This window comes from Mycobacterium sp. 852002-10029_SCH5224772 (genome assembly GCF_001667315.1).
Taxonomy (GTDB): Bacteria; Actinomycetota; Actinomycetes; order Mycobacteriales; family Mycobacteriaceae; genus Mycobacterium.
The window spans coordinates 1-56,239 of record NZ_LZHT01000115.1; the positions used below are offsets into that span (position 1 = coordinate 1).

56 protein-coding genes and 3 pseudogenes (1 of these 59 cut by a window edge) are annotated in these 56,239 nt (G+C 67.3%); 28 read left to right on the top strand and 31 right to left on the bottom strand.

The annotated features are described in order from the left end of the window. The 4 genes from A5775_RS20445 to A5775_RS20460 form a co-directional block, all read right to left on the bottom strand. Positions 1 to 175 (bottom strand): class I SAM-dependent methyltransferase (locus A5775_RS20445; protein ID WP_197512783.1); only part of this gene is annotated, 175 nt, incomplete at its 3' end. A 99-nt stretch (positions 176 to 274) separates the two neighbouring features. After that, positions 275 to 1,138 carry a 3-hydroxybutyryl-CoA dehydrogenase gene (locus A5775_RS20450; RefSeq protein WP_067256424.1) on the bottom strand — a complete coding sequence of 288 codons (864 nt, stop codon included), beginning with the start codon at positions 1,136 to 1,138 and terminating at the stop codon, positions 275 to 277. 204 nt (positions 1,139 to 1,342) lie between these two features. Continuing rightward, positions 1,343 to 2,629, bottom strand: a complete 1,287-nt coding sequence (aceA, locus tag A5775_RS20455) for an isocitrate lyase (RefSeq protein WP_067256426.1) — start codon at positions 2,627 to 2,629, stop codon at positions 1,343 to 1,345. Positions 2,630 to 2,897: 268 nt separating this feature from the next. Then, on the bottom strand, positions 2,898 to 3,695 hold the full coding sequence (locus A5775_RS20460; protein ID WP_067256544.1) for an acyl-[acyl-carrier-protein] thioesterase: 798 nt from the start codon (positions 3,693 to 3,695) through the stop codon (positions 2,898 to 2,900). Between the two features lie 168 nt (positions 3,696 to 3,863). On the opposite strand from A5775_RS20460, the gene ramB reads away from it, so the two are divergent. Both ramB and A5775_RS20470 read left to right on the top strand, forming a co-directional pair. Continuing rightward, positions 3,864 to 5,279, top strand: a complete 1,416-nt coding sequence (ramB, locus tag A5775_RS20465; RefSeq protein ID WP_067256427.1) for an acetate metabolism transcriptional regulator RamB — start codon at positions 3,864 to 3,866, stop codon at positions 5,277 to 5,279. 50 nt (positions 5,280 to 5,329) lie between these two features. Continuing rightward, a complete protein-coding gene (locus A5775_RS20470) occupies positions 5,330 to 5,890 on the top strand; it encodes a carboxymuconolactone decarboxylase family protein (RefSeq protein WP_067256546.1) in 561 nt (186 codons plus the stop codon). Here A5775_RS20470 and A5775_RS20475 read toward each other — a convergent pair. From A5775_RS20475 to A5775_RS20500, 6 genes are read right to left on the bottom strand one after another with little or no spacing between them, the layout of a single operon-like run. Beyond that, positions 5,885 to 6,166 carry a hypothetical protein gene (locus A5775_RS20475; protein WP_067256430.1) on the bottom strand — a complete coding sequence of 94 codons (282 nt, stop codon included), beginning with the start codon at positions 6,164 to 6,166 and terminating at the stop codon, positions 5,885 to 5,887. The genes A5775_RS20470 and A5775_RS20475 overlap by 6 nt on opposite strands. Positions 6,167 to 6,173: 7 nt before the next feature. Next, a complete protein-coding gene (gene lpdA, locus A5775_RS20480) occupies positions 6,174 to 7,571 on the bottom strand; it encodes a dihydrolipoyl dehydrogenase (RefSeq protein WP_067256432.1) in 1,398 nt (465 codons plus the stop codon). Between the two features lie 49 nt (positions 7,572 to 7,620). Then, positions 7,621 to 8,199 carry a hypothetical protein gene (locus A5775_RS20485; protein WP_067256434.1) on the bottom strand — a complete coding sequence of 193 codons (579 nt, stop codon included), beginning with the start codon at positions 8,197 to 8,199 and terminating at the stop codon, positions 7,621 to 7,623. After that, positions 8,192 to 8,470: a putative holin gene (locus A5775_RS20490; RefSeq protein ID WP_197512785.1), complete on the bottom strand. Its 279-nt coding sequence runs from the start codon at positions 8,468 to 8,470 to the stop codon at positions 8,192 to 8,194. Before A5775_RS20490 ends, A5775_RS20485 begins: the two co-directional genes overlap by 8 nt. A 19-nt stretch (positions 8,471 to 8,489) precedes the next feature. Beyond that, positions 8,490 to 8,975: a DUF779 domain-containing protein gene (locus tag A5775_RS20495; RefSeq protein ID WP_067256436.1), complete on the bottom strand. Its 486-nt coding sequence runs from the start codon at positions 8,973 to 8,975 to the stop codon at positions 8,490 to 8,492. Further along, complete coding sequence (locus tag A5775_RS20500; protein WP_082953097.1) at positions 8,975 to 10,498, bottom strand: aldehyde dehydrogenase family protein; 1,524 nt, start codon at positions 10,496 to 10,498, stop codon at positions 8,975 to 8,977. Before A5775_RS20500 ends, A5775_RS20495 begins: the two co-directional genes overlap by 1 nt. Positions 10,499 to 10,563: 65 nt before the next feature. Between A5775_RS20500 and A5775_RS20505 the strand changes: the two genes are divergently transcribed. From A5775_RS20505 to A5775_RS20520, 4 genes are all read left to right on the top strand, one after another. Continuing rightward, positions 10,564 to 12,618, top strand: coding sequence for a prolyl oligopeptidase family protein (locus tag A5775_RS20505; RefSeq protein WP_067256440.1), 2,055 nt, complete (start codon positions 10,564 to 10,566; stop codon positions 12,616 to 12,618). A gap of 10 nt (positions 12,619 to 12,628) precedes the next feature. After that, complete coding sequence (locus tag A5775_RS20510) at positions 12,629 to 12,955, top strand: hypothetical protein (protein WP_067256442.1); 327 nt, start codon at positions 12,629 to 12,631, stop codon at positions 12,953 to 12,955. 14 nt (positions 12,956 to 12,969) lie between these two features. Beyond that, positions 12,970 to 13,875, top strand: coding sequence for a crotonase/enoyl-CoA hydratase family protein (locus A5775_RS20515; protein WP_067256443.1), 906 nt, complete (start codon positions 12,970 to 12,972; stop codon positions 13,873 to 13,875). Positions 13,876 to 13,954: 79 nt separating this feature from the next. After that, on the top strand, positions 13,955 to 14,407 hold the full coding sequence (locus A5775_RS20520) for a DUF5078 domain-containing protein (RefSeq protein WP_067256445.1): 453 nt from the start codon (positions 13,955 to 13,957) through the stop codon (positions 14,405 to 14,407). A gap of 94 nt (positions 14,408 to 14,501) precedes the next feature. Here the strand turns inward: A5775_RS20520 and A5775_RS20525 are convergent, their stop codons facing one another. The 3 genes and pseudogenes from A5775_RS20525 to A5775_RS20535 all read right to left on the bottom strand — a co-directional run. After that, positions 14,502 to 17,432: an RND family transporter gene (locus tag A5775_RS20525; RefSeq protein ID WP_067256447.1), complete on the bottom strand. Its 2,931-nt coding sequence runs from the start codon at positions 17,430 to 17,432 to the stop codon at positions 14,502 to 14,504. Further along, entirely contained in the window at positions 17,429 to 17,848 is a 420-nt protein-coding gene (locus A5775_RS20530) for an MmpS family transport accessory protein (RefSeq protein WP_067256449.1), read from the bottom strand. The genes A5775_RS20525 and A5775_RS20530 overlap by 4 nt, the downstream gene beginning before the upstream one ends. Positions 17,849 to 18,107: 259 nt before the next feature. Next, a pseudogene (locus A5775_RS20535) lies at positions 18,108 to 18,362 on the bottom strand (TetR/AcrR family transcriptional regulator); the annotation flags it as partial. Positions 18,363 to 18,367: 5 nt separating this feature from the next. Here A5775_RS20535 and A5775_RS20540 point away from each other — a divergent pair. Continuing rightward, positions 18,368 to 18,748, top strand: a pseudogene (locus tag A5775_RS20540) (cytochrome c biogenesis protein DipZ); the annotation flags it as partial. A 13-nt stretch (positions 18,749 to 18,761) separates the two neighbouring features. Here A5775_RS20540 and A5775_RS20545 read toward each other — a convergent pair. The 3 genes from A5775_RS20545 to A5775_RS20555 form a co-directional block, all read right to left on the bottom strand. Further along, on the bottom strand, positions 18,762 to 21,704 hold the full coding sequence (locus tag A5775_RS20545) for an RND family transporter (RefSeq protein WP_067256454.1): 2,943 nt from the start codon (positions 21,702 to 21,704) through the stop codon (positions 18,762 to 18,764). Then, complete coding sequence (locus tag A5775_RS20550) at positions 21,701 to 22,246, bottom strand: MmpS family transport accessory protein (RefSeq protein WP_067256456.1); 546 nt, start codon at positions 22,244 to 22,246, stop codon at positions 21,701 to 21,703. The genes A5775_RS20545 and A5775_RS20550 overlap by 4 nt, the downstream gene beginning before the upstream one ends. Before the next feature lie 104 nt (positions 22,247 to 22,350). Next, entirely contained in the window at positions 22,351 to 23,037 is a 687-nt protein-coding gene (locus A5775_RS20555; RefSeq protein ID WP_156660787.1) for a TetR/AcrR family transcriptional regulator, read from the bottom strand. 124 nt (positions 23,038 to 23,161) lie between these two features. Between A5775_RS20555 and A5775_RS20560 the strand changes: the two genes are divergently transcribed. After that, the gene (locus tag A5775_RS20560; protein WP_067256460.1) at positions 23,162 to 24,916 is read left to right on the top strand and encodes a cytochrome c biogenesis protein DipZ; all 1,755 of its coding nucleotides are present in this window, start codon (positions 23,162 to 23,164) and stop codon (positions 24,914 to 24,916) included. Positions 24,917 to 24,925: 9 nt separating this feature from the next. Here A5775_RS20560 and A5775_RS20565 read toward each other — a convergent pair whose 3' ends face one another. The 3 genes from A5775_RS20565 to A5775_RS20575 are packed head-to-tail and all read right to left on the bottom strand — an operon-like array spanning position 24,926 to position 26,691. Continuing rightward, positions 24,926 to 25,780: a hypothetical protein gene (locus tag A5775_RS20565; RefSeq protein ID WP_067256462.1), complete on the bottom strand. Its 855-nt coding sequence runs from the start codon at positions 25,778 to 25,780 to the stop codon at positions 24,926 to 24,928. Positions 25,781 to 25,790: 10 nt separating this feature from the next. Beyond that, positions 25,791 to 26,309, bottom strand: a complete 519-nt coding sequence (locus tag A5775_RS20570) for a mycothiol transferase (RefSeq protein ID WP_067256464.1) — start codon at positions 26,307 to 26,309, stop codon at positions 25,791 to 25,793. Positions 26,310 to 26,319: 10 nt separating this feature from the next. Then, the gene (locus A5775_RS20575; protein WP_067256551.1) at positions 26,320 to 26,691 is read right to left on the bottom strand and encodes a VOC family protein; all 372 of its coding nucleotides are present in this window, start codon (positions 26,689 to 26,691) and stop codon (positions 26,320 to 26,322) included. 47 nt (positions 26,692 to 26,738) lie between these two features. Here A5775_RS20575 and A5775_RS20580 point away from each other — a divergent pair, with 47 nt between their 5' ends. From A5775_RS20580 to A5775_RS20595, 4 genes and pseudogenes are all read left to right on the top strand, one after another. Then, positions 26,739 to 28,481, top strand: coding sequence for an amidohydrolase family protein (locus A5775_RS20580; protein ID WP_067256466.1), 1,743 nt, complete (start codon positions 26,739 to 26,741; stop codon positions 28,479 to 28,481). Between the two features lie 39 nt (positions 28,482 to 28,520). Further along, a pseudogene (locus A5775_RS20585) lies at positions 28,521 to 29,141 on the top strand (PPE family protein); the annotation flags it as partial. 63 nt (positions 29,142 to 29,204) lie between these two features. Beyond that, a complete protein-coding gene (locus tag A5775_RS20590) occupies positions 29,205 to 29,597 on the top strand; it encodes a hypothetical protein (protein WP_067256468.1) in 393 nt (130 codons plus the stop codon). A 73-nt stretch (positions 29,598 to 29,670) separates the two neighbouring features. Then, positions 29,671 to 30,234, top strand: a complete 564-nt coding sequence (locus tag A5775_RS20595; protein ID WP_067256470.1) for a carboxymuconolactone decarboxylase family protein — start codon at positions 29,671 to 29,673, stop codon at positions 30,232 to 30,234. On the opposite strand, the gene A5775_RS20600 is transcribed toward A5775_RS20595, so the two are convergent. The 3 genes from A5775_RS20600 to A5775_RS20610 all read right to left on the bottom strand — a co-directional run bounded on the left by A5775_RS20600 (position 30,223) and on the right by A5775_RS20610 (position 33,832). Further along, positions 30,223 to 31,047, bottom strand: a complete 825-nt coding sequence (locus A5775_RS20600) for an SDR family oxidoreductase (protein ID WP_067256472.1) — start codon at positions 31,045 to 31,047, stop codon at positions 30,223 to 30,225. The two genes, A5775_RS20595 and A5775_RS20600, sit on opposite strands and share 12 nt — an antisense overlap. 237 nt (positions 31,048 to 31,284) lie before the next feature. Continuing rightward, positions 31,285 to 32,910, bottom strand: a complete 1,626-nt coding sequence (groL, locus tag A5775_RS20605; protein ID WP_067256474.1) for a chaperonin GroEL — start codon at positions 32,908 to 32,910, stop codon at positions 31,285 to 31,287. Positions 32,911 to 33,133: 223 nt separating this feature from the next. Beyond that, entirely contained in the window at positions 33,134 to 33,832 is a 699-nt protein-coding gene (locus A5775_RS20610) for a M24 family metallopeptidase (protein ID WP_067256477.1), read from the bottom strand. Between the two features lie 29 nt (positions 33,833 to 33,861). Between A5775_RS20610 and A5775_RS20615 the strand changes: the two genes are divergently transcribed. From A5775_RS20615 to glp, 3 genes are all read left to right on the top strand, one after another. Next, positions 33,862 to 34,353 carry a cupin domain-containing protein gene (locus A5775_RS20615; protein ID WP_067256479.1) on the top strand — a complete coding sequence of 164 codons (492 nt, stop codon included), beginning with the start codon at positions 33,862 to 33,864 and terminating at the stop codon, positions 34,351 to 34,353. A 120-nt stretch (positions 34,354 to 34,473) separates the two neighbouring features. Next, entirely contained in the window at positions 34,474 to 35,424 is a 951-nt protein-coding gene (locus tag A5775_RS20620; protein ID WP_067256482.1) for an SDR family NAD(P)-dependent oxidoreductase, read from the top strand. A 19-nt stretch (positions 35,425 to 35,443) separates the two neighbouring features. Beyond that, on the top strand, positions 35,444 to 36,649 hold the full coding sequence (gene glp / locus A5775_RS20625) for a gephyrin-like molybdotransferase Glp (RefSeq protein WP_067256554.1): 1,206 nt from the start codon (positions 35,444 to 35,446) through the stop codon (positions 36,647 to 36,649). Here the strand turns inward: glp and A5775_RS20630 are convergent. Then, positions 36,646 to 37,860 carry an MFS transporter gene (locus A5775_RS20630; RefSeq protein ID WP_067256560.1) on the bottom strand — a complete coding sequence of 405 codons (1,215 nt, stop codon included), beginning with the start codon at positions 37,858 to 37,860 and terminating at the stop codon, positions 36,646 to 36,648. The genes glp and A5775_RS20630 overlap by 4 nt on opposite strands. A gap of 64 nt (positions 37,861 to 37,924) precedes the next feature. Between A5775_RS20630 and A5775_RS20635 the strand changes: the two genes are divergently transcribed. The 3 genes from A5775_RS20635 to A5775_RS20645 are packed head-to-tail and all read left to right on the top strand — an operon-like array spanning position 37,925 to position 41,672. Continuing rightward, a complete protein-coding gene (locus A5775_RS20635) occupies positions 37,925 to 38,647 on the top strand; it encodes a phosphatidylserine decarboxylase (protein WP_197512787.1) in 723 nt (240 codons plus the stop codon). Then, the gene (gene pssA / locus A5775_RS20640; protein ID WP_067256484.1) at positions 38,644 to 39,504 is read left to right on the top strand and encodes a CDP-diacylglycerol--serine O-phosphatidyltransferase; all 861 of its coding nucleotides are present in this window, start codon (positions 38,644 to 38,646) and stop codon (positions 39,502 to 39,504) included. Before A5775_RS20635 ends, pssA begins: the two co-directional genes overlap by 4 nt. Continuing rightward, entirely contained in the window at positions 39,501 to 41,672 is a 2,172-nt protein-coding gene (locus tag A5775_RS20645) for an AAA family ATPase (protein WP_067256486.1), read from the top strand. The genes pssA and A5775_RS20645 overlap by 4 nt, the downstream gene beginning before the upstream one ends. On the opposite strand, the gene A5775_RS20650 is transcribed toward A5775_RS20645, so the two are convergent. Beyond that, positions 41,646 to 42,242 carry a TetR/AcrR family transcriptional regulator gene (locus A5775_RS20650; RefSeq protein WP_067256488.1) on the bottom strand — a complete coding sequence of 199 codons (597 nt, stop codon included), beginning with the start codon at positions 42,240 to 42,242 and terminating at the stop codon, positions 41,646 to 41,648. The genes A5775_RS20645 and A5775_RS20650 overlap by 27 nt on opposite strands. A 21-nt stretch (positions 42,243 to 42,263) precedes the next feature. Here A5775_RS20650 and A5775_RS20655 point away from each other — a divergent pair, with 21 nt between their 5' ends. The 5 genes from A5775_RS20655 (at position 42,264) to A5775_RS20675 (ending at position 47,604) form a co-directional block, all read left to right on the top strand. Further along, positions 42,264 to 43,085 carry a DUF2867 domain-containing protein gene (locus A5775_RS20655; protein ID WP_067256492.1) on the top strand — a complete coding sequence of 274 codons (822 nt, stop codon included), beginning with the start codon at positions 42,264 to 42,266 and terminating at the stop codon, positions 43,083 to 43,085. 106 nt (positions 43,086 to 43,191) lie between these two features. Further along, entirely contained in the window at positions 43,192 to 44,628 is a 1,437-nt protein-coding gene (locus A5775_RS20660; protein ID WP_067256496.1) for a hypothetical protein, read from the top strand. Continuing rightward, complete coding sequence (locus A5775_RS20665; protein WP_082953099.1) at positions 44,625 to 46,082, top strand: acyl-CoA reductase; 1,458 nt, start codon at positions 44,625 to 44,627, stop codon at positions 46,080 to 46,082. Before A5775_RS20660 ends, A5775_RS20665 begins: the two co-directional genes overlap by 4 nt. Continuing rightward, the gene (locus A5775_RS20670; RefSeq protein ID WP_067256498.1) at positions 46,079 to 46,999 is read left to right on the top strand and encodes an SDR family NAD(P)-dependent oxidoreductase; all 921 of its coding nucleotides are present in this window, start codon (positions 46,079 to 46,081) and stop codon (positions 46,997 to 46,999) included. The genes A5775_RS20665 and A5775_RS20670 overlap by 4 nt, the downstream gene beginning before the upstream one ends. Continuing rightward, a complete protein-coding gene (locus tag A5775_RS20675; RefSeq protein ID WP_067256500.1) occupies positions 46,996 to 47,604 on the top strand; it encodes a TetR/AcrR family transcriptional regulator in 609 nt (202 codons plus the stop codon). The genes A5775_RS20670 and A5775_RS20675 overlap by 4 nt, the downstream gene beginning before the upstream one ends. A 21-nt stretch (positions 47,605 to 47,625) precedes the next feature. Here A5775_RS20675 and A5775_RS20680 read toward each other — a convergent pair whose 3' ends face one another. From A5775_RS20680 to A5775_RS20710, 7 genes are all read right to left on the bottom strand, one after another. Then, positions 47,626 to 48,444: an enoyl-CoA hydratase-related protein gene (locus A5775_RS20680; RefSeq protein WP_067256502.1), complete on the bottom strand. Its 819-nt coding sequence runs from the start codon at positions 48,442 to 48,444 to the stop codon at positions 47,626 to 47,628. Further along, positions 48,441 to 49,463 (bottom strand): TIGR03617 family F420-dependent LLM class oxidoreductase, encoded by a 1,023-nt coding sequence (locus A5775_RS20685; protein ID WP_067256504.1) that lies wholly within the window; start codon positions 49,461 to 49,463, stop codon positions 48,441 to 48,443. Before A5775_RS20685 ends, A5775_RS20680 begins: the two co-directional genes overlap by 4 nt. Before the next feature lie 22 nt (positions 49,464 to 49,485). Beyond that, complete coding sequence (locus A5775_RS20690) at positions 49,486 to 50,130, bottom strand: LON peptidase substrate-binding domain-containing protein (protein WP_067256507.1); 645 nt, start codon at positions 50,128 to 50,130, stop codon at positions 49,486 to 49,488. Next, on the bottom strand, positions 50,130 to 51,260 hold the full coding sequence (locus A5775_RS20695) for a glutamate--cysteine ligase (RefSeq protein ID WP_067256510.1): 1,131 nt from the start codon (positions 51,258 to 51,260) through the stop codon (positions 50,130 to 50,132). Before A5775_RS20695 ends, A5775_RS20690 begins: the two co-directional genes overlap by 1 nt. Then, positions 51,250 to 51,933 (bottom strand): superoxide dismutase family protein, encoded by a 684-nt coding sequence (locus A5775_RS20700; protein WP_067256513.1) that lies wholly within the window; start codon positions 51,931 to 51,933, stop codon positions 51,250 to 51,252. Before A5775_RS20700 ends, A5775_RS20695 begins: the two co-directional genes overlap by 11 nt. Positions 51,934 to 52,067: 134 nt before the next feature. After that, entirely contained in the window at positions 52,068 to 52,541 is a 474-nt protein-coding gene (locus A5775_RS20705; RefSeq protein WP_067256516.1) for a LytR C-terminal domain-containing protein, read from the bottom strand. 19 nt (positions 52,542 to 52,560) lie between these two features. Continuing rightward, positions 52,561 to 52,869 carry a DUF3263 domain-containing protein gene (locus tag A5775_RS20710; protein WP_007768412.1) on the bottom strand — a complete coding sequence of 103 codons (309 nt, stop codon included), beginning with the start codon at positions 52,867 to 52,869 and terminating at the stop codon, positions 52,561 to 52,563. A gap of 203 nt (positions 52,870 to 53,072) precedes the next feature. Here A5775_RS20710 and A5775_RS20715 point away from each other — a divergent pair, with 203 nt between their 5' ends. The 5 genes from A5775_RS20715 to A5775_RS20735 all read left to right on the top strand — a co-directional run. Then, a complete protein-coding gene (locus tag A5775_RS20715; RefSeq protein WP_067256518.1) occupies positions 53,073 to 53,666 on the top strand; it encodes a peptide deformylase in 594 nt (197 codons plus the stop codon). Beyond that, positions 53,666 to 54,559, top strand: coding sequence for a GCN5 family acetyltransferase (locus tag A5775_RS20720; protein WP_067256520.1), 894 nt, complete (start codon positions 53,666 to 53,668; stop codon positions 54,557 to 54,559). Before A5775_RS20715 ends, A5775_RS20720 begins: the two co-directional genes overlap by 1 nt. A 64-nt stretch (positions 54,560 to 54,623) precedes the next feature. Then, positions 54,624 to 55,430 (top strand): exodeoxyribonuclease III, encoded by an 807-nt coding sequence (locus A5775_RS20725; protein ID WP_067256564.1) that lies wholly within the window; start codon positions 54,624 to 54,626, stop codon positions 55,428 to 55,430. A 127-nt stretch (positions 55,431 to 55,557) separates the two neighbouring features. Beyond that, complete coding sequence (locus A5775_RS20730; protein ID WP_067256522.1) at positions 55,558 to 56,031, top strand: hypothetical protein; 474 nt, start codon at positions 55,558 to 55,560, stop codon at positions 56,029 to 56,031. Positions 56,032 to 56,094: 63 nt separating this feature from the next. Continuing rightward, positions 56,095 to 56,239: the 5' portion of a cation-translocating P-type ATPase gene (locus tag A5775_RS20735; protein WP_231995231.1), read on the top strand. The gene runs 4,265 nt beyond the window's last position; 145 of the gene's 4,410 nt are visible here — the first part of the coding sequence; it begins with the start codon at positions 56,095 to 56,097; its stop codon lies beyond the right edge, outside the window.

Consider the following 56,239-nt stretch of genomic DNA (forward strand, 5'->3'; position numbering starts at 1 on the left):
GCTTTCCCAGCGCCAAATCGAACTTCGCGATCTGGGCCTCTTCGAGGGTCATGTCGTCACGCTCGAAGTAGGCGCAGGTATAGCCCATCGTGCGGTCCAGAAACAATGCGAAGAATTCGTCCGAGACATCGTAGATGGACTGCGACTCCTCGTAATAGGGCTCCAGTCTCGTCATCCTCGGCACATACCTTTCGTCCAATTCAACGCGAGCATACTAACCGACGGGACAGTGAACAGCGTGTCGGCCACCCCGTGGTACATCAGTAAAACTCAATTAGTACTTGTAAAAACCTTGGCCCGTTTTCTTACCGAGCCGACCGGCCTCCACCATGCGCAGCAATAGCGGCGGTGGCCCGTACTGCGGCTCTTTGAACTCCTCGAACATCTTGTCCGCGATCAACTTCAAGGTGTCCAGGCCGACCAGGTCGGACAGGCGCAGCGGGCCCATCGGGTGTGACAGCCCGGCCACCACGGCCTTGTCGACATCTTCGATGGTGGCGAAACCGGCTTCCACCATCCGGATCGCGGACAGCAAGTACGGTACCAGCAGTGCGTTCACCACGAATCCGGACCGATCCGAGCAGCGCACCACCTGCTTGCCCAGCACGGCGCTCGCGAACTCTTCGGTGCGGGCCGCGGCGGCTTCGTCGGTAACCAGCGTGCTGACCAATTCGACGAGCGGCAACACCGGGACCGGGTTGAAAAAGTGCAGACCCAGCACCCGTTGCGGGCTCTTGGTGGCCGCGGCGATCTTCATGATCGGGATGCTGGAGGTGTTGGACGCCAGGACCGCGTCCGGATCGGTGATCACCCGGTCGAGTTCGGCGAACACCTGGGCCTTGACGGCGTCGTCTTCGATGATCGCCTCGATGACCAGTTGGCGGTCGGCGAGGTCCTTCAGGTCTGTGGTGAAGGTGAGCTTGCTCAGCGCGCGGTCGCGTTCCCGCTCGGTGACCTTGCCCGCGCTGACGCCGCGCTCCAGCGATTTGACGATGCGGGCGCGTCCCGCCGTGATGAGGGCCTCGGTGGTCTCGAACACCGTCACGTCGACGTCGGCGCGGACCGAGACCTCGGCGATGCCTGATCCCATCTGGCCGGCCCCGACTACGCCTACTCGTTGAATCGCTGCGTCACTCACTGCATTCTCTCCGGTTCTCTGCGGTGGCCGTATCGCCTTGCACCGCAATAGGCCCCGCCCAGGTTTGACTGGGCGGGGCCTACGCTACTTCATCTCATTCTCGGTGCGACGAGCGTGTAGTCAGCGCGAAAATTCGGCCGAATTTTCGCCACAGCTGCACGCTCGGCGCGGCTTGCGGGCCTACGCCCGCTCGGGCTCGTGGGCTCAGTGAAACTGGCCCTCTTCGGTGGAGCCGGTCAGGGCGGTGGTCGACGAGGTCGGGTCGACCGTGGTGGCGATGCGGTCGAAGTAACCGGCGCCCACCTCGCGCTGGTGCTTGGTGGCGGTGTAGCCACGCTCCTCGGCGGCGAACTCGCGCTCCTGCAGCTCGACGTAGGCGCTCATCTGGTTGCGGGCGTAGCCGTAGGCCAGATCGAACATCGAGTAGTTCAGGGCGTGGAAGCCGGCCAGCGTGATGAACTGGAACTTGAATCCCATTGCGCCAAGCTCCTTTTGGAACTTCGCGATGGTGGAGTCGTCAAGGTGCTTGCGCCAGTTGAACGACGGCGAGCAGTTGTAGGCCAGCATCTGGTCGGGGAACTCGGACTTGACGCCCTCGGCGAACTTGGCGGCGAGCTCGAGATCCGGCGTGCCGGTCTCCATCCAGATCAGGTCGGAGTACGGCGCGTAGGCCTTGGCGCGGGCGATGCAGGGCTCCAGGCCATTGCGGACCCGGTAGAAGCCCTCCTTGGTGCGCTCACCGGTGATGAACGGCTGGTCACGCTCGTCGACGTCGGAGGTGATCAGCGTGGCCGCCTCGGCGTCGGTCCGGGCGATGACGACGGTCGGAACGTCGCACACGTCGGCGGCCAGTCGGGCCGAGGTCAGGGTGCGGATGTGCTGCTGGGTCGGGATCAGCACCTTGCCGCCCAGGTGGCCGCACTTCTTCTCCGAAGCCAGCTGGTCCTCCCAATGGGAACCCGCCACACCGGCGGCGATCATGGCCTTCTGCAGCTCGTAGACGTTGAGCGCGCCACCGAAACCGGCCTCGCCGTCGGCGACGATCGGCGCCAGCCAGTTCTTCACCGAGGTGTCGCCCTCGACCTTGGCGATCTCGTCGGCGCGCAGCAGCGCGTTGTTGATCCGGCGGACCACCTGCGGCACCGAGTTGGCCGGGTAGAGGCTCTGGTCGGGGTAGGTGTGGCCGGACAGGTTCGCGTCACCGGCGACCTGCCAACCCGACAGATAGATGGCCTTCAGGCCGGCGCGCACCTGCTGCACGGCCATGTTGCCGGTCAGGGCGCCCAGGGCGTTGATGTACTCCAGGTCGTGCAGCTGCTCCCACAGCACCTCGGCGCCGCGGCGGGCCAGGGTGGCCTCCTCGACGACGCTGCCCTGCAGGGCGAGGACGTCCTTGGCGGTGTAGGTGCGGGTGACATCCTTCCAACGCGGGTTGGTGTCCCAGTCCTGCTGGATCTGTTCGGCGCTCTTCGGGGTGCCAACGACAGACATTGGGCATGCTCCTTCACGATCTTCACTACTGAGTTGCTGGACGCCTCACCGGCGGTAGCTTGTGGCTCAACTTCACTGGTGTGCTAACTCGAAGATGGCACAGCTCGCAGGGGCGGTCCACCCATTTCAATTGCCAATTTAAGCAATGGGAACGAGCGAATTTGCGAAGTTTGCTAAGTTGCTAACAAACTTAACCGTTTCAGAAACTACCCGTCAGTAACCCCAAAACCGCAGGTCACACCGTAATTTAACCGGGACGCTTGTCCTGCTACCGAGCAAAGATCGCGGCGACGGCTTTCGTCTCGTCACCGACGGCGTATGTGAGCGTTGTAACAGTGCGATCGGCCAGGTCGGGACCGAATCGCTCGGTCGAGCCGGCGGGGTGAACGTGCGAAATGATCTCCAGCTTGTCGCCGAGCGCCACCGGCGCCTCGTGCTCGATCGTGATCCGCAACGGCGCCCGCATCAGTTCGGTGTGCGACGCCAGATAGTCCTCGACCACGCTCCAGTACACCGAGTTGTTCATGTGGTCGAACAGGTCGATGTCGGTGACCCGGACGGGAAATTCGTGGATCTCGACCGCGTCGTCGCGGCTGCCCGGCTTCAGATAGGACTTCCACCGCAACCGGTCGACCGATGTCGTCTTGTGCAGACCCGCCAGGAACTCGTCGGCGATGCGCGAGGGCATCTGGGTTTCCCGGTTGATGTTGATCCAGAAGGCCTCGGACTCGATGAGCCCGCCGTTGCGTTTCCCATCGATGCGAACCCGCATCTCGCACCACCGATTGGAGGTGCCCGAACACCATCGCCGCATCCGCAGCATGTCGCTGAACTCGACCGGCCGGATCAGGTCGATCATGGTGCGCCGGACGATCCACAGCGGATGGGTCTCCTCGAAACCCATCTCGCGCAGCTGGTCCTGGCCGATGTCCTGGATGTGCCGGCACGCGGCGTCCAGTCGCAGCCGTCCCGTGCGATCGATATCGCCGACCCGCAACGGCCACTGGCGGTCGAAAACGTCAGGGTGACCGTCGGGCACCGGCATCAGTTGTTTATCCAGGCTCACGGCCACCTCCCCAGTGCTCCCCGTTTCCGCCTCGCGGTCACCCCAGGCTAAGGCCTACGGCCCCGATCGAATCATGCCAACGAGCCCCGTCGAACACCAATCGCGACGCGCGGTACCGGTGCCAACTCTGCGAACCATATCTTCACAGGCCCCGGTAACCTCGGTGAAGTGTCCAAGACGTTCGTCGGCTCGCGTGTCCGCCAGTTGCGGAACGAGCGTGGGTTTTCCCAGGCCGCGCTGGCTCAGATGCTGGAGATTTCGCCGAGCTACCTCAATCAGATCGAGCACGACGTTCGCCCGCTGACCGTGGCCGTGCTGCTGCGCATCACCGAGGTGTTCGGGGTGGACGCCACCTTCTTCTCCTCACAGGACGACACCCGGCTGGTCGCCGAGCTACGCGAGGTCACCATGGACCGGGATCTGGACATCGACGTCGACCCGACCGAGGTCGCCGAGATGGTCAGCGCTCACCCCGGGTTGGCGCGGGCGGTGGTCAACCTGCACCGGCGGTACCGGATCACCACGGCACAGCTGGCCGCCGCCACCGAGGAGCGGTTCTCCGACGGCAGCGGCAGCGGGTCGATCACCATGCCGCACGAGGAGGTGCGCGACTACTTCTATCAACGGCAGAACTACCTGCACGAGCTGGATACCGCCGCCGAGGACCTCACCATCAAGATGCGGTTGCACCACGGCGATCTGGCCCGGGAGTTGACCCGCCGGCTGACCGAGGTGCACGGGGTGCACATCAACCGCCGGATCGACCTCGGCGACACGGTGCTGCACCGCTACGACCCCGGGACCAAGACGCTGGAGATCAGCAATCACCTCTCGTTGGGGCAGCAGGTTTTCAAGATGGCCGCCGAGCTGGCCTACCTCGAGTTCGGGGATCTGATCGACAGCCTGGTCGCGCAGGGAAAGTTCACCAGCGAGGAGTCGCACACACTGGCCCGGCTCGGTCTGGCCAACTACTTCGCCGCCGCCGCCGTGCTCCCCTATCGCCAATTCCATGACGTCGCAGAGAATTTCCGCTACGACGTCGAGCGATTGTCATCGTTCTACTCGATCAGTTACGAGACCATCGCGCACCGGCTCTCCACGATGCAGCGTCCCTCGATGCGCGGGGTGCCCTTCTCGTTCGTCCGGGTCGACCGCGCCGGCAACATGTCAAAACGCCAGTCCGCCACGGGTTTTCACTTCTCGTCCAGCGGTGGCACCTGCCCGTTGTGGAACGTCTACGAAACGTTCGCCGACCCGGGCAAGATCCTGGTCCAGATCGCCCAGATGCCCGACGGCCGCAATTACATGTGGGTGGCCCGCACCGTGGAACGGCGCGCAGCCCGGTATGGTCAGCCGGGTAAGACCTTCGCGATCGGCTTGGGCTGCGAGCTTCGCCACGCGCACCGGCTCGTCTACTCGGAAGGACTCGATTTGTCGGGGGATATCTCCACACCGATCGGCGCCGGTTGCCGGGTCTGCGAACGCGACAACTGCCCGCAGCGCGCCTTCCCGGCGCTCGGCCGCGCGCTCGATCTCGACGAGCATCGCAGCACCGTGTCCCCGTACCTGGTGACCCAACCGTGAGCCACCCCACCGCCGACGACGATGCAGAGCGGAGCGATGAGGAGCGGCGCATGAGTCTCGACGGCCGCATCCCGCCGGGGCGGTTCCGCCAACTGGGACCGATCAATTGGGTGATCGCGAAGCTGGGCGCACGCACGGTGCGCGCCCCCGAGATGCACCTGTTCACCACCCTGGGCCAGCGCCAACTGCTGTTCTGGACGTGGCTGGCCTACGGCGGCCGCCTGCTGCGCGGCAAGCTCCCGACCATCGACACCGAGCTGGTGATCCTGCGGGTCGGACACCTGCGGGCGTGCGAATACGAACTGCAGCACCATCGCCGGATGGCGCGGTCGGCCGGGCTGGACGCCGACGTGCAGGCCGCGATCTTCGCATGGCCCGAGCGGCTGGACCCGGTCGAGGGGCGCCTGACCGTGCGTCAGCAGGCGCTGCTGGCGGCGACGGACGAGTTCGTCAACGACCGGACCGTCACCGACGCCACCTGGCGCGAGCTGGCGACTCACCTGGATCGGCGGCAGCTGATCGAATTCTGCTTGCTGGCAAGCCAATACGACGGGCTGGCCGCGACGATGTCCGCGCTCGCGATTCCGCTAGACAACCCGCGGCAGCTATAGGTAGACGTCGGCGAGGATGGCCAGCGTCAGGACCACGGGCAGCACCGGCAGTCCGAAGGCGAACGCGGCCCGCACCTGTTTCCCGCGCCGGCGCTGCCAGGCGCCCCACATCCCGGCGCAGATCGCCAGCACCACCGATGCCAGCAACACCAGCGGACCCCACTGGCCCGCCGTCGCGTTATCCCCGGTCGAAATGCCCAGCAACCAAAGGATATAACCGGTCGCCAGGCCACCGAGGGCACCCGCGATCGTCTGAGGCGTGACGGTGCGAATCATCTTCGGCTCAGAAATTGATCATGTGTCCGGTCAGGCCGTGGAAGCATTCCTGCAGCGCCTCGGACATGGTCGGGTGGGTGTGCACGTTGCGGGCCAGCTCGGTGGCGGTCAGATCCCACTTCTGCGCCAGCGTCAGCTCCGGGAGCAGCTCTGAGACGTCGTGGCCCACCAGGTGTCCACCCAGCAGCTCACCGTATTTGGAGTCGGCGATCAGCTTGACGAACCCACTGGGGTCGCCGACACCGTGGGCCTTGCCGTTGGCGGTGAACGGGAATTTCGCCACCACAACGTCATGGCCTTCGTCGCGGGCCTGCTCCTCGGTGAGGCCGAAGCTGGCGACGTTGGGCTGGCAGAACGTCGCGCGCGGCATCATGCGGTAATCACCGAGCGCCAAAGTCTCTGCGCCGGCGATGGTTTCGGCCGCCACCACGCCCTGGGCCTCGGCGACATGGGCGAGCTGCAGCTTCCCGGTGACGTCACCGATGGCGTAGATGTGCTCGATGTTGGTCCGCATATAGTCGGTGATGCCGATGGCCTTGTTGTCGGTCAGGGCGACCCCGGCCGCCTCCAGGCCGAAGCCCTCGACGTTGGGCGCAAAACCGATGGCCTGCAACACCTTCGCGGCCTTGAGCTCCTGGGTGTTGCCGTCCTTGCTGACCACCACGGTCACCTCCGAACCGTTGTCGGAGATGGACTCGACCTTGGTTCCCGTGAGGATCTTGATGCCCAGCTTCTTGAACTGCCTCTCGAGCTCCTTGGAGACCTCGGCGTCCTCGTTCGGCAGCGCGCGCGCCAGGAACTCCACGACGGTCACGTCGACGCCGTAGTTGCGCAGCACGTAGCCGAACTCCATGCCGATCGCTCCGCAACCGGCGATGACGATCGACTCCGGCAGCTCCCGGGACATGATCAGTTCCTCGTAGGTGACCACGTTGGCCGACAGCGACGTGCCGGGCACCAGGCGGGTGCTGCTGCCGGTCGCGATGATGGCGTTGTCGAACGTGACGGTTTCGGTGCCGCCCTCGTTGAGCTCGACCGAGATCGTGTTGGCGTCGGTGAACCGGCCGTAGCCATGGATTTCGGTGATCTTGTTCTTCTTCATCAGGAAGTGCACGCCGGCAACGCGGCCCTCGGCCACCTTGCGGCTGCGGTCGAAGGCGATCCCGTAGTCGAAGGTCGCCTCGCCGCTGATGCCAAAGGTCTTGGCCTCTTTGGTGAAGATGTGCGCGAGTTCGGCATTGCGCAGCAAAGCCTTGGACGGAATGCAGCCGACGTTGAGGCAGACTCCACCCCAGTACTTCGGCTCGACGACCGCGACGCTGAGCCCCAATTGTGCGGCGCGAATTGCTGCGACATATCCGCCGGGGCCGGCTCCGAGAACGACGACGTCATAGTGAGAAGTCACGAGCCCACCCTAGTGGGCCAGGACCCCAGCTGGCCGCCCGGGCGAGGCGTCAATACGGAATGACGCCGACGAGACAGCGGCCCACCCGCTCGCAGTAGTAATAGCCGTACAGGGGTGCGGCTCCGGCCACGGCGGCGAACGGTCCGGACAGCACCGCCACCGACAGCGCGGAGAGCAGCGGCCTGCCGTGGGCCATCGCGAGCAGCACGCCGCCGACGGTGCACGCCATCACGTAGGTCAGCACCGCGAACAGCGCCGGGGTCTTGTCGATCGAGCCGTACCACCACGAGAACAGGCCCAGCCCGATCACCGCCGCGGCGGCCCAGACGCCGAGAAGCACCAGGGCCAACTTCCACCACTTGACGTACAGGTAGCGACCGGGGACGGTGACCGACTGCACCGGGCCGGCGGATCCGGCGGGGACCTCCGGTCCGGGCTGCTCCGGCTCGGGCTCGGTTGTCGCGGGCCGCCCGCCGGTGTCCTCGATCTCCTCGTCGGCATCAGCGTCGAAATCGGGGACCCACGACTGGGTGCCGGTGTCTTCCGCGCCGCCGGTGTCTTCCGCGTCGGAGAAATCCGGCACGAACGCCTCGGTCCCCGGGCTCGCGGCGTCCTTGTCCTCAGGCACCGGCGGTCACCCGCAACGCGACGAGCACACCGAACCAGCCCGGCGCCACCGCCAGGATGAACGCCCCCAGCATGGTGACCCAGCGGCGCCCGGAAAACAGGATCATCGTCAGCCCGATGACGCTGGGAATGCCGAACACCGACGCAATCGCGACGTCCGGGCGGACGCTGGCGTGGACCATCGCGGTGTACGCCACGCACGCCAGTGCCCCGACCGCGCTTCCGATCAGCATGGCGCCGGCCAGTAACCAGGGACGGGGCAGGGGGATCACTTTCTCGACTGTACTGCGGTTACCGGCGCGGAGGGCATGTCTGCGCGCCCGCGTCGACCACCACCGGACCCCGCGTCGCGGGGCGTTCGCCACGCTCGTAATCGGCGCCCGTGATGACCGCTGCGCCGGCCAACGACGCCTGTTCTTCTGCGCTGAAGACGCGGCCGCGGGACAGGAACCGGACGCCGGCGGGGGCTTCCAGGCTGAACCCGCCACCGCGGCCGGGCACCACGTCGATCACCAACTGGGTGTGCTTGTCGCGATAGTGGGCCCCGTATTGCGGGCCCGAAATCCACACCGGCACCCCCTCGGACCCGACGTCGAGCACGCCCAGCAGGACATCACGATCGCCGACGAGGAAGTCGCCGAGCGGGTAGCACATCGGCGACGACCCGTCGCAACAGCCGCCGGACTGATGGAACATCACCGGGCCGTGAGCCGCCTGCAGCCGCGCCAGCACCTCGGCGGCCGGAGCGGTGATGGCCGTCCGGGCTGGCGGGACCATCAGAAGAACCCTTGCGCCTTCTCGGAGTAGGACACCAGCATGTTCTTGGTCTGCTGATAGTGGTCGAGCATCATCTTGTGGTTCTCCCGGCCGAAGCCGGACTGCTTGTAGCCGCCGAACGCCGCATGAGCGGGATAGACGTGATAGCAGTTCACCCACACCCGGCCTGCCTGGATGTCGCGCCCGGCCCGGTAGGCGGTGTTGCCGTCGCGGCTCCACACCCCGGCGCCCAGGCCGTAGAGGGTGTCGTTGGCGATCGAGATGGCGTCGTCGTAATCGGCGAACGACGTCACCGTCACCACCGGCCCGAAGATCTCCTCCTGGAAGACCCGCATCGTGTTGTCCCCGCCCAGAATGGTGGGCTGCATGTAGAAGCCGCCGGACAAGTCGCCGCCGAGCTCGGCGCGTTCGCCGCCGGTGATCACCTTGGCGCCCTCGTCCTTGCCGATTTCGATGTAAGACAACACTTTTTCCAGCTGGTCGTTGGAGGCCTGCGAACCCAACATGGTCTCGGAGTCCAGCGGATCGCCCTGCCGGACCGCCTTGGTGCGGATCGCGGCCAATTCCAGGAACTCGTCGTAGATGTCGGCCTGGACCAGGCTGCGCGACGGGCAGGTGCACACCTCGCCCTGGTTGAGGGCGAACATCGTGAAGCCCTCCAGCGCCTTGTCCTGATAGTCGTCGGCCTTGGCCATCACGTCGGAGAAGAAGATGTTGGGGCTCTTGCCCCCGAGTTCCAGGGTGACCGGGATCAGGTTCTGCGACGCGTACTGCATGATCAGTCGCCCCGTGGTGGTCTCGCCGGTGAACGCGATCTTGGCGATCCGGTTGCTCGACGCCAGCGGCTTGCCGGCCTCGGCCCCGAACCCGCTGACGACGTTGATCACCCCGGGCGGCAACAGGTCGCCGATCAGTGACATCAGGTAGAGCACCGAAACCGGTGTCTGCTCAGCGGGTTTGAGCACCACCGCGTTGCCGGCCGCCAGCGCGGGCGCCAGCTTCCAGGCGCCCATCAAGATGGGGAAGTTCCACGGGATGATCTGCCCGACCACGCCGAGCGGCTCGTGGAAGTGGTAGGCGACCGTGTCGTCGTCGATCTGGCTCAGCGAGCCCTCCTGCGCGCGCAGCGCCGCGGCGAAGTACCGGAAGTGGTCGGCCGCCAAGGGGATGTCGGCGGCCAGCGCCTCGCGGATCGGCTTGCCGTTGTCCCAGACCTCGGCCACCGCCAGCGCGGCGGTGTGCTCGTCGATGCGGTCGGCGACCTTGCTCAGAATCGCGGCCCGCTCGGCCGGCGCCATCTTGCCCCACGCCGGGGCGGCCGCGTGGGCGGCGTCGAGCGCCTTGTCGACGTCGGCCTCATCCGAGCGGGCGACCTCGCAGAACGTCTGGCCGGTGACCGGTGTCGGGTTCTCGAAGTAGCGCCCCCGCGCCGGCGGAACCCACTGCCCCCCGATGAAGTTCTCGTAGCGGGACTCATACGACATCAACGCCCCGGCAGAACCTGGACGTGCGAAAACAGTCACTGCTCTCACTCCTCATTCGGCTGTGTAATACACCTCACAGTACCGCCGGAGCCACAATGGCTTCCATGACGTCGCAAGCACGCACCGACCCCCAAGACAGCCGAGACGAAGACCCCTACCTGTGGCTCGAGGACGTCACCGGCCAGGAGGCGCTGGATTGGGTGCGGGCGCGAAACGAGCCGACGCTGGCGCGCTTCCGAGACGCCGGTTTCGAGCGGATGCGCACCGAGGCGCTCGAGGTGCTCGACACCGACGCCCGCATTCCCTATGTGGTGCGCCGCGGCGAGTACCTCTACAACTTCTGGCGTGATGCCGCCAACCCCCGCGGGCTGTGGCGGCGCACCAGCCTGGACAGCTACCGCACCGAAGCCCCCGAGTGGGATGTGCTGATCGATGTCGACGAGCTGGGCCGGGCCGACGGCGAGAAATGGGTGTGGGCCGGCGCCGGCGTCATCTACCCCGAATACACCCGTGCGCTGGTCAGCCTCTCCCGTGGTGGTTCGGATGCCTCCATCGTGCGCGAATTCGACATGCTGACACGGGAATTCGTGTCCGGCGGGTTCGAGCTGCCGGAAGCCAAGTCCCAGGTCAGCTGGGAAGATCCCGACACCGTCCTGGTCGGCACCGACTTCGGCGCCGACTCGCTCACCGATTCCGGCTATCCGCGGGTGGTCAAACGATGGCGCCGCGGAACACCCCTGGCCGACGCCGAGACGGTCTTCGAAGGCGCCCGCTCCGACGTGAACGTAGTGGCCAGCGCCAGCCGGATCCCCGGCTTCGAACGCACCCTGATCGGCCGGGCCCTGGACTTCTGGAACGAAGAGCTCTACGAGCTGCGCGGCGCGGAACTCATCCGCATCGACACCCCCACCGACGCCAGCGTGAGCCTGCACCGCGAATGGCTTCTGGTCGAGTTGCGCAGCGACTGGTTTTTCGGCGACTCGACCTATGGTGCCGGGTCCCTGCTGGCCGCCAACTACGAGGAGTTCCTTGCCGGCACAGCGCAATTGCAGGTCGTCTTCGAACCCGATGAGCACACCGCGCTCAACCACTACGCATGGACCCGCGACCGGCTGTTGATCGTCTCGCTGGTCGACGTGGCGAGCCGCGTCGAGATCGTCACGCCCGGCGGCTGGCAACGCGAACCAGTGGCCGGGATCCCCCCGGCAACCAACACCGTCGTCGTTTCCGCCGACGACACCGGCGACGAGTTCTTCCTGGATTCCAGTGGATTCGACTCACCGTCCCGGCTGATGCGGGGCACCGACGACGGGGGCCTCGAGCAGCTCAAGTCCGCGCCGGCGTTCTTCGATGCCCAAAGAATCTCCGTGGCACAGTATTTCGTCAAATCGCAGGATGGCACGCCGATCCCCTACTTCGTGGTGCGGCCCGGCGGGTCGGCATCCGATGCGCCGGCCCCGACCCTGCTCTACGGCTATGGCGGATTCGAATCGTCGAACACGCCGGGTTACAGCGGCGTGCTGGGCCGGCTCTGGCTGGCGCGCGGCGGCACCTACGTGCTGGCCAACATTCGCGGCGGCGGCGAATACGGTCCGGGCTGGCACACCCAGGCGATCCGCGAGGGCCGGCACAAGGTGGCCGAGGACTTCGCCGCCGTGGCAACCGACTTGGTGGACCGCGGCATCACCACCGTCGAACAACTCGGGGCGCAGGGCGGCAGCAACGGCGGGCTGCTGATGGGCATCATGTTGACCCAGTACCCGGAGAAGTTCGGCGCACTGGTGTGCAGCGTGCCGCTGCTGGACATGAAGCGGTATCACCTGCTGCTGGCCGGCGCCTCGTGGGTGGCCGAATACGGCGACCCGGATAACCCCGACGACTGGGAATTCATCTCCGAATACTCGCCATACCAAAATATTTCGGCGACGCGCCGTTACCCGCCGGTGCTGATGACCACCTCCACCCGCGATGACCGGGTGCATCCGGGTCACGCCCGCAAGATGACGGCGGCGCTGGAGGCCGCCGGTCACCCGGTGTTCTACTACGAGAACATCGAGGGTGGCCACGCCGGCGCCGCCGACAACGAGCAGGTCGCGTTCAAGTCGGCCCTGACCTACTCGTTCCTGTGGCAGATGCTGGGCGGCGACAAGCAGTCATAAGATCATCGACGTGTCAGCGACGCAACGCATCGAACTCACCCTGTTGGCGACCGGGTTGATCTTCATCCTGGCGTCGGCGGCCCAGGCCCGCTATCGCTTCATCAACGACCGGCGCGCCGCCCGGCGCTTCTACTGGGCGACCGCGATCATCGGCATCGCCTGCTTTGCGGTAGGGACCGGCCGGCTCTGGCCCAACGGCATCCTCTCCGCCGCGGTCTTCTCCGCGATCATCGCCTTCTCGGCCTACCTCACCACGCCGTATCTGAAGATCGGCGGGCGGATCTACGCCTCGTCGCCCGAAAATCGTCAGCCCGACCCCCCGGCCCCAGACCGCTAGCCCACACTTGGGCCATGCCCGACTTCGAGACACTGCTGTACAGGACCGCCGGCCCGGTCGCCACCATCACGCTGAACCGGCCGGAACAGCTCAACACCATCGTGCCGCCCATGCCCGACGAGATCGAGGCCGCCGTCGGCCTGGCCGAGCGCGACCCGGCCATCAAGGTCATCGTGCTGCGCGGGGCGGGCCGGGCGTTCTCCGGCGGCTACGACTTCGGCGGCGGGTTCCAGCACTGGGGCGAGTCCATGATGAGCGACGGGAAATGGGATCCCGGCAAGGACTTCGCGATGGTCAGCGCCCGTGAGACCGGGCCGACGCAAAAGTTCATGGCCATCTGGCGGGCGTCCAAACCGGTGATCGCCCAGGTGCACGGCTGGTGCGTGGGCGGGGCCAGCGACTACGCGCTGTGCGCTGATCTCGTCATCGCCAGTGAGGACGCCGTGATCGGCACCCCCTACAGCAGGATGTGGGGCGCGTACCTGACCGGGATGTGGCTCTACCGGTTGAGCCTGGCCAAGGTGAAGTGGCACTCGCTGACCGGCCGCCCCCTGACCGGCGCGCAGGCCGCCGAGATCGAGCTGATCAACGAGGCGGTGCCCTTCGAGCGCCTCGAGGCGCGGGTGGCCGAGATCGCGGCCGAACTGGCGCAAATCCCCTTGTCGCAGTTGCAGGCGCAGAAGCTGATCGTCAACCAGGCCTACGAGAACATGGGCCTGGCCTCCACCCAGACACTGGGTGGCATCCTCGACGGCCTGATGCGCAATACGCCCGACGCCCTGGGCTTCATCAAAATCGCCGAGACAGAGGGCGTGCGGGCCGCCGTCGAGCGTCGCGACGGCCCCTTCGGGGACTACAGCCAGGGCCCACCGGAGCTGCGGCCGGACCCCTCGCACGTCATCGCCCCTGATCGGGACTGATACTGAGACAGGCTAGGGATCCGCTGGCAGTGAGCTGGGAAATGTCCGCGTCCGGCCAAAAAGTGCTACCGTAATCGCTATGTCTCGGCTGAGTACTGGCCTGCGTGCAGGCGCTACGTTCCTTGCTCTGGGCATTACCGCTGCGATTTTTCCGTCGACCGCGGTAGCCGACTCCACGGAGGACTTCCCGATCCCCCGCCGGATGATCAACACCACGTGCGACGCCGAGCAGATCCTGGCCGCCAGCCGGGACACCAGCCCGGTGTACTACCAGCGCTACATGATCGACTTCAACAACCACCCCAACGTCAATCAGGCGGCCATCGACAAGGCGCACTGGTTCTACGCACTGTCGCCGCAGGACCGCCGGAACTACTCGGAGAACTTCTACGCGCCACAGGCCGATCCGCTGTGGCTGGCCTGGCCCAACCACATGAAGATCTTCTTCAACAACAAGGGCGTGGTCGCCAAGGCCACCGACATCTGCAACCAGTACCCGCCCGGCGACATGTCGGTGTGGAACTGGTCGTAACCCACACGGCCGCCTGACAGCCCTCAAACGACAACTGCCGACGCGTTTCCCAGGAGACGGCGTCGGCAGTTGCATTTTGGCAATCCGCTAGTCGTCAGTAGTGCGGCGCCGAGGCCGCCGCGAACCGATCGGTGTTCGCCTCGGGCTGCTTCGGCAGCATGTACGCCCGCACCGCCGCGCGGGACCCGTACGGCCGCAGCATCAAGCTGGCCGGTCGGGTGCGGACCTGCGTCGGCCACCAGAACCAGCGGCCCATCAGGGCGGCCACCGACGGCATCATGAACGAGCGCACGATCAACGTGTCGAACAGCAGGCCCAAGGCGATCGTGGTACCCACCTGCCCCATCACCACCAAAGGACTGAAGACGAACGACGCCATGGTGGCGGCGAAGACCAGGCCGGCGGACGTCACCACCGCCCCGGTGCCGGCCATCGAGCGGATGATCCCGGTCCTGATTCCGGAATGGATCTCCTCTTTGAATCGGGAAACCAGTAGCAGGTTGTAGTCCGATCCCACCGCCAACAGCAGGATGACCGACATCGCCAAAACCATCCAGTGCAATTCGAAGCCCATGATGTCCTGCCACACCAGCACGGAGAGCCCGAACGAGGCGCCCAGCGAAAGCAGCACGGTGCCAACGATCGTGATCGCGGCGACCAGGCTGCGAGTGATGATCAGCATGATGATCAAAATCAGGCTGGCGGCAGAGATTCCGGCGATCATCAGGTCGTACTTGGACCCGTCGCGCATGTCCTTAAAAACCGCCGCGGTGCCGCCCAGCCAGATCTTGGCGCCCTCCAGCGGCGTCCCCTTGATGGCCTCCTTGGCCGCGTTCTTGATCGGCTCGACGTGCGAAATCCCTTCGGGGGTAGCTGGATCCCCCGTATGCGAGATGATGAATCGGGCCGCGTGCCCGTCCGGTGACAGGAACATCTTCAGGCCCCGCTTGAAATCGGGATTGTCGAAGACCTCCGGCGGGATGTAGAACGAGTCGTCGTTCTTCGACGCGTCGAACGCCTGCCCCATGGCCGTCGAGTTCTGGCTCATCACGTCCATCTGGTCATACAGCGACGACATCGAGCTGTGCATCGTCAGCATCATCGTCTTCATCGTCGTCATGGTCGCGATCATCGGCGGCATCTGTGCCAACATCTGCGGCAGCAACGCATCCAGCTGCGAGATGTCAATCGTCAGGTGCTGGAACTTCTCCGTGATCTGATCGAGCCCGTCAAGCGCGTCGAAGATGGAGTGCAGCGACCAGCAGGCCGGGATGTCGAAACAGTGCTTCTCCCAATAGAAGTAGCTGCGGATCGGCCGGAAGAAGTCGTCGAAGTTGGCGATGTTGTCACGCAAAGTGCTTGTCACGTCCAACATTTCATGCGTGAGGCCGTCCATGTGGTGCGTGACGGCGGCCATCTGCGACGTGATGTTGTACATGCGCCGCATCGTGTCGATGGACTGCTGCATGGCGTCGGCCTGCTGCAGCATGTCCTTCATGCGCTGCTTCATGTACTGCTGGTTTTCCACCTGCGTGGTGTTTTGCATGCTGATCTGGAACGGGATCGATGTGTGCTCGATCGGCGTTCCCAGCGGCCGGGTGATCGCCTGGACGCGCGCGACACCGGGAATGTGGAAGATGCCCCGGGCAACCCGGTCCAGGACCAGCATGCCCGCCGGGTTGCGCATGTCGTGATCGGTTTCGACCAGCAACAGCTCCGGGTTCATCCGGGCGTTGGGGAAGTGCCGCTCGGCGGCGTCGTACCCGACGTTGGCCTTGGTGGATCCCGGCAGATACTTGCGGTTGTCGTAGTTGGTCTTGTAGCCGGGCAGGGCGAGCAACCCGATGAGCGCAATCGCGATCGACACCGCCAGGATCGGGCCGGGCCAGCGCACGATCGCGGTGCCCACCCGCCGCCAGCCCTGCGTCCGCATCCTGCGCTTGGGGTCGAACAGACCGAACCGGCTGCCCACCGTCAAGACGGCCGGACCGAGGGTCAGCGCGGCGAAAACGGCGACGAGCATGCCGACCGCACAGGGCGCCCCGAGCGTCTGGAAATAGGGCAGCCGGGTGAAGCTGAGGCAGTACATCGCACCGGCGATGGTCAGGCCGGAGCCCAGCACCACATGGGCCGTCCCGTGAAACATGGTGTAGAAGGCCTGATCTCGGTCCTCGCCGAGCGATCGCGCCTCCTGGTATCGGCCGAGCACGAAGATCGCGTAGTCCGTGCCGGCCGCGATGGCCATCAGCACGAGTAGGTTCACCGCGAACGTGGACAGCCCAATGATGTTGTTGTAGGCCAACAACGAGACGACCTGCCGGGCCGCGAACAGCTCGATCACCACCATGATCAGCGTGATGACCACGGTGACGATGGAGCGGTAGACCCACAGCAACATCACGATGATCACCAGAAACGTGATCATCGTGACCAGCAGGACGCCCTTCTCACCGGCCGCCGACTGGTCGGCGGTCAGCGCGGCCGCGCCGGTGACGTACGCCTTGACCCTGGGCGGCGACGGCGTGCTCTCGACGATGTGGCGGACGGCCTGGACCGAGTCGTTGGCCTTGCTCTCGCCCTGATTACCGACCAGATACACCTGGACGTAGGACGCCTTGCCGTCGTTGCTTTGCGCACCGGCGGCGGTCAGCGGGGCTCCCCAGAAGTCCTGCACGTGCTCGACGTGCTTGGTGTCGGCCTCGAGCTTCTTGATCAGTTGGTCGTAGAAATGGTGGGCGTCGTCGCCGAGCGGCCTGTCGCCCTCGAGGACGATCATGATCGCGCTGTCGGTGTCGAATTCGTTGAATACCTTGCCGACGCGCTGCATCGCCTGCATCGACGCCGCCTCGTTCGGGCTCATCGACACCGTGTGTTCGTTGGCGACGATGTCCAACGAGGGCACGAAGACGCTGAGCAGCACGACGAGCCCGGCCCAGCCCAACACGATCAGCAGTGCGCCCTTGTGCACCGCCCGCGCAAAAAGCGGCATGTGTGGGAGCCCGGCGGCCTGGTTGTCGGTCGTCATGCGGACTTCACGATGCAGAAGGTTTGAGCTTTCACACCCTCGGACGACCTTTCGTCTTTCACCACGTCGTTCACGACGATCCGGCAGCCGATTTGGTCCGTATTGGCTTGCGCGACAACGTTGACGCTCACCGAGGGCAGGGTGGTGATCACCGAAAGCGTCCAGGGCAGGGGCACGTTGTCGATGCGCTGGGGTTGCGCGTTGATGTCCAGGTAGTTGATGTTCGCGACCGTTCCGGGCGGCCCGTACACCTCGTAGACGACGTGCTTGGGGTTGAACGGTTTGATGTCGTTGGCGCTACCGCTGGTGATCGGGCGATTGTCGTGGTTGCCGAAGAAGGTGCGCAGCCGCGAGACGCAGAACCCCGCCACCGCGATCACAGCCACGATGACCACCACGATCCAGAACTTCTTCACCGCGGTGACGATTCGACTGTTGCGTCGCCGATCGGGCTGCCGTTGCCGCCCCGCCGGCGCAGTGGGTTCGCCGGCTGCCTCGTGGGCACCGTTAGGAGAGGGAACGGTCTCGTGCGGCCCCGGGCGCTCGGTGACCTCGGGACCGTTTTCACCGGTTGCAGTTCGCCAAGCCACAGCGCCCCGGCCTCCTTTCCTGTTTATGACGGTCCCGAGATAAGCCCGATGCACGTGGCAGTCAGCTGGCGGGGCAGCGCGGCGGCGAGTTCGACCACCGCACCCACCCCTCGGCGGCCAGGCGCAGCAGAACTTCCTTGTGTGAGGGGAAGTAGGGGCGCACCGCCGAATAGTGGATTCTCGCGCGGCTGGCGACCGCGGTCAGAGTGACCGAGGAAACGCCCGTCTCCAGCGCCAGCAAGCGCGCGGCTTCCACGAGGGCCTCCGCACGTTGGCGCTTCTTTTCCTCGGTGCGGGCGCGCTGCAGTGTGAGTTGCGCCACCGGCCGAGCGTAACGCACGTTGTGTGATTTGCGCGGATCCCTCGCCGGACGCCGAAACGGGTAAAGGTGAAGGCCTGCTCACCGTCCGGCGCCTATCCGGTGCGGGCAGTACCCGAGCCGATGCCCGCCGCGTAAGTTCGGTGGCCCGCCCGTATTTGGTGATCGCCGGCCTGGTGTGCAGCTTCAGCCTGGCCACACTGATCGGCTCCGCGCTGCTGACCGCGCTACACCTGCCGCAGGACGCGATCCGCTGGGCCGCCCTGGTGGTGTTGACCGTCATCGGCCTGCCGCTGCAACACCTGATCGAGCGGCCGTTTGCCTACCTTCCGCAGCGCCAAATCGGCGCCAGCACAGATGGTTTCGTCCTGGGCCTGACGTTGGGCGCGTTGTACGTGCCGTGCGCGTGACCCAGCTCCGTCAGTAGTGCGGTGACGTGGTCGTCGCGAACCGGTCCGTGTTCACCTCGGACTCGTTGGGCAGCATGTAGGCGCGCACCGCCGCGCGGGATCCGTACGGCCGCAGCATGGTGCTGGCCGGCCGTGGACGCACGTGCTGCGGCCACCAGAACCAGCGCCCGAACAAGGTGGCCAGCGACGGTGTCATGAACGACCGCACGATCAAGGTATCGAACAGCAGACCCAGCGCGATCGTCGTACCCACCTGGGCCATCACCAGCAGCGGGCTGAACATGAACGTGGCCATAGTGGCGGCGAACACCAGACCGGCGGAGGTAACCACCGAACCCGAACCGGCCATCGCGCGGATCGTCCCGGTTTTGAGCCCGGCGTGGATTTCCTCTTTGAACCGCGATATCAGCAGCAGGTTGTAGTCCGAGCCGACCGCCAGTAGCAGGATGACCGCCATCGCCAGCACCATCCAGTGCAACTTCAGACCCAGGATGTACTGCCATACAAGCACGGAAAGTCCGAATGAGGCGCCCAGCGACAGCAACACCGTACCGACGATCACGACGGCCGCCACGACGCTGCGGGTGATCACCAGCATGATGACGAAAATCAAAGTGGCCGCGGCGATTCCGGCGATCATCAGGTCGATGCTGGAACCGTCGTGCATGTCCTTGTACGTCGCGGCGGTGCCGCCGAGGTAGACCTTGGCGCCCTCCCAGGGAGTGCCCTTGATCGCCTCGTGCACGGCCTGCTTGATCGGCTCGATGTGTTTGATGCCTTCAGGAGTCGCCGGGTCGCCTTCATGGGAGATGATCAGCCGGACGGCGTGCCCGTTCGGCGAGATGAACTGTTTGAGACCTCGCGCGAAATCTGGGCTCTTGAACGCCTCCGGCGGAAGGTAGAACGTGTCGTCGTTCTTCGCTTTGTCGAAGGCATCGCCCTGCGCGGTGGCGTTGTCGGACTGCGCTTTCGCCTGTTCGTTAAGGCCTTGTGTGATCGCATAGTTCGACATGATGGTGTCGAGGTTGTGCTGCTGGCTCTCGATCTGCGGCGGTATCAGCGCCACCAGCTTGGGCTGGATCCGATCCAGCTTGTCGAGGTTCGCGCTCAGGTTCACGATGTTCTGGGCCACCTGGTCGATGCCGTCGAGCGCGTTGAAGACCGACCGGATTGCCCAGCAGGCCGGGATGTCGTAACAGTGCTTCTCCCAATAGAAGTAGCTGCGGATCGGCCGGAGGAAGTCGTCGAAGTTGGCGATGTCGTCGCGCAACCTCTCGGTGATCTGCACGGTTTCTTTGGTGAGCTTGGTGGTCTCATGTGTCGTGTTGCTGAGATCCTGGGTCACCTGCATCTGCTCATGCAGCGTTGCCATCGTCTTGTGCAGCTCGTCCGCCTGCTTGAGCAGGTTGTTCGCCTGCTCTTCCTGATAGTGCTGGGTCTGGATCCGCCCTGCGGCTTGTGCACCCATCTGAAAACCGAGGGTGCTGTGGTCGAGCGGCGTGCCCAACGGCCGGGTGATCGTCTGCACCCGGCCGATACCGGGGATGTGGAAGACCGCCTTGGCGACCTTGTCCAGGACCAGGAAATCGGCCGGGTTACGCAGGTCGTGATCGGTCTCGATCATCAACAGCTCGGGATTGAGCCGAGCCTGGTCGAAGTGCCGGTCCGCGGCGGCATAACCGACATTGGCCGGGGTGTCCGCCGGCAGGAAGTGGCGGTTGTCGTAGTCCGTCTTGTAACCGGGCAGAGCGAGCAGACCAACCAACGCGACCGCGATGGTCACCGCGAGAACCGGTGCGGGCCAGCGGACGACCGCGGTGCCCATGCGACGCCAGCCCCGGGTCTGCAGGATGCGCTTCGGATCCATGAGCTTGAAGAACGAAGCCACCGTCAGTATCGCCGGGGCCAGCGTCAAAGCCGCGAGCACCGCGACCAGCATGCCGACCGCACAAGGCACCCCCAGCGACTGGAAGTACGGCAACCGACAGAAGCTCAGGCAGTACATCGCGCCGGCGATGGTCAGGCCCGATCCCAGCACGACATGCGCGGTGCTGTGGAACATGGTGTAGAAAGCTTGTTCGCGGGTCTCGCCCAGACCACGGGCCTCGTGATAGCGGCCGACCACGAAGATCGCGTAATCCGTCCCGGCGGCGATCGCCATAAGCACCAGCATGTTGTTGGCGAAGGTCGACAACCCCATGACGCCGTAGTTACCGAGCGTCGCGACAACACCGCGGGCCGCTGCCAGCTCGATGAACACCATGCCCAGCATGATCAGAACGGTGACCACCGACCGGTACACGAACAGCAGCATCACCACGATCACCAAGAACGTGATGAGCGTGACCTTCGCTACGCCCTTCTCACCGGCGTGGGACTGATCGGCGAACAGCGGACCCGCGCCGGTGACGTATGCCGTGATTCCCGGCGGCGCGGGCACCGAGTCCACGATTTTGCGCAGGGCCGCGGCAGACTCGTTCGCCAGCCCGCCGCCCATGTTGCCGGCGAGGTAAACCTGGACGTACGCGGCCTTTTGATCGTGGCTCTGGGAACCCGCCGCCGTCAGCGGATCACTCCAGAAATCCTGGACGTGCTGAACGTGTTTCTTGTCTTGCTCGACGCGCCTGACGATCTCGTCGTAGTAGCGGTGCGCTTCGGCCCCGAGTGGCTTGTCGCCCTCCAGCAAGATCATGGCCGAGTTGTCGGAGTTGAACTCTTTGAACGTCGATCCGACCCGCATCATCGACTGAAAGGATGCCGCGTCAGTCGGACTCATCGACACCGAGTGGGTTTTGGCCACGACCTCCAGCTGCGGGGCCACGGTGTTGGTGACGAACACGATGCCCAACCACACCAGGACGATCGGCAGGGCCAGCCGATGGATCATCCGCGGCAGGAACGGCGGGATCAGCGGCTGATCGACGCGCGGCGGAGCCGCGCCCGGCTCGCTCATGCGGACTTGTCCAGGCAATAGACGAAGGCGTCCACGGTTTGGTTGGGATCTGAGCGGTTCGGAGTCTTGATGACGTCACCGCTCCCGTCGTGCTTGTTCACCACGAACTGGCAGGCGATCCAACTGCCGTCGCCTTGCGCCACCAGGTTTGCCGGGATGCCGGGCTTCGTTGAACTCAATACTTTGCTCCAAGGCAAGGGCACGTTGAGGGCCTGCTGCGGATGGGAGTTTTCGTCGAGGTAGTTGATGGTTGCCGTGCTGCCTGGTGGGCCCCAGACCTCGAGCGTGATCGTCTTGGCGTTGAACTCGTCGAGGACCTCGCCCGAGGTGCCACCACCGAACGAACCGCGGTGAACGCCGAAGACGCCGTGCAATCGGTATACGACGAATCCCGACACCGCGACAACAGCTGCGATCGTGAGCACCAGCCAGAAACGCCCCAAAAGCCCCCTTTTCCCAGAGTGCTGCGGAGCGACCTTTGTGCCTTCCCCGCCGGCGGAGCCCTGCTTCTGGGGCCGCTCGGCCCTTGGCTCAGTCGTCATCGGCGCTCCAAGTCCCTCCCGCGGCCCCGGGCGCTCGGACACCTCGGAACCGTTTTCACCGGTCGCAGTTCGCCAAGCCACAGCGCCCCGGCCCCCTTTCCTGTTCATGATGATCCCGAGATAAGGCCGATGCACGTGGCGGTCAGCAGGCGGGTGAGCGCGGTCGCAAAGTCCAAGTTCCACTCCGGCGGAGCCACTTCGGGCTCCTCGGCGTAGGCGTCGGTGAGATCCGCCGGCGGGTTCGCGACCTGCCACAGGGTCGCCGCCAACGAGTACGCGGCCAGCAGGATGTCGAGCGAGCCCGGTCGCCCCAGTTCGGGCAGCGCGCTCTCGATCGAACCGGCGAGCGAGAGCGTGGCCGCGGTGCTGATGCGCTTGACCTCGATGACCCGCTCCGCATCGACCTCGTGTTCCAGGTGCAGGTGCAGGTTGGCCAGCAGGTCGCAGAACAACGGGTCGTCGGCCAGGGCTTCGGCCAGCGTCTCGGCGATACGCGACGGTGACGACGCGCCGGGTTCGGCCAGCTTGTCCGACACGGTGTTCGACCACCGCACCCACCCCTCGGCGGCCAGGCGCAGCAGAACTTCCTTGTGCGAGGTGAAGTAGCGGCGCACCGCCGAATAGTGAATTCCGGCGCGGCTGGCGACCGCGGTCAAGGTGACCGAGGCGACGCCCGTCTCCAGCGCCAGCGAGCGTGCGGCTTCCACGAGGGCCTCCGCACGTTGGCGCTTCTTTTCCTCCGTGCGGGCGCGCTGGAATGTCAGTTGCGCCACCGGCCGAGCGTAACGCACGTGCTGTGATTTGTATAACGCACGTGGTGTGATTTGTGCGGGGTCACTCTCGCCGGCGGCGCAAACGGGTAAAGGTGGAACCATGCTCACCGTCCGGCGCCCTTCGCGTCCTCCCGAGTAGCGCGTGCAGACCATCGCCCTGATCGGGTTTCTTGGCGGCCTGATCACCGGCATCTCGCCGTGCATCCTGCCGGTGCTCCCGGTGCTGCTGCTGTCCGGTGCGGACAGTACCCGAGCCGATGCTCGCCGCGTGAGTTCGGTGGCTCGCCCGTATTTGGTGATCGCCGGGCTGGTGTGCAGCTTCAGCCTGGCCACACTGATCGGCTCCGCGCTGCTGACGGCGCTACACCTGCCGCAGGACGCGATCCGCTGGGCCGCCCTGGTGGTGTTGACCCTCATCGGCCTGGGACTGATCTTCCCGCCGCTGCAACACCTGATCGAGCGGCCGTTTGCCTACCTTCCGCAGCGTCAAATCGGTTCCAGCACAGATGGTTTCGTCCTGGGCCTGACGTTGGGCGCGTTGTACGTGCCGTGCGCGGGCCCGGTGCTGGCCGCGATCGTGGTCGCCGGCGGAACGTCGCAGATCGGTCCCGGCGCACTCGTGTTGACCGCGACGTTCGCCCTCGGAAATGCCCTGCCGCTGTTGGCCTTCGCGCTGGCCGGGCGCCGCGTAGCCGAGCGGGTCGCGGCGTTTCGCCGCCGGCAGCGCGCGATTCAGATCGCCGGTGGGATCGCGATGATCGTGCTCGCCGTGGCGCTGGTGTTCAACCTGCCGGCGATGCTGCAGCGCGCGGTCCCCGACTACACGACGGCGATGCAGAACAAGCTGGGGGCCAACGAAATCGGGCGCAACCTGAACCCGGCCCCCGGCATGCAACAGCCGGCCCGGGGCAGCACGCTGCCGCTGAGCCGGAGCGGTGTCACCGTCGACGGCGCGCTGTCCGACTGCGCCAACCGTTCCGCAGAGCTGCAACGCTGCGGACCGGCCCCCGCCCTCACCGGCATCACCGGGTGGCTCAACACCCCGGACGGCACACCGCTGGACCCCGCCTCGGTGCGCGGCAAGGTCATCGTGATCGACTTCTGGGCCTACTCGTGCATCAACTGCCAGCGCGCGATCCCGCACGTCATCGATTGGTACAACAGGTATCGCGACAGCGGGTTCCTCGTCATCGGGGTGCACACCCCGGAATACGCGTTCGAACGGGTCCCCGAGAACGTCGCCAGCGGCGCCGCCGACCTGCACATCCCCTACCCCATCGCGCTGGACAACGACTACTCGACGTGGAACAACTACCAGAACCTCTACTGGCCGGCCGAGTACCTGATCGACGCGAACGGGCAAGTGCGGCACACCAAGTTCGGCGAGGGCGACTACGACGGCACCGAAAGGCTGATCCGCCAGCTTCTGGTGGACGCCCACCCCGGTGCCCAGTTGCCCGCGCCGACGAATGCGGCCGACACCACCCCGCAAACCCGGCTCACACCCGAGACCTACCTCGGTGTCGGCAAGTCCGGAAACTACGGCGGGAACGGCGATTACACGTCGGGCGCCGCCACGCTGGACTACCCGCAGACCCTGGCCGAGGACAAGTTCGCCCTAAGCGGCCGCTGGATCCTGGACGATCAGGGCGCCACCGCCGACGGCGACGACTCGGCCATCCGGCTGAACTACACCGCGAAGAACGTCTACGCCGTCGTCGGCGGCACCGGCACCCTCACCGTGACCCGGGATGGAAAGACGACCACGACACCGATCGGCGGAGCGCCCACGCTGCATCAGATCGTCGGCAACGACCCTGGGGACAGCGCGCACCGCGATCAACTGGACATGCGCATCAGCAAGGGCCTGCAGGTCTTCTCGTTCACGTTCGGCTAGCCGGTCGCCTCAGGATTTCTTCCAGAGACTGCCCAGCATCGCGACGAGCACGCCCAGCCCCACCAGCGCGGCACCCGCCAGCAACGTGACGTTGAGCCATTGGTGCAGACCGGTTTCGGCGTGCCCGACCATCACCTCGGCGACGCGGCGGATGTCGCCGGTGGTGCTGTTGAGCGCCTTGTCGACGTAGCGGCCAGCGACCTCGAGGCCCGCCCACCCCGCCGCGCCGACGAGCAGTGCGGACACACCCAGGGCGCTCAGTGCCTTGCCGCGGCGGCGCGCGGCGGCCAGCGTGAGCAGTGCGCAAACGGCGCACAGCGCCGCGGCCGCCACGCTCACCCAGGGCCCCCAGGTGGACAGCCGGCTCAGCCGGCCCGGCCGCAGCACTTGTGGCATCGAAACCGTCAGCGGGACAGTCAGTTTGGCGGGAACCGTCACGTTGTAGTGGCTGAGCAGCGGCCGGATCGAGTCGTCCCTGAGCATCGGGGCGACGTCGACCGTCCATTGGTTGCCGTCGTCGGCGGCCCCCTGGTCGCTGAACAACCAGCCGTGGGCGGCGCGGTTGGCCTGGGCGAACAGTCGTGGAAACGCCGGGCCGGCGGTGAATGCGCTGGCCGCATCGTGCACTTCGGAGCTGTCGACGGGATAGCCGCCCCCGCCGTGCGCGACGACCAGAGCCATTGCCCGCGTGGTGAGTTCGGCCGCCATGGCGGACTGCAGAGCCGGGTCGGCCGCCGCGCCGCGCGCCATCGCGGCGTACCCGTCGGCGTCAACGAGGTGCAGCTGCGTCCACGCCGCGGGGACCGCGACCGCCAGCGCAAGCGTGGTGGTCAGCCACAACAGCACGCTCGCCGCGAATCGCACGCCTGCGAATCTACGCAATCCCCCGCAGGTACGCGGCCTGCCCGAGATGCTGGGCGCAGTCGTCGATGATGCTCACCAGACGCGCGCTCGCCGTCACCGGCGGATCCCAGTTGGTGTCCACGACGCGGGCCAGCTCCTCGGCGGTCACCCCGGCGATGTAGTCGCACGTGAGCTGGTGCACGGCGTGGTAGTAGCCGGACAGCAGGTCCGCGGGCGCCCTCACCTTGGCCACGTCGTCGGGCGAATGCCCGTAACCCATGTCGTTGCGCGGCAGGTCCAATCCGAACCGGTCCACCCACCCGTCGCGCAACCACACCTGCTCGACCCGGGCCACGTCGGCCAACTGGATGTCCTGCACCCGCGCGCTGTGCCAGAGCAGCCAGGCGATGCTGTTGGCATTCGGGGCCGGGCGGTAGCCGGACACCTCCTCGGTCAGTCCCTCGGTGATCTGGTCGACGTGCTCGATCAACCGAGTGAACGCGTCGCGCAGGAGGTCTCGGAGAACGGCGGCATCGTCGGTGCTGGCCATACTCGCGACACTACGGGAGCGCGCCGTGGAAGACAGCCTCGACGTTGTTGCCGTCCGGGTCGCGCACGAACGCGCCGAAATAGCCGGGGTGGTATTCGGGCCACAGGCGCGGCGCATGCAGCGGCTCGGCACCCAGCTCGACGGCCATCCGATAAAACTCGCGCACCGCCTCCTCGTCGGCGGCCTCGAACGCCACGTGAACCTCGCGATTGGGTCCGGCCGGCGCGCCCGAGATCCAGAAGGTCGGCTTGCCCGCGCGCCCATACCCGATAGCGGGTCCCACATCCAGCTGCCGGGAAAAGCCCAGCGTCCCCAGCACCGCGTCGTAGAACCGCTGGGACTTCGCGTAGTCGGCGCAGTTGATGCCCACATGGTCGATCACGGAGAAGATCCTGGCACGACCCGCCGGCACGGTCGTAGATTGTTTGGATGACTTACGACCTCATCATCCGCAACGGCACCATCGTCGACGGGCTGGGGGGTGAGGCGTACGTCGGTGACGTGGCGGTGGCCGACAACGTCATCAAGGCGGTCGGTGCCATCAACGGCGCCACCGCCGCGCGCGAGATCGACGCCACCGGGCTGCTGATCACCCCCGGCTTCGTCGACCTGCACACCCACTACGACGGCCAGTCCATCTGGTCGGAGCGGCTGACCCCGTCGTCGGCGCACGGGGTGACGACGGTGGTGATGGGCAACTGCGGGGTCGGCTTCGCGCCGTGCCGGCAGTCCGACCACGACGTCCTGGTCGACGTGATGGCCGGCGTCGAAGACATCCCCGGCGTCGTGATGACCGACGGCCTGCCGTGGACATGGGAAACCTTCCCCGAATACATGGACGCGCTCGACGCCGGCAAACGTGACATCGATGTGGCCGCGTACCTTCCGCATTCGCCGCTGCGCGTGTACGTGATGGGGCAGCGCGGCGCCGACCGCGAGCCGGCCACCGAGGACGACCTGGCCAAGATGAGGGCGCTGGCCAAAGAGGCGATCGAGGCCGGTGCGCTGGGCTTCGCGTCGTCGCGGTTGACCATCCACAAAACCGAAAGCGGTTCGCCCATACCGAGTTACGATGCGGCCCGCGAAGAGATCGAGGAGATCGCCAGGGGTGTCGTGGACGGCGGCGGGGGCCTGTTGCAGTTCGTTCCGGACATCCCAGCGGGTGGCTACCAGCCCGTGCTGCAGACGGTCTTCGATGTCGCCGAGGACGTCGGCCTGCCGCTCACCTTCACCCTGGTCGTCGGCAACGCGGGCGACCCGACGTGGCCGGACGCCATCACCATGATCGAGAAAGCGAACAGCAGGGCGGGCACGGCCGACGCGCAATTCACCGCGCAGCTGCTGCCCCGTCCCATCGGGTTGATCATCGGGCTGCAACTGTCGGCGAACCCATTCGTGCTCTACCCCAGCTACCGCGAGATCGCACACCTGCCGCTGGCCGAGCGGGTCGCCGAGATGCGCAAGCCCGAGGTGCGCGCCCGCATCCTGGCCGACAAGCCCGGCGTCGGGCACCCGATTCTCTACGTGGCCCAGATGTGGGACTGGATCTACCCGCTGGGCGAGGACCCCGACTACGAGCCCGACCCGTCGACCAGCATCGGGGCGCGCGCCCGCGCCAAGGGGGTGGAGCCGATGGAGGAGGCCTACGACCGGCTGCTCGACGACGAGGGCCGAGCCATGCTGTTGGTCGCCACCAGCAACCTGCAGGGCAACTCGCTGGACACCGTCGGGGAGCTGCTGCACCGCGACGACGTGGTGCTGGGCCTGGGCGACGGCGGCGCGCACTACGGCATGATCTGCGACGCCAGCTACTCGACCTACTTCCTGACGCACTGGGCGCGGGACCGCGAGTCCGGACGGTTCACGGTGTCCGAGGCGGTTCGCGAGCTCACGTCGGTGCCCGCCCGCATCGCCGGGCTGGGTGATCGCGGCCGCATCGCGGTTGGCTACAAGGCCGATCTCAACGTCATCGATCACGCCGCGTTGCGGCTGCACAAGCCGGTCATCAGCCACGACCTGCCTGCCGGCGGGCGGCGCCTGGATCAGACCGCGGACGGGTACGTCGCCACGATTGTGTCCGGAGAAATCATCGCTGAACGCGGCGTCCCCACGGCCGCCCGTCCGGGCAAGCTGGTGCGTGGCCGTCAGCCCAGTCCGGCGCCCTTGCGATAACGCCACCAAAAGTGGCATATACCAGCTAAGTTGGGTCGCGTGACGAACCCGCATTTTGCGTGGTTGCCGCCGGAAGTCAACTCGGCACTAATTTTCTCCGGTCCTGGTCCCGGGCCGCTGCTTGCTGCCGCGGCGGCGTGGGACGGGCTGGCCGGGGAGCTGGCGTCGTCGGCATCGTCATTTTCTTCGGTGACCTCAGATCTTGCCAGCGGGTCATGGCAGGGTGCGTCGTCGGCCGCAATGGTGAGCGTGGCCAGCCAATATGTGAGTTGGCTCAGCGCGGCGGCGGCGCAGGCGGAAGAGGTGTCCCACCAGGCCTCGGCCATCGCGACCGCGTTCGAGGTGGCGCTCGCGGCGACGGTGCAGCCCGCGGTGGTGGCGGCCAACCGGGCCCTGGTGTCGGCGTTGGCGGCCAACAATCATCTGGGCCAGAACACCCCGGCGATCGCCGACATCGAGGCGGCCTACGACCAGATGTGGGCCTCGGACGTGGCGGCGATGTTCGGGTATCACGCCGACGCGTCGGCGGCCGTGGCCAAATTGCCGCCCTGGAATCAGGTGCTGCAAAACCTCGGATTTCCCAACGCCAGCACCGCCGTCACCCGCCCGGCCAGCTCCAGTGCCGTCGCCCGCGGTTACACGTCGCGCATCGCGGGGTTCCTCACGCCCCCGGCGCCGCAGTAGCGCGGGACCACGTCGGGTTCGCGCCTATCCTGGGACATCATGCGCAGCAAGAAGAAGGTCGATTTCACGGCGCTGGCCGACGCGCTTGTCGATTACCCGTACGCGTACCTGATCACGGTCGACGACGAATTCCGTTCGCACACCGTGACGGTCGAACCCGAACTGCGGGGGGAGACTCTCGACGTCGGCCTCATCGGCGGCCGCACGCAGCAGAACCTGGCCCGGCGCCGCGACGTCACCCTGCTGTGGCCCCCGACCGAGCCCGGCGGTTACTCGCTGATTGTCGACGGGCAGGCCGAGGTGTCTGACGCCGGCGACGCCGTCCGGCTCGCCGTGGTGCCCACCCGCGCGTTGCTGCACCGCGACGCCGACTCCCCCGATGCGGCCAAGGGGTGCCTGCACGACTGCGTGGTGTTCTCGCTTCCGGCCTAGCGGCGATCGCAAGCGCAGCGAAGCCGGGCGCTGCGGGTCGCCGCCATCGGGCCGACGCCGTACAGTCTCATCCGTGAGCCGCGTCGCACCACTCGCTCCGCCGTGGAGTGAAGAAGATGCCGCCGGGATCAACAGCTGGGGTCATCCGGACCGCACCTATGAGCCGCTGCTTTTGGTGCGTTGCCTGCAGCGCCATCCGGCGCTGGCCTCCCGGCTGCGTAAGCTCGGTGAATCCCTTTACACCGCAGCGCTTTTGCCGCCCCGGACGCGGACGATCGCCATCCTTCGCATTTGCGCGCTTGTCGGCTGCGCCTACGAGTGGGGCGGGCAGGCCGCCTTCTGGGGTCCGATCGCCGTTGTCAGCGACGACGAGTGCGACGCGCTGGTTCTGGGCGGCCCCGACGACCCGCGGTGGGGCGCCGACGAGCGGGCGCTGATTGCGGCGGTGGACGAGTGCGAGCGCACCGGCTCGTGGTCGGCGGCGACGTGGGAAGCGTTGGGCGGCTTCCTTGATGACGAGCAGCGGATCGAATTGCTCACGGCCGTCGGCTGGTACCGCACGATCTGCACGTTGTGCAACGCGCTCGCGCTTCCGGTGGAGGGCTGGATGCGGCCCTGGCCCGGGTCAGCGCGCTGACCGATCCCTGCGCAGGCTCGGATGCTGGTTCTTCAACAGCGGCAGCAGCACCCGTCGCGGCATGAACTGCAACAAGCGGGTGCTGATCTGGCTGGGCAGCCCAGGGATCACGGTTCCGCGGTCGTGCTCCAGCGCCTCGACCCCGGCGCGCGCCACCTCGCGCGACGGCTTCCACATGAATTTCGGGAACGCGTCGGCGAAGTCACGCTCGTCCATGCCGGCGCTCTTCACGAACTCGGTGCGCACCGGGCCCGGGCACAGCACCGCGACGGTGACGCCGGTGCCGGCGAGTTCACCGCGCAGCCCTTGGGTGTAGTTGTTGACGAACGCCTTAGTGGCCGCGTAGCCGGCCTGCCCGGGGAAGGGTTGGTAGCCCGCCGTCGATCCGACGTTGAGGATCGCGCCGCGACCGCGCGGCACCATCTGCTGAACCGCCCGGGTGCTCAGATCGATGACGGCCTCGACATTGACCCGCACCTGCGCGATCTCGTCGGCGACGGGAATCTTCGTCACCGACCCCATGGTGCCGACGCCGGCGTTGTTGACCAGGATGTCGGTCGTCAGCCCGCGGCGCTCGACCTCATCGAGCAGGCCCGCGCGGGCGGCGGAATCCGCGACGTCGCAGGCGATCACCTCGACGCGCACCCTTCCGGCGAGTTCGTCGGCCAGATCGCGCAGCCGGTCTTCGCGGCGCGCGACGAGGGTCACGCCGTGGCCGCGATCGGCCAGTTCGCGCGCGATGTCGGCGCCGATGCCCGACGATGCGCCGGTCACGACGGCGGTACTGGTGGGTGAGGGAGTCGGAAGTGCCACGCTCCGAACCTACTCGGCCGGCCAACATCGCAACCGTTCACACCAGCCAATCGGATCACCAGCCCGACCGATCAGGGAATTGCCCACCTTTCAGCGACAATTCGAGCCGTCGCTGAGAGGCGGGCAAAAGCACCATTGGTTTTCCCAACGTCGGGTGGGGCCGGCGGGACACCGCGGGTTCGGCGCACACGAAAAAACCCGGCCCCCAAAGGGACCGGGCTTTTCGTCATGCGGGACTCAGAAGTCCATGCCGCCCATGCCACCGGTCGGGTCGCCGACAGGAGCGGCGGCCTTCTCCGGCTTGTCAGCGACGACGGCCTCGGTGGTCAGGAACAACCCCGCGATGGACGCCGCGTTCTGCAGCGCCGAACGGGTCACCTTCACCGGGTCGGCAACGCCGGCCTTGAGCAGGTCCTCGTACTCACCGGTGGCGGCGTTCAGGCCGGTACCGGCGGGCGAGTTGCGGACCTTCTCGGCCACAACGCCGGGCTCCAGACCACCGTTGAAGGCGATCTGCTTCAGCGGAGCCTCGAGCGCCACGCGGACGATGTTGGCGCCCGTCGCCTCGTCGCCGGTGAGCTTCAGCTCGTCCAGGGACGGGATGGCGTGCAGCAGGGCCACGCCACCACCGGCGACGATGCCCTCCTCGACGGCCGCCTTGGCGTTGCGCACGGCGTCCTCGATGCGGTGCTTGCGCTCCTTGAGCTCGACCTCGGTCGCGGCCCCGGCCTTGATCACCGCAACACCGCCGGCCAGCTTGGCCAGGCGCTCCTGCAGCTTCTCGCGGTCGTAGTCGGAGTCGCTGTTCTCGATCTCGCTGCGGATCTGGGCCACCCGGCCGGCGATGGCGTCGGAGTCACCGGCGCCCTCGACGATGGTGGTCTCGTCCTTGGTGACGACGACCTTGCGGGCCTTACCCAGCAGGGCGACGTCGGCGCTCTCCAGCGACAGGCCGACCTCTTCGCTGATGACCTGACCACCGGTGAGGATGGCCATGTCCTGCAGCATCGCCTTGCGGCGGTCACCGAAGCCGGGGGCCTTGACGGCCACCGACTTGAAGGTGCCGCGGATCTTGTTGACCACCAGGGTGCTCAACGCCTCGCCCTCGACGTCCTCGGCGATGATCAGCAGCGGCTTGCCGGCCTGGATGACCTTCTCCAGCAGGGGGAGCAGGTCCTTGACGGTCGACACCTTGGAGCTGACCAGCAGGATGTAGGGGTCCTCGACGACCGCTTCCTGACGCTCGGCGTCGGTGACGAAGTAGCCCGAGATGTAACCCTTGTCGAACCGCATGCCCTCGGTGAGCTCGAGCTGCAGGCCGAAGGTGTTGGACTCCTCGACGGTGATGACGCCCTCGTTGCCGACCTTGTCCATCGCCTCGGCGATCAGGTCGCCGATCGACTGGTCGCCCGCCGAAATCGCAGCGGTGGCAGCGATCTGGTCCTTGGTCTCGACCTCCTTGGCCGACTTGAGCAGGGTCTCGGTGACCTTCTCGACGGCCTTCTCGATGCCGCGCTTGAGACCCAGCGGGTTGGCGCCGGCCGCGACGTTACGCAGGCCCTCTTTGACGAGCGCCTGAGCCAGCACCGTGGCCGTCGTCGTGCCGTCACCGGCAACGTCGTCGGTCTTCTTGGCGACTTCCTTGACCAGCTCGGCGCCGATCTTCTCGTACGGGTCCTCCAGTTCGATCTCCTTGGCGATGGACACACCATCGTTGGTGATCGTGGGGGCACCCCACTTCTTCTCCAGGACGACGTTGCGGCCCTTGGGGCCCAACGTCACCTTTACCGCGTCGGCGAGGGCGTTGAGCCCTCGCTCGAGGCCGCGACGGGCCTCCTCGTCGTACGCAATTGTCTTGGCCATTGCGAAGTGATTCCTCCGAAATATGGGGTGACACACGGGGCGACCGTTGTCGGTCGTCCCATTGGACGCTGTGGCCGGGTGCAGTGCCCGCGACGGACGACCGCAGCTGTCTTGGGGCTAGGTCTCACCGTCCCGACCTAGCACTCGCTGGTCGCGAGTGCCAAGTCATTCTTAGCACTCGCCTATGCCGAGTGCAAGAAGAAGGCCCCACGAAGCGGCCCGTTCAGGGCAGGTCGAGCAGCTGTTCGTAGAAGCCGCCGAAGCCGCGCGCGCGGTCGACGAGATGGATCTCGAGAATCCAATGGCAGGTGCGCCCGCGCGGGTCGGTGCGGCGCATCGGCTTGTCCGAGCCGGGCATGATGTACCACTCGACGCCGGGGCCGGCGATCTTCTTGTGCGGGAACTCCCCCACCAGATGGCCCGCGATGCGGCTGCCCCACTCGAAGCCCTCGGCTCGGGTCACCCCGACGACGAAGTCGAACAGCGCGGCGCCGGTGACGTCGGGATGGCGTTCGAAGTAGTCGCGCCCGGCCTGCCACACTCGCGGCAGCGCATCGCGGACGGCCTTCTTGTGCGGGTCGTCGCCGAGCAGGAACGTCCGGCCGAAATCTGCCTCCCACTCCTCGAAGATGGGGCCCAGGTCGAGGAAGACGATGTCGTCGTCGACGATCGTCCGGTCGGGCGGGCGCTCGTGGAACGGCTGCAGCGTGTTCTCCCCGGCGCGCACGATCCGCCGGTGCCAGTGCCGTGTCACCCCGAACATCTCGCCGGCGAGCTCATGGATCTCGTCGGAGAGCTTCTTCTCCCCGATCCCGGGGCGAATCATGGCCCGCCGCTCGATTTCGTCGAACAGTTGCGCCGCCTTGTGTTCGGCGTCCAGCAGCCGTTGCACCCGAACGTCTTCGGCGGTCGATTGCTCCATTACCGCGATGCTATGCGCACACTGGAACCATGTCCCTCGTCGTGCCGCCCTACCCGCCGGCCCGCTACACCAAGGACGAGCCGGAGATCAGCGCCTGGCTCAAGCGGGCCGATCAGCCCCCCGACTACGAGACCTCCGGGGTCGAGTACCACTACCTGGCGAACCAGCGGGACACAGACGGCGATTACGGGCTGTACCGGGTCGACATCTCCCCGGCCGGCGGCGGGCCCCCGGCCCACTTCCACCGGGCCATGTCGGAGGCGTTCTTCGTGCTCTCCGGGACGATGAAGCTCTACGACGGCACCGAATGGGCGGACGGCCACCAGGGCGACTTCCTCTACGTCCCGCCCGGGGGCGTCCACGGTTTCCGCAACGAGGCCGACGAGCCGGCGTCGATCCTGATGCTGTTCGCCCCGGGCGCTCCCCGCGAGGCCTACTTTGAAGGATTCGCGGCGCTGGCCGACATGACCGACGAGGAACGCCGGGAGTGGTTCGTCCGCCACGACAACTACTGGGTCTGACCGGTCAGGTCGCCGCGCGCCCGCTTCGCGACACCGCAGCGGTAAGGGCGGGGTCGACACCGCGGTTGCCGCGCATCGCCCGCCCGGCAGCATCCGATCCGGGTGAGTATCTTTTGGGCCATGGCTTCCAACCACGAAGAGAACCGCAGCTGGTCGGAGGGCGACGTCCCGGATCAAAGCGGCCGCGTCGTCGTCATCACCGGCGCCAACACCGGCATCGGGTATGAGGCGGCCGCCGTGCTGGCCCACCGCGGCGCCCACGTCGTGCTCGCGGTTCGCAACCTCGACAAGGGCAATGCGGCGCTGTCGCGCATCGTCGCGGCCGGGGGCCAAGGGGCCCGAGAAGTAGACGTCACGCTGCAGCAGCTGGATCTGACTTCGCTGGACGCGGTGCGGTCGGCCGCCGACGCGCTGCGTGCGGCCTACCCGCGCATCGACCTGCTGATCAACAACGCCGGGGTGATGTGGACGCCCAAGGAGGTCACCGCGGACGGCTTCGAATTGCAGTTCGGCACCAACCATCTGGGCCACTTCGCGCTGACCGGGTTGCTGCTCGACCACCTGCTCCCCGTGCGGGATTCGCGGGTGGTGACCATCAGCAGCGTCGGCCACCGGCTGCGGGCCGCGATCCACTTCGACGACCTGCAGTGGGAACGGCGGTACGACAGGATCGCGGCCTACGGGCAATCCAAACTGGCCAACCTGCTGTTCACCTACGAGCTGCAGCGCCGGCTGGCAGCCACGCCCGACGCGAAGACCATCGCCGTCGCCGCGCACCCCGGCGGCTCCAACACCGAGCTGACCCGCAACCTGCCGGCGATCTTCAGGCCCGCCGCCGCGGCGCTGGGGCCGGTGCTGTTCCAGAGCGCGGCCATGGGCGCACTCCCGACGCTGCGGGCCGCCACCGATCCGGACGTGCAGGGCGGGCAGTACTTCGGCCCGGACGGCTTCCTCGAGCAGCGGGGCCACCCGAAGCTCGTCAAGTCCAGCGCCCAGTCCCACAGCGCGGAACTGCAACGCCGGTTGTGGGCCGTCTCCGAAGAGCTCACCGACGTCAAGTTCCCGATCTGACGCGCGGATAATGGCCCCGATGCGAACAGTCGCGGAACATCAGCGCGTTGTCGCCGATTTGATTCGTTCCCGGCCGCCGGCTCCGGTCGCGCTGACCGACGCCCAGGGCCTGGTCCTGGCCGAGGACGTGGTCGCCCAACTGGCGCTGCCGGTCTTCGACAACTCCGCGATGGACGGATACGCGGTGCACGCCGAGGACACGTCGGCCGCGACACCGGAGAACCCGGTGGTGTTGCCGGTCGCCGAGGACATTCCGGCCGGACGCACCGACGAACTGGCGCTGAAACCCGGTACGGCCCACCGGATCATGACGGGCGCGCCGCTGCCGGCCGGGGCGACGGCCATCGTCCCGGTCGAGGCCACCGACGGTGGTGTGGACGTCGTATCGATCCACGAGCCGCGCGAGGCCGGCAAGCACATCCGGCGCGCGGGTGAGGACGTCGCCCCCGGCACCACCGTGCTGCGCCGCGGCCAGGTCGTGACGCCGGCCGTGCTCGGCTTGGCAGCGGCGCTCGGAATCGCCGAGTTGCCGGTGATCCCGCGCCAACGGGTGCTGGTGATCTCGACCGGATCGGAGCTGGTGACCCCGGGCGAGGCGTTGCGGCCGGGGCAGATCTACGAGTCCAACTCGATCATGCTGGCCGGAGCCGTCCGCGACGCGGGCGCCGAATTGGTCGCCGTCGCGACCGCCGAAGACGATGTGGCCCAATTCAGTTCGATCATCGATCGGTACGCGGCCGACTCCGATCTGATCATCACCAGCGGCGGCGTCAGCGCCGGCGCCTACGAGGTGGTCAAGGACGCCTTTGGGCGCGAGGGCGACCAGGGCGTCGAATTCGTCAAGGTGGCCATGCAGCCGGGCATGCCGCAGGGCGTGGGCCGCGTGGCCGGCGCGACGATCGTCACGCTGCCCGGCAACCCGGTCAGCGCGCTGGTGTCCTTCGAGGTGTTCCTGCGGCCCGCGCTCCGCACGGCCATGGGCCTGCCGGATCCCGAACGCCCGCACCGGTCCGCCATCCTCGCCGAGTCGCTGACCTCGCCGCGCGGCAAGCGCCAGTTCCGGCGCGCGGTACTCAGCGACGACGCGAGCTCCGTCACCAGCTACGGCCCGCCGGCATCGCACCACCTGCGGTGGCTGGCGTCGGCCAACGGGCTGCTCGATATCCCCGAAGACGTCGTCGAGGTGCCCGAGGGAACCCCGCTGCAGGTCTGGGATCTGCGCTAACCGGCCGGCGTCGCCACGTCCCGGTGGAATTCGTCGGCCCTGTCGAAGGCCGGGGTGTAGCGAATCGCGACGCCGACGACGGTCATCATCACCGGAATGGTGACCAGCGCCGCCGATAACCCCAGCCAGCCGGACAGGTGACCGATCAGCGGCGGACCGAGCAGGTAACCCAGCCAACCGGTCGCCGCCACGATGGCGATCGCCGATCCCGCTTCGCTCGCGCCGTAGGCCGCGCTGAAGGCGGTGGGCACCAGCAGCGCCACACCGACGCCCAACGCCGCGAAGCCGAGCACGCTGACGCCCGCGTTGGCGGTCGCCAGCGTCACTCCCATGCCCACGACCGCCACCAGCGCCAGCGCCGGGAGCAACCGGCGACTGGGGACCCGGGCGTGCAGTCGGGGCGCTCCGAACCGGGTGATGACCATCGCACCCGTGTAGGCCGCGTAGCTCAGCGCCGAGGCGCTCGGGCCGGCACCGACGACGTTGCGCAGGTAGTTGGCCGACCAGTCGGTGGCCGCACCCTCGCACAGGAAGGACGCGAACGAGACCGCGGCCAGGATCGCCACCGTCGGCGTCATCCAGGCCCACCTACCCAGGGCCGGTCCCGACGACGCGCCCGCCGCGGCGGCCGCGTCGGGGATCAGGCGACGGGTGAGCGTTCCCACTACGACCAGCACGACCGCCCCGAGGACCGTCAGCTGGGCGGTCAGGTCGATGCCCGCGCCGACGCACGCCGCGCCGACCAGTGCCCCCACCAGCGTCCCGACGCTCCACATGCCGTGGAACCGTGCCATGAGCGGCGCCCGGGCGGCCCGCTCGACCGTCGCCGCCTGGGTGTTCATCGCGACGTCCAGCGCCCCCTGGAACGTCCCCCACAACGCCAGCGCACCGAACAGCGCGGGCCCGGACCTGGCCAGGCCCACCGTCGTCCCCGCGGCCGCGTAGCCGGCGACCATCACCGGGATCAGCCGGTGGCTGCCCCAGCGGCGCAGCGCCCAGTGGCTTCCCAGCGTGGCCACGACCGATCCCAGCGGTGCGCCGAACAGCGCGGTGCCCAGCGCGGCGTCGGACAGGCCCAGCTCGGCCTTGATCCGCGGAATGTGGGCGGCCCACGACGAAAACACCAGACCGTGGGCGATGAATGCGGCGGTGACGCCACGTGTCGCCTGACGCACCGGTGTCGCCCACCGGTCGGCACTGTGCGGTTGCATGTCGAAGGTGAACGTTCCTCCGCGGGCGTCCACGAATCAATCGCGGGCTCCGTAAGATGGCCGCGTGGCACGACGCCCCCGCACTATCGGCCCCACCGCCCAAGACCCGGGCTTCAGCCCCCAACATGCGCTGGAGTTGGTGCGCTCCGCCATTCCGCCGGTGCACCCGGCCGGGCGCCCGTTCATCGGCGCAGGGCTGGCGCTGGCCCTGGCCGGTCGCCGTCACCGATGGGTACGACGGGCGGCCCTGCTGGCGGCGGGTGCCTGCGCGGGGTTCTTCCGCCACCCCCCACGGGTGCCGCCCGCCCGGCCCGGCGCCATCGTCGCTCCCGCCGACGGCGAGATCTGCGTGATCGACTTCGCGACGCCGCCCGCCGAACTGAGCATGGGTGATGCGGCGCTGCCGCGGATCAGCATCTTTCTTTCGCTGCTGGACGCCCACGTGCAGCGCGCACCGGTCAGCGGCGAGGTGATCGCCGTGCAGCACCGGCCGGGCCGCTTCAGTTCGGCCGACCTGGCCGCCGCGAGCACCGAAAACGAACGCACCAGCCTGCGCATCCGCACGGCGACCGGGGCGGACGTGGTCGCGGTGCAGGTCGCCGGGCTGCTGGCCCGGCGCATCATCTGCGACGCGCACGTCGGGGACAAGTTGTCGATCGGTGACACCTACGGTCTGATCCGGTTCGGCTCCCGGCTCGACACCTACCTGCCGGCGGGCGCCGAACCGCTGGTGACCGTGGGCCAGCGCGCGATCGCCGGCGAGACCGTGTTGGCCGAGCTGCCATGATCAGCAAGCCGCGCGGACGGGCGGTCAATCTGCAGATCCTGCCCAGCGCGATGACGGTGCTCTCGGTGTGCGCGGGATTGACCTCGATCCGGTTCGCCCTCGAGCACCAGCCCAAGGCCGCGATGGCGCTGATCGCGGCGGCGGCCATCCTGGACGGCCTGGACGGGCGGGTGGCGCGCATCCTGGACGCGCAGTCGCGGATGGGCGAGGAGATCGACTCGCTGGCCGACGCGGTGAACTTCGGCGTGACCCCGGCGATCGTGCTCTACGTAACGCTGCTGACCAGCTCGCCGGCCGGCTGGGTGGTGATCCTGCTCTACGCGGTCTGCGTCGTGTTGCGGCTGGCCCGGTTCAACGCTTTGCAGGACGACGGCAGCCAGCCCGCCTACACGCAAGAATTCTTCGTCGGCATGCCCGCACCGGCCGGCGCGATCTCGATGATCGGTCTGATCGGGCTCAAGCTGCAGTTCGGTGACGGCTGGTGGACGTCGCCGCTGTTCCTGTGCATCTGGATCACCGGGACCTCGATCCTGATGGTCAGCAAGATCCCGATGCGCAAGATGCATGCGGTCGCGGTGCCGCCGAGTTGGGCCGCGCCGCTGCTGGCGATCCTGGCGATCTGCGCGGCGGCCGCGGTGCTGGCGCCCTACGTTTTGATCTGGGTGATCATCATCGCCTACCTGTGCCACGTGCCGTTCGCCATCCGTAACTCACGTTGGCTGGCCGCCCACCCTGAGGCGTGGGACGACGAACCCAAGCAGCGCAGGGCCGCGCGCCGCGCGATCCGCCGGGCGCAGCCCAACCGCCGGTCGGTGGCGCGGCTGGGCCTGCGCAAGCCGGGCAGGCGCTTGCCGTGAGTTCCGGCTCGGCCCGTCAGCTCACCTTGACGGCTCGGCTGAACACCTCGGCCGTCGACTCCCGTCGCGGCGTCGTTCGGTTGCATCCGAGTGCCGTTGCCGCACTGGGCATTCGGGAGTGGGATGCGGTGTCGCTGATCGGGTCGCGGACCACGGCGGCGGTCGCAGGCCTGGCCGGCCCGGACACACCGTTCGGCACCGTGCTGCTCGACGACGTGACGCTGTCCAACGCGGGACTGCGGGAGGGGACCGCGGTCGTCGTCGGCGCGGTCACGGTCTACGGCGCGCGGTCGGTGACCTTGTCCGGCTCGACGCTGGCCACTCGGTCGATCACCCCGGTGACGCTGCGACAAGCCCTGCTCGGCAAGGTCCTCATGGTGGGCGACGCCGTGTCGCTGCTGCCCCGCGACCTGGGTCCCGGCACCTCTACCTCAGAGGCCACGCGTGCGCTGGCCACGGCGGTGGGCATCAGCTGGACCTCGGAGCTGCTGACCGTCACCGGCGTCGACCCCGACGGGCCGGTCAGCGTGCAGCCCAACTCGCTGGTCACCTGGGGCGCCGGCGCTGCCTCCGGTGCCGCGACGTCGTCGCGGATATCGGTCGAGGTCGCCCGGCCGGAGATGGTCGTCGAGGAACTCAAAGGCACCCAGCCGCAGGCCGCCAAGCTCGTCGAGTGGCTCAAGCTCGCGCTCGACGAACCGCACCTGCTCGAGACCCTGGGCGCCGGCACCAACCTCGGCGTGTTGGTGTCGGGCCCGGCCGGCGTGGGCAAGGTGACCCTGGTCCGCGCGGTATGCGGCGACCGCAGGCTGGTCACGCTGGACGGCCCGGAGGTCGGCGCGCTGGGCGCCGAAGACCGGCTCAAGGCGGTGGCCTCAGCGGTGCAGACGGTGCGCGACGGCGGCGGCGTGCTGCTGATCACCGATGTAGACGCGCTCCTGCCGGCCACCGCCGAGCCGGTGGCCTCGTTGATCCTGGGCGAGCTGCGCACCGCGGTGGCCAGCGCGGGCGTCGCGTTGGTCGCCACCTCCGCGCGACCCGATCAACTCGATGCCCGGCTGCGCGCCCCCGACCTGTGTGATCGCGAGCTGGGCCTGCCGCTGCCCGACGCCGCCACCCGCAAGGCGCTGCTGGAGTCCCTCCTGCGAAACGTACCCGTCGGCGGGCTTGAGCTGGACGAGATCGCCTCGCGTACACCGGGTTTCGTCGTCGCCGATCTGGCCGCGCTGGTGCGTGAGGCGGCGCTGCGGGCGGCGTCGCGGGCCAGCGCCGACGGCCGGCCCCCTGAGTTGAGACAGGAGGATCTGGTCGGCGCGCTGACCGTCATCAGGCCGCTGTCCCGCTCGGGCACTGCGGAAGTGAGCGTCGGCGACATCACGCTCGATGACGTCGGCGACATGGCCGAGGCCCGCCAAGCCCTGACCGAGGCCGTGTTGTGGCCGCTGCAGCATCCCGACACCTTCGCCCGCCTGGGCGTCGACCCGCCGCGCGGGGTGCTGCTGTACGGGCCGCCCGGCTGCGGCAAGACCTTCGTCGTGCGCGCGCTGGCCAGCACAGGGCAGCTGTCCGTGCACGCAGTCAAGGGCTCCGAGCTGATGGACAAGTGGGTGGGCAGCTCGGAAAAGGCTGTGCGCGAACTGTTTCGGCGTGCCCGGGATTCGGCCCCGTCGCTGGTCTTCCTCGACGAGGTGGACGCGCTGGCGCCCCGGCGCGGGCAGAGCTTCGACTCGGGCGTCACCGATCGGGTGGTGGCCGCGTTGCTGACCGAACTAGACGGCGTCGATCCGCTGCGCGACGTCGTCGTCCTGGGCGCCACCAACCGGCCGGATCTCATCGATCCCGCGCTGTTGCGGCCGGGCCGACTGGAGCGGCTGGTCTTCGTCGAACCCCCCGATGCCGCGGCCCGCCGCGAGATCCTGCGCACCGCGGGCAAATCGGTTCCGCTGAGCGCCGACGTCGACCTCGACGCGGTGGCGGCCGGGCTCGACGGCTACAGCGCCGCCGACTGCGTGGCGCTGCTGCGGGAGGCCGCGCTGACCGCCATGCGCCGATCCATCGACGCCACTGACGTCACGGCCGCCGACCTCGCGGCGGCACGCGAAACTGTGCGCCCCTCTTTGGATCCCGTGCAGGTCGAGTCGCTACGGGCGTTCGCCAAAGCTTTGTAATACGGCCAACGCCGACGCCGCCACGTCCTTTTCGAGCCAGAACGGCATCGGATCGTCGTGGGCGTGGCGCCGCACCACGGCGTACGGCAGGTCGGCGACCGCGCGCGCGACGGCATCGACGGATCGCGGCCTGGCGTTCCCATACAGTTGCCGGGCCAACACCGCGATGCGCTCGGTCAGCGGGGCGTTCATCGCGGCGAGCGTCTGCCGAAATGCCGCGTCGGGCTCGTCGTCGAGCAGGTCGCCCGGCCGGATCGTCAACAACAGCCGGGCATCCTCGGGCAGCGCACGCGCGAAGCCGACGGCGGCCACAGCCATCGCCACGGCGGTGTCCGCCGGGGTGTCGGCGTCGGCGGCCAACGCCCGGGCCTGGAAGCGTTCCAGCGCACGCAGCCAGGCCGCCGTCAGGATGCCGTCGCGGTTGCCGAACCGGTGATACAGCGTCCCCGCCGGTGCGCCACTGGTTTTCGCGATGGCGGCCACGCTGGCCGCGCGCGGTCCGCCGTCGAGCACCAGCTCCCGGGCGGCGTCGAGGATCACATCGGTTTCATGCTTTCGCGGAGGCGCCATGATCTAGTACAGTCCTTCTATATGGAACGATTACCCTATATCGATGAGCATGCCATAACCGTCGACGCGAACCGCGCAGACACGTGGTCGGCGCTGCTGCGGGTGATGTGTCGCGACCCGCACGACGCGACGACGGTCCCCTTCGGCTTCGTCCTGGACGAGGCTGTCGCGCCGGCGCGGTTCGCGCTGAAGGGCCGCCATTGGTTCGCGGTCTACCGGTGGGTGTTCGAGCTGGACGACCTCGACGACACCGCCCGCACCCGATTGCGCGCGGCCACCTGGGCGGCCTTCCCGGGTATCCACGGGAAGGCCTACCGGGCGCTCGTCATCGGCACCGGCGCGCACCGCATCGTCGTGCGGCAGACGCTGAAACGCGTTGCGGTGTCGGCGCTTTCCGGGCCAGCGCAAACCGGCGATGCGGCCAATTACGTGGACGTTTTCGAAGTGCCGATCGCCGCCGGCGACGCGCGCACCGCAGAACAAACCTTTCGTGACGCGCTGGGCGACACACCGGGGACCCTCGGGAAGCTCGTCTTTTGGGTCCACCGCCACGTGCTGAGGTTGCGCCTGGGCCCGGCCCGCTCTCCCGGTCACCTCATCGGCTGGCGGATCGTTCGTTCGGATCCCGACGAGTTGGTCCTGGCGACATGCGGGCCGCTCATGCGCGGCGAGCTGACGCTGCGACGCCGGGACGATCAACGCGCCGTCCTGACCACCCGCCTGCACTACCGCCAGAAACTCGCCGCCCGGGCGGTCTGGGCGCTGGTGGGCCCCCTGCACCGGATCCTGGCCCCGCAGCTGATGCGGCGCAGCGCTCGCCGGGGCCTCGTCCCCGCAAGATAAACGAGCCGCGCCGCTCAAATTTGCAGTTAACTGCAATCTTGCGTGTTACTGCATTGCCGGGCTATGGTGACCCTCGCGCGAAGCCGCAATGAATCGAGGGACGCCGATGACAGTCACGCACCACGCGGCGCGGCCGCTGAGCGAGTTCATGAACGACCCGATCAGCTTCTTCGGCCACTCCTACACGCGGATGCACAGCATCGGACGTCGCGAGCTCGAAGAGCTGCAGCGCCAAGCCATGCGCATCCGCTTCGCCGAGCACTATCGAAGCATCGAGATCTTGCGCAAGCTGGCCGACCGGCTGGGTATCAGTGCGCTCGATCGCTTCGATGATGTTGTGCCGCTGATGTTTTCGCATACGGCGTTCAAATCGTACCCGGCGGCGCTGATCGACAAGAAGCGCTTCGACCTGATGACCCAGTGGCTGGACAAGCTGACCAGCTATGACTTGTCGGGCGTGGACACGACCGGATGCGCCGGCATCGACGACTGGATCGACCGCCTCGACGAACAGACTCCGCTCGAGGTCATCACCTCCAGCGGCACCACCGGCACCATTTCGATCCTGCCCAAGGACAAGCGCGGCGCCGAAGAAGGCATGGTGCTCTGGAAGATCTGTCTGTTTCAGACATTTGGCCAAGAACCCACCGAGGCGGAACTCAATCCCTCGGTCGACGTGGTGTGGCCCAACTTCGCCAGCGGCAAGCTCGGCCATCTGCGCATCGCCAACATGATCAAGCGCGGCTTCACCGGCGGCGACGAAACCAGATTTCACGCCCTGTATCCGGGCGCGATCGACACCGACCTGATGTTTCTGGCCTCCAAGATGCGCGCTGCAGCGTCCCGCGGTGAACTCGATCGGCTCGAAGTCGACCCCGCACTGGCCGCCCGCAAGGATGAGTTCATCGCCATGCAGGCGCGCCAGGCCGACGACATGGAGGCGTTCTTCACCCGGCTCAGCGACCAGTTACGCGGCAAACGGGTCTTCATGCTGGGCACCTACCACCTGATGTATGACATCGCCAAGGCCGGTCTGCAGCGTGGAGTTCGAAACGTGTTCGCCCCAGACTCGGCGATTCTGACCGGCGGCGGCATGAAAGGCGTTGCGCTGCCCGATGATTTCATGGACGTGATCAAGGAGTTTCTCGGCGTCGATCGCATCCAGGTCGGTTACGGCTTCTCCGAATCGAGCACCTTTCACTGGGGCTGTAGTCAGGGCCGCTACCACGTGGCGCCGTGGGTCATCCCCTTCGTACTCGATCCCGACACCAGCGAGCCGCTTCCCCGCACCGGCATCCAGACCGGCCGCGCCGCCGTCTACGACATCCTGCTGCGCGCCCACTGGGGTGGTGTCATCTCCGGTGACGAAGTCATCATCAACTGGGACCTGCGGTGTCCGTGCGGGCAGGTCAGCGTCGCCTTCGAACCCGAGATCACCCGCTACAGCGAGAAGCAGGGCGTTGACGACGACCGAATCACCTGCGCCGCGACGCAAGAGGTGCACAACGAAGCGGTCAACTTCATGAAGGGCGTCGAGCTGTGATCGCCTACACCGTCCCGCTGTTCTTGCGGGGCCAGGTCATCACCGATGACCTCGTACCCTTCGAGACCCGAATCGGCGCCTCCCAATTCCAGGCGCCGGACATGAGCAAGTATGTCGAGCACCTGCCGCTGAAAAACCCGGGACAGCTCAGCGACCTCTACGAGCTGAGCTTCGACGAGATCCTCGATGTGCTGGCCGCCCTTGGCGACGCGCTGGACTTCGAGACGAATTCCCATCTGCAGGAAGCCTACGAAGCCTCGTTGGTCTCCAACGTGCTGCCGGCGGAGATGCTGAAGAACAGCTATCGGGTGCTGCCCCCGCTGTTTTCCCGCGACAACGTCACCGAAATCGCCGACACCCAGGTCGGGCTGAATTACCTCAACGGGTGGGTGCCGCACACCCTGCGTGATGGCCGCGAATTGCGGGTGCGGGCCTTCGGATCCCGTGTGCTGCACATCCCGGCGGGCAACGGCGGCCTCGTCTCGGCGGTGACCATCCTGCGTTCGGTAATCACCCGGTCTGACGTCATCGTCAAGGTTCCGTCCAACGATCCCCTCACTGCGATCGCGATCGCCCGCACACTGGCGGATATCGCGCCCGATCACCCGCTCACCAAACACCTGGCCGTCGGATATTGGAAGGGTGGTGATCTGGCGGTCGAGGAGAAGCTCTACCAGCCGCACCACATCGAAAAGATCGTGGCCTGGGGTGGATTGGCCTCGGTCAAACACGTGACCCGTTACATTCAGCCTGGTTTGGAGCTGATCGCCCTGGACCCCAAGCGCAGCGCCACCATCATCGGCGCGGAGGCATTCGCGGACGAGGAGACGCTGCGCGAGGTGGCCCGCCGCGCCGCGATCGACGTCGGGGTGGCCAATCAGGAAGGGTGTGCCAACGCCCGGGTCATCTATGCGCTCACCGGAACCGACGCGGCGGGCCTGGCCAACGCCAACCGGCTGGGCGAACTGATCTACTCCGAACTCGTTCGTCTACCCCCGGTAGTCAGCACCCCGCCGCGCTATCCCAGCCGCGAACTCTTCGAGCACGTCGAGTCCTCGCGCATGGCCGAGGACTTCTATCGCGTGGTCGGCGGCGAGCAACGCGAGGGTGCTATCGTCGTCTCCCAAATCGATGAGCCCGTGGACTATTCGCCGATGTTGTCGGGGCGTGTCGCCAACATCGTGCCGGTGGATAGCATCGACAAGGTGACCGCCGCCGTGAACGCCTACACGCAAACCATCGGCATCTACCCCGAATCACTCAAGCACCGGCTGCGCGACACCCTGCCGTTGTTCGGCGCCCAGCGCCTGACCAGCTTGGGGTACGCCTGCAGTGTCGCGGTCGCCATGCCGCAGGACGCCATCGAGCCCATCCGACGGATGTGCAAGTGGATCGTCGACGAGGAATGCGACCCCGCCGTCGTCCTCCCCCTGTGGCAAGTGGCGATGGCATGACCGAACATCCGACCGCGTATGAGGTCGTCGAGGGAATCGACCTGTCCGGCAAGACATGTGTGATCACCGGAGCGTCGTCGGGGCTGGGCCGCGAGTCGGCCCGGGCGCTGGCCGCCGCAGGCGCGCACGTCATCATGGCCGCCCGCAATCGCGAGGCACTGGCGGAGACAGCTGCGTGGATCGCGGCCGAGGTACCGCGCGCCCGGACGTCGACGGTGCTGCTCGACCTCACCACACTGTCCAGCGTCCGCGCAGCGGCCGTCGCGATCGGTGAGATCACACCGGTAGTCGACGTGTTGATGAATAACGCCGGAGTCATGTTCACGCCGCCGGGCAGGACGCAGGATGGCTTCGAACTCCAAATCGGGACAAACCATTTCGGCCACTTCGAGCTGACCCGCCTCCTCGTCCCCCGGCTCGCCGCCGCCGGCGACGCCAGGGTGGTGATCCTCTCGTCCGGCGGGCACATCATGGCCGACGCCGACTTCGAGGACCTCAACTGGGAGCGTCGCGAATACGACAAGTTCGCCGCCTACGGCGCAGCCAAAACGGCCAATATCCTGCACGCGTTGGAAGCCGACCGGCGCTTGCAGGACGCGGGAATCCGGGCCTACGCCGTGCATCCCGGTACCGTCGCCACCGCGCTCGCGCGGTACATGTCGCGGTCGGATTTCTCCCAGCTGCGCAAGTTCACTGCCGAAAACAGCAGCGAACCCTCCGACGGCTTCCTCGACTTCGTGATGCCCGAACAAGGCGCGGCCACCCAGGTGTGGGCCGCGATCAGCCCTCAGCTCGCCGACCGTGGCGGCCTTTACCTGGAAGCCTGCGCGATCGGCGAGGCTGCGCCCCACGCCCGCGACCCCCAGCGCGCGGCAGAACTGTGGGAGCTCTCCGAGAAGCTCTGCGCCACATCATGAGTAGGCTCGAGCGCCGCAAACGCGAGGTGCGGGAGAAAATTCTCACCGCCGCCTTCGACCTGTTTCTGGATCACGGCGTCGCGGTCACCACCATCGAGGAGATCTGCGAACGCGCCGACGTGGCCAACCGAACGTTTTTCAACCATTTCGCCACCCGGCAGGAGATGGTCCGCGCGCTGGCCGAGCAGCGGCTGGTCAACCTGCACGACGTCGTGTTCGACCGCGCCGACGAAGCGATCCCGGCGCGCCTGGTCGGTGTGTTCGACGACATCGCCGCGACGCTGGCCGGGTCGGGCGACACCTACCGCGAGATGATCGGGGAAATGCTGGCCACCAGCGGCTACGGTATCCAGCGCGGATCCAACCCGCACGACACCTTTGTCGAGCTGGTCAAGGAGGGGGTGTCGCGCGGTGAGGTCAGCGCGCGCCACGACGCACAAACCTTGGCCGACATCATGGTCGGCGCCCTGTCCGGGGGCATCCTCAACTGGACTCTCGATCGGTCCTATTCGCTGGAAAGCAACCTGCACAACCTCGGCGCCGCACTGGCCGAATTGCTCACCGCCGACGCCGGCCCGCCGCGTCGGCGCGCCCGCCGGGCATAATCCGGCGGATAGTCACTGCGCTCACGGCTCGGGAAGCGGCGTCCACTCCCGGGATAGCCGCGCGCTGAAGTTAGGCGGCCGGCGGTCGAGGAATGCGGCGACGCCCTCGCCGGCGTCGGCGCTGCCCATCACCCGCTCGTGCAGCTGGGTCTCCAGCGCGGCGACCTGCCGCGGTGTGTAGTGATTGATCGCGCTGTCCCATAGCAGGCGTTTGCACAGCGCCGCCGACATCGGCGCGACGTTGACCGCGATGTCGCGGGCCACGGTCAGCGCGTGGTCGAGCACCTGCTCGGCCGGCAAGGCCCGAGTGGCGATCCCGAGCGCCATCGCCTCGTCCCCGCCGAATGTCCGCCCGGTGAGCAGGATATCGGCGGCGACCCCCAGGGTGGTCAACTGGGTCAGCGTCCAGTGCGCCATGCAGTCGGGGATTACGCCCCGACGAACCTGCACCACACCGTATTTGGCGTGCTCGGCGAGGATGCGGATGTCCGCCTGTAACGCGATGGTCAGGCCGATGCCGATGGCGTGGCCGTTGACCGCGGCGATCACCGGTTTGCGCAATTCGAAGGCGGCCGGAATGATCGGTGACGCCGTGAACGTGCTGTCATCAACGGGCGCGTCGAACGGGCTTGCGCCAGCGGAGAAGTCGGCACCGGCGCAAAACGCGCGCCCCGCTCCGGTCACCACGATGGCCCGGACGTCGTCGTCCTCGTCGCAGTCCCGGTACGCCCGGCTCAGCAGCGAGCCCATCTCGGCGGTATAGGCGTTCAGGTGCTCGGGCCGATTGAGGGTGAGCACCGCCACGCCGGAGTCGATTTCGACCTTCAGGTCATCGCTCATCGCAGGGCCGGCGCCCGGTGCAGGGCGCCGATCAGGTCGGCGATGTCGGCGTCGCGGGGCGTGTAGCCGGGGAAATAACAGCACACCTCGCCGGCGTGTTCGCCGAAGCGGGCGGCGATCTGCTGCGCGCACTGCTCGGGCGTCCCGACAATCCCGATCCGGCCCACCATCTCGTCGCTGATCAGCCGGCGCATCTCGGCGAAGCGGCCCTGCTTGGACAGCGCGTTGAGTTCGGGCTGGACGTCGGCCCAGCCCTCGACCTGCAGCACCGGCAGGTAGGCGGGCGTCGAACCGTAAAACGCGATGAGGGAGGCCACCCCGTCGACCGCGGCGGCCAGGTCGGCCTCGTCGCGGCCGACCGCGACCATGGCCTGGGCGATGACGGTGAACTCCCCGAGCACCCGCCCGGAGCGACGCAGCCCCTCGCCGATCGCGGGCACGGTGCGCTCGGCGAAGTGACGGGCGCTGTTGAACGGCATCACCAGAAGGCCGTCGGCGACTTCAGCGGCCGTGCGGGTCATCACCGGCCCCAGCGCGCCCAGGAGCACCGGCGGCGGCCCGAACGGATTAGGGCCGGGGTTGAAATTGGGCGCCATCACGGTATGCGTGTAGAACTCGCCGCGAAAGTCCAAGCGGCCCTGGCCTTCCCACGCGGCGAAGATGGCCTTGATCGCCGCAATGGCCTCGGCCATCCGCGCCGCGGGCCTGTCCCACTTACTGCCATAACGCTTTTCGATGTGTACCTTGATCTGTGAACCGAGGCCGAGGCGGAACCGGCCACCGCTGTAGAGCTGCAGGTCGTAGGCGGAGTGCGCCAGGTGCAGGGGGCTGCGCGGCGGGGCGATCGCCACGTTCGTCATCAGGTCCAGGCCGGTCGCGCCCGCGGCGATCAGCAGCGGGAAAAAGACATCGTGCTGGCCCTCGAACGTGAACAGACCGTCGGCACCTGTCGCGGCGATGTCGGCGGCGCTTGCCGCCGCACCCGCGGGTGAACCGTCCACCTGCAGGTGAACCTTCATCGTGAGCTCCTGTCGCGCAGTGTCATTCGGAGAGCTGAAACTCGACTACCTCGGCGACGGCGTCCACGGCCTCGCGCAGCGCGGCAAGGCGCTCGGCGGCCGTCGCCGCCGCCAGCACCGTGTAGCGGTCGGCGGTGCCGATCGGGATGCGAGAGGCCAAGGCGAACAGGCGTTGTCCGATCGGGCTGTCCGGGTCGTGACCCAGCATCACCTCGCGACCGGGCAGCGTGATCCCGCGCGCCTGCGCGATCCGCTCGAACAGGGCCACCGCGCGGTCTTCGACGTCTCGCAGCTGCGCCGGCGACACCTCGGCGCCCGGCTCGTCGGGCCACGGCGCGACCCGCGCCCGCGGATAGGGATCGTCAGGCAGCCATTCGCACACCCGGATGCGCTCCCCGGTCCGGCAGTTCAGTGCATACCGGCCGGCGCCCTGGTCGGCGCATTCGGTGATCCGCGACATCACGCCGACGTCGCAACGCACATCGCCGCCGCCCACCTCGCGCCCGCGCGAGATCAGCACAACCCCGAACGGGTCGCCGGTATCCAGGCAGTGCCGCACCAGCGCGCCGTAGCGCGGCTCGAAGATCCGCAGCGGCAGGTCCTGGTCGGGCAGCAGTGCCGACTCGAGCGGAAACATGGCCAGCTCAAGGGATTCGGGGGCGCTCATCAGATTTCCAGCTCGGACACCAGCGCGTCGACGACCGCGCGCAGGTCGCCGTCATGGTCCTCGGCCACCCGGCGCTGACGCTGGTATGACGCGCCCCGCCTGGGTATCTCAGCCACCGCGGCCAGCTCGTCGACGCAATTCAACTTCTTAGCGACCGGCTCCAGCCGGGTCAGCACGTCATCGAGATCCTCGGTGACCAATCGCTCGTTGCTGTCGGCGTCCAAGATGATCACCGCGTCCAGGCCGTAGCGGGCCGCGCGCCATTTGTTCTCCTGGTTGTGCCACGGCGGCATGCTGGGCAACGACTCATCGGCCTCCAGCCTGCGATCCAAATCGACCACCAGGCAATGCGTCAACGCGACCAGCGCGCCCAGCTCCCGCAGGTTGGACACGCCGTCACAGATCCGCATCTCAAGCGTGCCCAGGTGCGGCGAAGGCCTGATGTCCCAACGGACTTCGTCGACGTGATCGATGATGCCGGTCTTCTTCTGGTCGTAGACGAACCCCTCGAACTCCGACCAGGTCTGGAACTGGAACGGCAGCCCGGCGGTGGGCAGCTGCTGAAACATCATCGCCCGGTTGCTGGCGTACCCGGTGTCCACGCCGGTCCACCACGGCGAGGACGCCGACAGCGCCAACAGGTGCGGGTAGTAGTTCAGCAGCGACGTCATGATCGGCATCACCTTGTTCGGCGAGGAGATCCCGACGTGCACGTGCACACCCCAGATCAGCATCTGCCGTCCCCACCACTGGGTGCGCTTGATCAGTTCGGCGTAGCGCGCGCCGGCGGTGAGCTTCTGGGCGTTCCACTGCGCGAACGGATGTGCCCCGGCACAGAAGAGCTCCATCCCCCGATCCCGCACGATGCGGCGCGCGGGGCCCAGCGTCTCCCGCAGGTCCTCCATCGCCTCGCCCGCGGATTGGCAGATGCCGGTGACCACCTCGACGGTGTTGCGCAGCAATTCCTTGTGCACACGCGGATTTTCGCCGATCTCGGCGATCACCGCGGTGGCTTCGTTGCTCAGGTCGCGGGTCCGCGCGTCCACGAGCGCGAACTCCCACTCCACCCCGATTGTCGGCCGTGACGAACGGGCGAAATCGATGCGCGCCTCAGGTCGTTTAGCCGGCACCGATGACACCGCATGCCACCCGCTTGCCAGCGTCACCCGTGCTCATCGTGATGTCGTCGGGGCCCGGTGTTCCGTTCGTCTGGTTGTAGCGCTCCGCCGGGATATTGGCGAAGTTGTCCGCGCCGGCGTGAATGATGATCGCGGTCTTCTGCCCGGTGAGCAGATCCTCCATGGCGAACGCGTCGGTGGTGGTCACCAACGTCCCGGAGCCGTCCTCGCGCACCTGCAGGGAGGTCAGGTCACCACTGGCGGGGTGGGCGGCGTGGCCGGGCACCTGAAAGTGGCTACCGGCGGACAGGAAGTCCCCGGGCGCACCGCCGTTCGGGGCGACCGAGTTGGGCTCGCACTTGCCAACCTTGTGGACGTGCACGCCGTGGAAGCCGGGCGCCAGTACACCGTTGGCGGTCGTTTCGATGGTAATGGTGGCATAGCCGTTGTTGAATTCGAACTTCGCGATCGCGACCTGGGTGCCGTCCGGCGCCTTCAGGTGCGTGGTGACGGTCGGCACCTCCGCGGGCCCGGCCTCCGCGCCTCTGGCGCCCGACGGCGACGGCGATCCGGTCCAGACCGCTGGCGTGGTGCCCGGGACGGACGACGCGTACTGCGGCGTCGAGCAGGCGCCCAGCAACGCGACGCATCCGGCCAGAACCAGAGAAGGGGGCAGCTTACGCATAGCCAGCAGCCTAGCCCGGTGACGATGCGAGCCGGAACGGCTCGCGCAGGAGTCGGGCGATCGAACCTGGGCCCGGTGACGATGCGAGCCGGAACGGCTCGCGGAGGAGTCGGGCGATCGAACCTGGCGCTTACTCAGCCCGCGACGAGGACGATGACACCCGGCGGCTCTCCGCTCAGCGCGGGAATTCGCGGTTCGACGGGCGCGCCCAGTTTTTTGCCGATCGCGTCGGCGGTGGCGTGCTCGTCGTCGGCATCGGTGTAGTAGACCGTGGTGGCCGAGACCTCGGGCACGGCCATGTTGTCGACCTTGGTGACCTTGAAGCCCGCGGACGTCAGCTGGTCTCCGGTGCGCGCGGCGACACCCTCTTTCGAGGAGATGTTGTACACCTGCACGTCGGCCTGGGTGGTCGCCGGCTTGGCGTTCGTCGACGTGGCCGACGAGGTGGCGGCCGCGCTGGGGACCGGCGACGCCGAATCGTCGTCAGAGCTCCCAGAAGTGCCGAGGGCCTGCCAACCAAGCAGCAGGAAAATGACGCCGAGGAACAACAGCACCATCACCATGGCCCGCAAGGGCAGCCCAGTTGAGTCGGGAACTCGTTCTTTCATCGAGCCCTACTGTAACGAGTCAGGTCACCTCGAAGCCGAGACGCCGCGCCGCGCGCGCCTTCTGCCTGCTGGCGCGCAGCCGTCGCAGCCGTTTTACCAGCATCGGGTCGGCCGCCAGCGCCTCAGGACGGTCAACAAGCGCGTTGAGAACCTGGTAGTACCGCGTCGCCGACATCGAGAACAATTCCTTGATGGCGTCTTCCTTCACACCGGCGAACTTCCACCACTGGCGTTCGAAGGCCAGGATGTCGTGCTCGCGGCGGGTAAGGCCATCTGCGATCTCAGAATCGTCCCCCGATCGATTTGCCCGCGCCATGGCGCTGTCCATATTGCTTCCCCTGGACCCTTTCGGCGAATTCCGAACTGCTCGAATGACTTGACCTAGCTAAGGGCGTGTTTCGGCGAATATTGAAACACGCCCCAAACCCTCAAGCCGTCATCCAGACCCGCGAGTCGGCCGATTGACCTAATTGCCCACCCCCGAAGATCGGCGGCTGAGCAGCCCGCAGGCGTGCGGTAGCTTAGCCGACCATGGCAGTCGTTCCGATCCGCATTGTGGGAGATCCCGTCCTGCATACCCCGACGAAACCGGTGCCCGTCGCTGCCGACGGTTCGCTGCCCGCGGATCTGCCCGAGTTGATCGCCGACCTGTACGACACCATGGACGCCGCGCACGGGGTCGGCCTGGCGGCCAACCAGATCGGGGTCGGCTTGCGCGTCTTCGTCTACGACTGCGCCGACGAACGAGGACGCACCGAGCGCCGGCGCGGAGTCGTCGTCAATCCGGTCCTGGAAACCTCCGAGATACCCGAGACCATGCCCGACCCGGATCACGACGACGAGGGCTGCCTGTCGGTACCCGGCGAGTCGTTCCCCACCGGCCGGGCCAAATGGGCGCGGGTCACCGGCCTGGACGCCGACGGCAACCCGGTCATCCTCGAGGGCGACGACCTGTTCGCCCGGATGCTGCAACACGAGACCGGGCACCTGGACGGCTTCCTGTATCTGGATCGCCTCGTCGGCCGGCATGCCCGCAGCGCGAAACGGGCTGTCAAATCCAACAACTGGGGCGTGCCCGGCCTCTCCTGGATGCCGGGCGAGGGACCCGACCCGTTCGGTCACTGATGATCTCGTGGCCGGCCCTGGGAACGCGGGTGATGGTGCGTTACCGGCGCGAGGACGGATCGGTACCGCCGTTGACCGACGCGGTGGGACACCTGCTGGCGGTCGACCCTGTAGTGCGGCTGCAGACGAAAACGGGTGCGGTCGTCGAATGTTCGCCCGCCGATGTGGTCATGCTGCGGGTGCTGACCTTCGCCCCGGTACGCACCTCGGATATTCGGGCGCTCGAGCACGCGGCGGCCATGGCGTGGCCCGGCGTCGAACACGCCTGGCTGGAGGGCTGGCTGCTGCGGGCCGGCCCCCCAACCAGCAAGGGCACCGCACTTCCCGCCAATTCGGCGGTGCCGCTGGATATTTCGTCACGCCTGAGCACGGTGCCCGCGATCGTGGACTGGTACGAGCACCGCGGCCTGGCACCGCGACTGGCCATCCCCGATCGCTTGTTGTCGGTGCCGACCGGGTCGACGGGTGAACACCCCGAGAGCGTCCTGGTGCGCGACGTGTCCGACATGGCAGCGCGCGAACCCGACCCGTCCGTCAGCCTGTCGGCGCGCCCCGACGACGCCTGGTTGAGGCTATTCGGGCACGAGGTCGGCGTCGAGGTGCTCAGCGCGGTCGGCAACGGCGAGCTCATGTTCGGGACGCTGAACGGCGCGGCGGTTGCACGCGCCGCGGTGACCGACGCACCCGACGGCGCACGCTGGGTCGGGCTGTCGGCGATCGGCGGCGACGACCGGACCGCAACGGCCTTGTGCGAAGCGCTCTTGGCGTGGGGCGCCGCTCGCGGCGCCACCCGCGGTTACGTCGCCGTCCCCGACGCCGAGGCCGACACCGGATGGCTGGGTTTCCGGCTGCACCACCACCGCCGCTACTTCCCGGTCCGCCGCACCACCTGAGATACCGTCTGATCTCATGCCCGACGGCACGGTTGTTGATGGCGACCCGCGCGTGCGATCAACGCTGCGGATAGCCACCTGGAACGTGAACTCGATTCGCTCCCGCCTGTCCCGCGTCGTCGACTGGCTGGCCCGCGCGGACGTCGACGTGCTGGCCATGCAGGAGACCAAGTGTTCCGACAGCCAGTTCCCGACCCTGCCGTTCTTCGAACTCGGCTACGAGGTGGCCCATGTCGGTTTCAACCAGTGGAACGGCGTGGCGATCGCCTCACGCGTCGGCCTCGACGACGTGCAGATCGGATTCGACGGCCAGCCGACCTGGAGCGGCAAGCCGGAGGTGGCCGCCAGCGCGGAAGCCCGCGCCCTGGCCGCCACCTGCGGCGGCGTGCGGTTGTGGAGCCTCTACGTTCCCAACGGACGGGCCCTGGGCGATCCGCACTACGTCTACAAGCTCGATTGGCTTGCCGCCCTGCGTGATTCGGCGGCAGGTTGGCTACGCGACGATCCCGCCGCCGCGATCGCGCTGGCCGGCGACTGGAATATCGCTCCCCAGGACGACGACGTGTGGAGCATGGAGTTCTTTGCCGGCGCCACGCATGTCTCCGCACCGGAGCGCCGCGCGTTCAACGCCATCGTCGAGGCGCAATTCACCGACGTGGTACGGCCTTTCGCGCCGGGACCCGGCGTCTACACCTACTGGGACTACACTCGGCTGCGGTTCCCGAAGCGCCAGGGCATGCGCATCGACTTCATCCTGGGCTCACCGGCGTTCGCAAGTCGCGTGACCGATGCGCAGATCGACCGCGAGGAACGCAAGGGCAAAGCCGCGAGTGATCACGCGCCCGTGCTGGTCGACGTACGCGTCGACTGACGCCGCGACCCGGCGTAGGCTAACTGACAGCGCAATTCCGTAGATCCCCTCAACTATGCGATCCACGGTATACAGGAAAACAGCGAACGCGAATTGCATGAATACGAAAATGGGTCAGGGAGTCAACATGGGTGTCGTCGACGGAGCGGTTCGCAGCGTAGGGCGAACACTGAATCGTGCGGCATCGGTCACCACCTCCACCGCCGGCGCGGTCGGCGGTGCGGCGGTGAACGGTGTCGTCGGCGGCATCAAGGGCGCCGCGGACGGCATTCAGCAAGGCATCAGCAAGGGCAGCAAATCGACCACGGCCGCCGCGGTCGGCCTGGGAGCGCTGGGCGCCCTCGGCGTGATCGAGTGGCCGGTGTTGCTCGCCGTCGGCGGCGGCGCGTTGGTGTTGCAGCGGATCGCCCGGCAACAGAAGGAGTCGGCCCCGCCGGCCCGGGCAAAGCTCACGACGGTGCCGACCAAGCCCGAGCCCGCGCCCCCGACGCACAAACCGCCGCCGCAAAAGGCCCCCGCCAAACGGGCGGCCGCCAGTAAACCGGCCAAGAAGGCCACCGGCCGCCGCGCCGGCAGCGCCACGCTGCGCAGCACCAACTGACACGGAATCCTTACTGAACTCTTGAGTATCACAACGTCTCTGCGACGGTCGCTACCGTCGCGAATGATTTCTGCGGGCTTACAGGCGACAACCGAGCTGGCGCGAGCCGGAATCGAAACCGGTATCGACGTCGCGACCATCCCCTTGCGCGAGGGCGCCAAGGCACTGTCCGGCGAACTCTCCCGCGCAACGCTGCGTCGGCATTGCT

What these genes read in the sequence shown, in the direction of transcription:
- aceA (WP_067256426.1), bottom strand. Translation starts at nt 2,629, where the DNA reads ATGTCTGTCGTTGGCACCCCGAAGAGCGCCGAACAGATCCAGCAGGAC.
- A5775_RS20470 (WP_067256546.1), top strand. Translation starts at nt 5,330, where the DNA reads ATGAGTCTCGACGGCCGCATCCCGCCGGGGCGGTTCCGCCAACTGGGA.
- A5775_RS20475 (WP_067256430.1), bottom strand. Translation starts at nt 6,166, where the DNA reads ATGATTCGCACCGTCACGCCTCAGACGATCGCGGGTGCCCTCGGTGGC.
- A5775_RS20495 (WP_067256436.1), bottom strand. Translation starts at nt 8,975, where the DNA reads ATGGTCCCGCCAGCCCGGACGGCCATCACCGCTCCGGCCGCCGAGGTG.
- A5775_RS20505 (WP_067256440.1), top strand. Translation starts at nt 10,564, where the DNA reads ATGACGTCGCAAGCACGCACCGACCCCCAAGACAGCCGAGACGAAGAC.
- A5775_RS20515 (WP_067256443.1), top strand. Translation starts at nt 12,970, where the DNA reads ATGCCCGACTTCGAGACACTGCTGTACAGGACCGCCGGCCCGGTCGCC.
- A5775_RS20520 (WP_067256445.1), top strand. Translation starts at nt 13,955, where the DNA reads ATGTCTCGGCTGAGTACTGGCCTGCGTGCAGGCGCTACGTTCCTTGCT.
- A5775_RS20525 (WP_067256447.1), bottom strand. Translation starts at nt 17,432, where the DNA reads ATGACGACCGACAACCAGGCCGCCGGGCTCCCACACATGCCGCTTTTT.
- A5775_RS20545 (WP_067256454.1), bottom strand. Translation starts at nt 21,704, where the DNA reads ATGAGCGAGCCGGGCGCGGCTCCGCCGCGCGTCGATCAGCCGCTGATC.
- A5775_RS20550 (WP_067256456.1), bottom strand. Translation starts at nt 22,246, where the DNA reads ATGACGACTGAGCCAAGGGCCGAGCGGCCCCAGAAGCAGGGCTCCGCC.
- A5775_RS20570 (WP_067256464.1), bottom strand. Translation starts at nt 26,309, where the DNA reads ATGGCCAGCACCGACGATGCCGCCGTTCTCCGAGACCTCCTGCGCGAC.
- A5775_RS20580 (WP_067256466.1), top strand. Translation starts at nt 26,739, where the DNA reads ATGACTTACGACCTCATCATCCGCAACGGCACCATCGTCGACGGGCTG.
- A5775_RS20590 (WP_067256468.1), top strand. Translation starts at nt 29,205, where the DNA reads ATGCGCAGCAAGAAGAAGGTCGATTTCACGGCGCTGGCCGACGCGCTT.
- groL (WP_067256474.1), bottom strand. Translation starts at nt 32,910, where the DNA reads ATGGCCAAGACAATTGCGTACGACGAGGAGGCCCGTCGCGGCCTCGAG.
- A5775_RS20610 (WP_067256477.1), bottom strand. Translation starts at nt 33,832, where the DNA reads ATGGAGCAATCGACCGCCGAAGACGTTCGGGTGCAACGGCTGCTGGAC.
- A5775_RS20615 (WP_067256479.1), top strand. Translation starts at nt 33,862, where the DNA reads ATGTCCCTCGTCGTGCCGCCCTACCCGCCGGCCCGCTACACCAAGGAC.
- A5775_RS20620 (WP_067256482.1), top strand. Translation starts at nt 34,474, where the DNA reads ATGGCTTCCAACCACGAAGAGAACCGCAGCTGGTCGGAGGGCGACGTC.
- glp (WP_067256554.1), top strand. Translation starts at nt 35,444, where the DNA reads ATGCGAACAGTCGCGGAACATCAGCGCGTTGTCGCCGATTTGATTCGT.
- A5775_RS20630 (WP_067256560.1), bottom strand. Translation starts at nt 37,860, where the DNA reads ATGCAACCGCACAGTGCCGACCGGTGGGCGACACCGGTGCGTCAGGCG.
- pssA (WP_067256484.1), top strand. Translation starts at nt 38,644, where the DNA reads ATGATCAGCAAGCCGCGCGGACGGGCGGTCAATCTGCAGATCCTGCCC.
- A5775_RS20650 (WP_067256488.1), bottom strand. Translation starts at nt 42,242, where the DNA reads ATGGCGCCTCCGCGAAAGCATGAAACCGATGTGATCCTCGACGCCGCC.
- A5775_RS20655 (WP_067256492.1), top strand. Translation starts at nt 42,264, where the DNA reads ATGGAACGATTACCCTATATCGATGAGCATGCCATAACCGTCGACGCG.
- A5775_RS20660 (WP_067256496.1), top strand. Translation starts at nt 43,192, where the DNA reads ATGACAGTCACGCACCACGCGGCGCGGCCGCTGAGCGAGTTCATGAAC.
- A5775_RS20670 (WP_067256498.1), top strand. Translation starts at nt 46,079, where the DNA reads ATGACCGAACATCCGACCGCGTATGAGGTCGTCGAGGGAATCGACCTG.
- A5775_RS20675 (WP_067256500.1), top strand. Translation starts at nt 46,996, where the DNA reads ATGAGTAGGCTCGAGCGCCGCAAACGCGAGGTGCGGGAGAAAATTCTC.
- A5775_RS20680 (WP_067256502.1), bottom strand. Translation starts at nt 48,444, where the DNA reads ATGAGCGATGACCTGAAGGTCGAAATCGACTCCGGCGTGGCGGTGCTC.
- A5775_RS20685 (WP_067256504.1), bottom strand. Translation starts at nt 49,463, where the DNA reads ATGAAGGTTCACCTGCAGGTGGACGGTTCACCCGCGGGTGCGGCGGCA.
- A5775_RS20690 (WP_067256507.1), bottom strand. Translation starts at nt 50,130, where the DNA reads ATGAGCGCCCCCGAATCCCTTGAGCTGGCCATGTTTCCGCTCGAGTCG.
- A5775_RS20700 (WP_067256513.1), bottom strand. Translation starts at nt 51,933, where the DNA reads ATGCGTAAGCTGCCCCCTTCTCTGGTTCTGGCCGGATGCGTCGCGTTG.
- A5775_RS20705 (WP_067256516.1), bottom strand. Translation starts at nt 52,541, where the DNA reads ATGAAAGAACGAGTTCCCGACTCAACTGGGCTGCCCTTGCGGGCCATG.
- A5775_RS20710 (WP_007768412.1), bottom strand. Translation starts at nt 52,869, where the DNA reads ATGGACAGCGCCATGGCGCGGGCAAATCGATCGGGGGACGATTCTGAG.
- A5775_RS20715 (WP_067256518.1), top strand. Translation starts at nt 53,073, where the DNA reads ATGGCAGTCGTTCCGATCCGCATTGTGGGAGATCCCGTCCTGCATACC.
- A5775_RS20720 (WP_067256520.1), top strand. Translation starts at nt 53,666, where the DNA reads ATGATCTCGTGGCCGGCCCTGGGAACGCGGGTGATGGTGCGTTACCGG.
- A5775_RS20730 (WP_067256522.1), top strand. Translation starts at nt 55,558, where the DNA reads ATGGGTGTCGTCGACGGAGCGGTTCGCAGCGTAGGGCGAACACTGAAT.